This window comes from Mesorhizobium sp. M0715, from assembly GCF_040320355.1.
Classification (GTDB): domain Bacteria; phylum Pseudomonadota; class Alphaproteobacteria; order Rhizobiales; family Rhizobiaceae; genus Mesorhizobium.
The window spans coordinates 277482-333672 of the sequence record NZ_JAMYPL010000004.1 but is presented as its reverse complement, the minus strand read 5'-3'; the positions used below and the strand labels follow the sequence as shown (position 1 = coordinate 333672).

The 56191-nt window shown below is 62.3% G+C and carries 55 protein-coding genes, 1 tRNA gene and 1 pseudogene (2 of these 57 only partly in view); 33 read left to right on the top strand and 24 right to left on the bottom strand.

The window, feature by feature from the left end; translation table 11 throughout:
- The 3 genes from NKI21_RS07655 to NKI21_RS07645 form a co-directional block, all read left to right on the top strand.
- On the top strand, positions 1-1019 hold the 3' portion of the coding sequence (locus NKI21_RS07655) for a type 1 periplasmic-binding domain-containing protein (RefSeq protein WP_502896760.1). It extends 181 nt beyond the left edge of the window; only the last 1019 of its 1200 coding nucleotides appear in the window; its start codon lies off the left edge, out of view; the stop codon is at positions 1017-1019.
- A 33-nt stretch (positions 1020-1052) separates the two neighbouring features.
- Positions 1053-1757: a thermonuclease family protein gene (locus NKI21_RS07650; RefSeq protein ID WP_352440313.1), complete on the top strand. Its 705-nt coding sequence runs from the start codon at positions 1053-1055 to the stop codon at positions 1755-1757.
- 227 nt (positions 1758-1984) lie between these two features.
- Positions 1985-2737: a GGDEF domain-containing protein gene (locus NKI21_RS07645; protein WP_128305808.1), complete on the top strand. Its 753-nt coding sequence runs from the start codon at positions 1985-1987 to the stop codon at positions 2735-2737.
- Between the two features lie 58 nt (positions 2738-2795).
- Here NKI21_RS07645 and NKI21_RS07640 read toward each other — a convergent pair whose 3' ends face one another.
- Both NKI21_RS07640 and NKI21_RS07635 read right to left on the bottom strand, forming a co-directional pair.
- A complete protein-coding gene (locus NKI21_RS07640) occupies positions 2796-4343 on the bottom strand; it encodes a GMC family oxidoreductase (RefSeq protein WP_352610532.1) in 1548 nt (515 codons plus the stop codon).
- Between the two features lie 42 nt (positions 4344-4385).
- A complete protein-coding gene (locus tag NKI21_RS07635; protein WP_023809939.1) occupies positions 4386-5063 on the bottom strand; it encodes a FadR/GntR family transcriptional regulator in 678 nt (225 codons plus the stop codon).
- A gap of 204 nt (positions 5064-5267) precedes the next feature.
- On the opposite strand from NKI21_RS07635, the gene NKI21_RS07630 reads away from it, so the two are divergent.
- The 9 genes from NKI21_RS07630 to NKI21_RS07590 all read left to right on the top strand — a co-directional run bounded on the left by NKI21_RS07630 (position 5268) and on the right by NKI21_RS07590 (position 14357).
- A complete protein-coding gene (locus NKI21_RS07630) occupies positions 5268-6896 on the top strand; it encodes a GMC family oxidoreductase (RefSeq protein ID WP_128305807.1) in 1629 nt (542 codons plus the stop codon).
- 290 nt (positions 6897-7186) lie between these two features.
- Positions 7187-8338 carry a cupin domain-containing protein gene (locus tag NKI21_RS07625; RefSeq protein WP_027039500.1) on the top strand — a complete coding sequence of 384 codons (1152 nt, stop codon included), beginning with the start codon at positions 7187-7189 and terminating at the stop codon, positions 8336-8338.
- A gap of 45 nt (positions 8339-8383) precedes the next feature.
- Positions 8384-9541 (top strand): LVIVD repeat-containing protein, encoded by a 1158-nt coding sequence (locus NKI21_RS07620; protein ID WP_050592656.1) that lies wholly within the window; start codon positions 8384-8386, stop codon positions 9539-9541.
- A gap of 9 nt (positions 9542-9550) precedes the next feature.
- Complete coding sequence (locus tag NKI21_RS07615; RefSeq protein ID WP_023809936.1) at positions 9551-9958, top strand: RidA family protein; 408 nt, start codon at positions 9551-9553, stop codon at positions 9956-9958.
- Positions 9959-9984: 26 nt separating this feature from the next.
- Positions 9985-10605, top strand: a complete 621-nt coding sequence (locus NKI21_RS07610; protein ID WP_023809935.1) for a glutathione S-transferase family protein — start codon at positions 9985-9987, stop codon at positions 10603-10605.
- Positions 10605-11534: a 5-formyl-3-hydroxy-2-methylpyridine 4-carboxylate 5-dehydrogenase gene (gene fhmpcd1, locus NKI21_RS07605; protein WP_023809934.1), complete on the top strand. Its 930-nt coding sequence runs from the start codon at positions 10605-10607 to the stop codon at positions 11532-11534. The genes NKI21_RS07610 and fhmpcd1 overlap by 1 nt, the downstream gene beginning before the upstream one ends.
- A gap of 130 nt (positions 11535-11664) precedes the next feature.
- On the top strand, positions 11665-12495 hold the full coding sequence (locus tag NKI21_RS07600; protein ID WP_352865109.1) for an ABC transporter ATP-binding protein: 831 nt from the start codon (positions 11665-11667) through the stop codon (positions 12493-12495).
- Entirely contained in the window at positions 12492-13307 is an 816-nt protein-coding gene (locus tag NKI21_RS07595) for an ABC transporter permease (RefSeq protein WP_023809932.1), read from the top strand. Before NKI21_RS07600 ends, NKI21_RS07595 begins: the two co-directional genes overlap by 4 nt.
- Before the next feature lie 39 nt (positions 13308-13346).
- Positions 13347-14357, top strand: a complete 1011-nt coding sequence (locus NKI21_RS07590; RefSeq protein ID WP_352865105.1) for an ABC transporter substrate-binding protein — start codon at positions 13347-13349, stop codon at positions 14355-14357.
- A gap of 38 nt (positions 14358-14395) precedes the next feature.
- Here NKI21_RS07590 and NKI21_RS07585 read toward each other — a convergent pair whose 3' ends face one another.
- Positions 14396-14821 carry a hypothetical protein gene (locus NKI21_RS07585; protein WP_352865102.1) on the bottom strand — a complete coding sequence of 142 codons (426 nt, stop codon included), beginning with the start codon at positions 14819-14821 and terminating at the stop codon, positions 14396-14398.
- 154 nt (positions 14822-14975) lie between these two features.
- On the opposite strand from NKI21_RS07585, the gene NKI21_RS07580 reads away from it, so the two are divergent.
- From NKI21_RS07580 to NKI21_RS07545, 8 genes are all read left to right on the top strand, one after another.
- Entirely contained in the window at positions 14976-15950 is a 975-nt protein-coding gene (locus tag NKI21_RS07580) for a putative B6 ABC transporter substrate-binding protein (RefSeq protein WP_245486387.1), read from the top strand.
- A 78-nt stretch (positions 15951-16028) separates the two neighbouring features.
- Positions 16029-17597 carry a putative B6 ABC transporter ATP-binding protein gene (locus NKI21_RS07575; RefSeq protein ID WP_352440320.1) on the top strand — a complete coding sequence of 523 codons (1569 nt, stop codon included), beginning with the start codon at positions 16029-16031 and terminating at the stop codon, positions 17595-17597.
- Positions 17594-18691, top strand: a complete 1098-nt coding sequence (locus tag NKI21_RS07570; protein ID WP_023809927.1) for a putative B6 ABC transporter permease subunit 2 — start codon at positions 17594-17596, stop codon at positions 18689-18691. Before NKI21_RS07575 ends, NKI21_RS07570 begins: the two co-directional genes overlap by 4 nt.
- 3 nt (positions 18692-18694) lie before the next feature.
- Positions 18695-19630: a putative B6 ABC transporter permease subunit 1 gene (locus NKI21_RS07565; protein ID WP_023809926.1), complete on the top strand. Its 936-nt coding sequence runs from the start codon at positions 18695-18697 to the stop codon at positions 19628-19630.
- Positions 19631-19677: 47 nt separating this feature from the next.
- Positions 19678-20484 (top strand): 4-pyridoxolactonase, encoded by an 807-nt coding sequence (gene pldA / locus NKI21_RS07560; protein ID WP_352440321.1) that lies wholly within the window; start codon positions 19678-19680, stop codon positions 20482-20484.
- A gap of 25 nt (positions 20485-20509) precedes the next feature.
- A complete protein-coding gene (gene ppaT / locus NKI21_RS07555) occupies positions 20510-21688 on the top strand; it encodes a pyridoxamine--pyruvate transaminase (RefSeq protein WP_023809924.1) in 1179 nt (392 codons plus the stop codon).
- A 33-nt stretch (positions 21689-21721) separates the two neighbouring features.
- A complete protein-coding gene (pldH, locus tag NKI21_RS07550; protein ID WP_023809923.1) occupies positions 21722-22468 on the top strand; it encodes a pyridoxal 4-dehydrogenase, SDR-type in 747 nt (248 codons plus the stop codon).
- 125 nt (positions 22469-22593) lie between these two features.
- The gene (locus NKI21_RS07545; protein WP_352440322.1) at positions 22594-23430 is read left to right on the top strand and encodes a sulfite exporter TauE/SafE family protein; all 837 of its coding nucleotides are present in this window, start codon (positions 22594-22596) and stop codon (positions 23428-23430) included.
- Between the two features lie 21 nt (positions 23431-23451).
- Here NKI21_RS07545 and NKI21_RS07540 read toward each other — a convergent pair whose 3' ends face one another.
- Complete coding sequence (locus NKI21_RS07540; RefSeq protein ID WP_352440323.1) at positions 23452-24801, bottom strand: HlyD family type I secretion periplasmic adaptor subunit; 1350 nt, start codon at positions 24799-24801, stop codon at positions 23452-23454.
- Positions 24798-26567, bottom strand: coding sequence for a type I secretion system permease/ATPase (locus tag NKI21_RS07535; protein ID WP_127290280.1), 1770 nt, complete (start codon positions 26565-26567; stop codon positions 24798-24800). The genes NKI21_RS07540 and NKI21_RS07535 overlap by 4 nt, the downstream gene beginning before the upstream one ends.
- Before the next feature lie 469 nt (positions 26568-27036).
- Between NKI21_RS07535 and NKI21_RS07530 the strand changes: the two are divergent.
- A pseudogene (locus tag NKI21_RS07530) lies at positions 27037-27217 on the top strand (IS21-like element helper ATPase IstB); the annotation flags it as partial.
- Between the two features lie 507 nt (positions 27218-27724).
- Positions 27725-29821 carry a hypothetical protein gene (locus NKI21_RS07525; protein ID WP_352865094.1) on the top strand — a complete coding sequence of 699 codons (2097 nt, stop codon included), beginning with the start codon at positions 27725-27727 and terminating at the stop codon, positions 29819-29821.
- Positions 29822-30155: 334 nt separating this feature from the next.
- Here NKI21_RS07525 and NKI21_RS07520 read toward each other — a convergent pair whose 3' ends face one another.
- The 7 genes from NKI21_RS07520 to NKI21_RS07490 all read right to left on the bottom strand — a co-directional run bounded on the left by NKI21_RS07520 (position 30156) and on the right by NKI21_RS07490 (position 37145).
- Positions 30156-30797, bottom strand: a complete 642-nt coding sequence (locus tag NKI21_RS07520; RefSeq protein WP_023809918.1) for a response regulator transcription factor — start codon at positions 30795-30797, stop codon at positions 30156-30158.
- Between the two features lie 174 nt (positions 30798-30971).
- Positions 30972-31334, bottom strand: a complete 363-nt coding sequence (locus NKI21_RS07515) for a EutQ-related cupin domain-containing protein (RefSeq protein WP_164893115.1) — start codon at positions 31332-31334, stop codon at positions 30972-30974.
- A 2-nt stretch (positions 31335-31336) separates the two neighbouring features.
- Positions 31337-32770 carry an NAD(P)/FAD-dependent oxidoreductase gene (locus NKI21_RS07510; RefSeq protein WP_352865090.1) on the bottom strand — a complete coding sequence of 478 codons (1434 nt, stop codon included), beginning with the start codon at positions 32768-32770 and terminating at the stop codon, positions 31337-31339.
- Complete coding sequence (locus NKI21_RS07505) at positions 32770-33948, bottom strand: amidohydrolase (RefSeq protein WP_352796206.1); 1179 nt, start codon at positions 33946-33948, stop codon at positions 32770-32772. Before NKI21_RS07505 ends, NKI21_RS07510 begins: the two co-directional genes overlap by 1 nt.
- Positions 33945-34754 carry an ABC transporter permease gene (locus tag NKI21_RS07500; protein WP_128306010.1) on the bottom strand — a complete coding sequence of 270 codons (810 nt, stop codon included), beginning with the start codon at positions 34752-34754 and terminating at the stop codon, positions 33945-33947. The genes NKI21_RS07505 and NKI21_RS07500 overlap by 4 nt, the downstream gene beginning before the upstream one ends.
- Positions 34751-35950, bottom strand: coding sequence for an ABC transporter permease (locus NKI21_RS07495; RefSeq protein WP_352865087.1), 1200 nt, complete (start codon positions 35948-35950; stop codon positions 34751-34753). Before NKI21_RS07495 ends, NKI21_RS07500 begins: the two co-directional genes overlap by 4 nt.
- Before the next feature lie 31 nt (positions 35951-35981).
- Positions 35982-37145 (bottom strand): ABC transporter substrate-binding protein, encoded by a 1164-nt coding sequence (locus tag NKI21_RS07490; protein ID WP_352865084.1) that lies wholly within the window; start codon positions 37143-37145, stop codon positions 35982-35984.
- Positions 37146-37159: 14 nt separating this feature from the next.
- On the opposite strand from NKI21_RS07490, the gene NKI21_RS07485 reads away from it, so the two are divergent.
- From NKI21_RS07485 to NKI21_RS07465, 5 genes are read left to right on the top strand one after another with little or no spacing between them, the layout of a single operon-like run.
- A complete protein-coding gene (locus tag NKI21_RS07485; RefSeq protein WP_352440330.1) occupies positions 37160-38494 on the top strand; it encodes an aspartate aminotransferase family protein in 1335 nt (444 codons plus the stop codon).
- Complete coding sequence (locus NKI21_RS07480; RefSeq protein WP_127321023.1) at positions 38494-39231, top strand: GntR family transcriptional regulator; 738 nt, start codon at positions 38494-38496, stop codon at positions 39229-39231. Before NKI21_RS07485 ends, NKI21_RS07480 begins: the two co-directional genes overlap by 1 nt.
- The gene (locus NKI21_RS07475; RefSeq protein WP_352865080.1) at positions 39231-40337 is read left to right on the top strand and encodes an ABC transporter ATP-binding protein; all 1107 of its coding nucleotides are present in this window, start codon (positions 39231-39233) and stop codon (positions 40335-40337) included. The genes NKI21_RS07480 and NKI21_RS07475 overlap by 1 nt, the downstream gene beginning before the upstream one ends.
- A 31-nt stretch (positions 40338-40368) precedes the next feature.
- On the top strand, positions 40369-41304 hold the full coding sequence (gene kce / locus NKI21_RS07470; protein WP_352440332.1) for a 3,5-dioxohexanoate:acetyl-CoA acetone transferase: 936 nt from the start codon (positions 40369-40371) through the stop codon (positions 41302-41304).
- Complete coding sequence (locus NKI21_RS07465) at positions 41301-41729, top strand: acyl-CoA thioesterase (RefSeq protein ID WP_352440333.1); 429 nt, start codon at positions 41301-41303, stop codon at positions 41727-41729. Before kce ends, NKI21_RS07465 begins: the two co-directional genes overlap by 4 nt.
- A gap of 172 nt (positions 41730-41901) precedes the next feature.
- Here NKI21_RS07465 and NKI21_RS07460 read toward each other — a convergent pair.
- A tRNA-Met gene (locus NKI21_RS07460) sits at positions 41902-41978 on the bottom strand.
- Positions 41979-42218: 240 nt separating this feature from the next.
- On the opposite strand from NKI21_RS07460, the gene NKI21_RS07455 reads away from it, so the two are divergent.
- A complete protein-coding gene (locus NKI21_RS07455) occupies positions 42219-43184 on the top strand; it encodes a Gfo/Idh/MocA family protein (RefSeq protein ID WP_352440334.1) in 966 nt (321 codons plus the stop codon).
- A 24-nt stretch (positions 43185-43208) separates the two neighbouring features.
- Here NKI21_RS07455 and mnmA read toward each other — a convergent pair whose 3' ends face one another.
- Positions 43209-44399 carry a tRNA 2-thiouridine(34) synthase MnmA gene (gene mnmA, locus NKI21_RS07450; protein WP_023809913.1) on the bottom strand — a complete coding sequence of 397 codons (1191 nt, stop codon included), beginning with the start codon at positions 44397-44399 and terminating at the stop codon, positions 43209-43211.
- Between the two features lie 288 nt (positions 44400-44687).
- Between mnmA and sciP the strand changes: the two genes are divergently transcribed.
- The gene (gene sciP / locus NKI21_RS07445; RefSeq protein ID WP_013529904.1) at positions 44688-44963 is read left to right on the top strand and encodes a CtrA inhibitor SciP; all 276 of its coding nucleotides are present in this window, start codon (positions 44688-44690) and stop codon (positions 44961-44963) included.
- A 63-nt stretch (positions 44964-45026) separates the two neighbouring features.
- Here the strand turns inward: sciP and NKI21_RS07440 are convergent, their stop codons facing one another.
- Positions 45027-45953, bottom strand: coding sequence for an NADP-dependent oxidoreductase (locus NKI21_RS07440; protein WP_352440335.1), 927 nt, complete (start codon positions 45951-45953; stop codon positions 45027-45029).
- 90 nt (positions 45954-46043) lie between these two features.
- Between NKI21_RS07440 and NKI21_RS07435 the strand changes: the two genes are divergently transcribed.
- Positions 46044-46442 carry a winged helix-turn-helix transcriptional regulator gene (locus NKI21_RS07435; RefSeq protein ID WP_023809911.1) on the top strand — a complete coding sequence of 133 codons (399 nt, stop codon included), beginning with the start codon at positions 46044-46046 and terminating at the stop codon, positions 46440-46442.
- Between the two features lie 86 nt (positions 46443-46528).
- Here the strand turns inward: NKI21_RS07435 and NKI21_RS07430 are convergent, their stop codons facing one another.
- Entirely contained in the window at positions 46529-46906 is a 378-nt protein-coding gene (locus NKI21_RS07430) for a flagellar export protein FliJ (RefSeq protein ID WP_013529907.1), read from the bottom strand.
- 452 nt (positions 46907-47358) lie between these two features.
- Here NKI21_RS07430 and ctrA point away from each other — a divergent pair, with 452 nt between their 5' ends.
- Positions 47359-48054: a response regulator transcription factor CtrA gene (gene ctrA, locus NKI21_RS07425; RefSeq protein ID WP_006203583.1), complete on the top strand. Its 696-nt coding sequence runs from the start codon at positions 47359-47361 to the stop codon at positions 48052-48054.
- Between the two features lie 104 nt (positions 48055-48158).
- On the opposite strand, the gene NKI21_RS07420 is transcribed toward ctrA, so the two are convergent.
- Together NKI21_RS07420 and chpT are read right to left on the bottom strand one after the other, a co-directional pair.
- Positions 48159-48563, bottom strand: a complete 405-nt coding sequence (locus tag NKI21_RS07420) for a response regulator (protein WP_352440336.1) — start codon at positions 48561-48563, stop codon at positions 48159-48161.
- Between the two features lie 239 nt (positions 48564-48802).
- Positions 48803-49432 carry a histidine phosphotransferase ChpT gene (gene chpT / locus NKI21_RS07415; RefSeq protein WP_024504504.1) on the bottom strand — a complete coding sequence of 210 codons (630 nt, stop codon included), beginning with the start codon at positions 49430-49432 and terminating at the stop codon, positions 48803-48805.
- A 391-nt stretch (positions 49433-49823) separates the two neighbouring features.
- Between chpT and NKI21_RS07410 the strand changes: the two genes are divergently transcribed.
- Both NKI21_RS07410 and NKI21_RS07405 read left to right on the top strand, forming a co-directional pair.
- Positions 49824-50360 carry a DUF1134 domain-containing protein gene (locus NKI21_RS07410; RefSeq protein WP_245273156.1) on the top strand — a complete coding sequence of 179 codons (537 nt, stop codon included), beginning with the start codon at positions 49824-49826 and terminating at the stop codon, positions 50358-50360.
- 189 nt (positions 50361-50549) lie between these two features.
- Positions 50550-51686 (top strand): coiled-coil domain-containing protein, encoded by a 1137-nt coding sequence (locus tag NKI21_RS07405; RefSeq protein ID WP_352865073.1) that lies wholly within the window; start codon positions 50550-50552, stop codon positions 51684-51686.
- A gap of 91 nt (positions 51687-51777) precedes the next feature.
- On the opposite strand, the gene NKI21_RS07400 is transcribed toward NKI21_RS07405, so the two are convergent.
- From NKI21_RS07400 to NKI21_RS07375, 6 genes are all read right to left on the bottom strand, one after another.
- Positions 51778-52593, bottom strand: coding sequence for a TrmH family RNA methyltransferase (locus NKI21_RS07400; RefSeq protein WP_352440338.1), 816 nt, complete (start codon positions 52591-52593; stop codon positions 51778-51780).
- 163 nt (positions 52594-52756) lie between these two features.
- Positions 52757-53101: an ArsR/SmtB family transcription factor gene (locus NKI21_RS07395; protein ID WP_023809905.1), complete on the bottom strand. Its 345-nt coding sequence runs from the start codon at positions 53099-53101 to the stop codon at positions 52757-52759.
- A gap of 152 nt (positions 53102-53253) precedes the next feature.
- The gene (locus NKI21_RS07390) at positions 53254-54033 is read right to left on the bottom strand and encodes a HugZ family pyridoxamine 5'-phosphate oxidase (protein WP_352440339.1); all 780 of its coding nucleotides are present in this window, start codon (positions 54031-54033) and stop codon (positions 53254-53256) included.
- Positions 54034-54064: 31 nt separating this feature from the next.
- Positions 54065-55240, bottom strand: coding sequence for a CaiB/BaiF CoA transferase family protein (locus NKI21_RS07385; protein WP_352440340.1), 1176 nt, complete (start codon positions 55238-55240; stop codon positions 54065-54067).
- Between the two features lie 6 nt (positions 55241-55246).
- A complete protein-coding gene (locus NKI21_RS07380; protein WP_128303701.1) occupies positions 55247-56008 on the bottom strand; it encodes a 3-hydroxyacyl-CoA dehydrogenase in 762 nt (253 codons plus the stop codon).
- A gap of 61 nt (positions 56009-56069) precedes the next feature.
- A protein-coding gene (locus tag NKI21_RS07375; RefSeq protein ID WP_023809901.1) for a GNAT family N-acetyltransferase crosses the window boundary here: on the bottom strand, positions 56070-56191 show its final stretch. The gene runs 415 nt beyond the window's last position; only the last 122 of its 537 coding nucleotides appear in the window; its start codon lies beyond the right edge, outside the window; its stop codon occupies positions 56070-56072.

The following is a 56191-nucleotide window of genomic DNA, read 5'->3' as shown; positions in this document are numbered from 1 at the left end:
CGCTGGGCACCGGTTCGACCAAAGTCACGATGCTGCTGCCGTTGTCCGGCTCCGGAACAGCGGGCGAAAACGGCAGGAAAATGCTGGATGCGGCCAAGCTGGCGATGACGGATATTGGCAATGGATTGCTTACGCTGACGGTAGAAGACACCAAAGGCGACAGCGCACTGGCCAGCAAAATGGCGATAACGGCCATAACGACGGGCTCGAAGGTCGTGATCGGCCCGACCGAACTGACGGCAGCCCAGCATATTGCCACGCTGTCTGGATCGAAGCGGCCACCGGTCCTGGCGCTCGCCGATAATTTCGCCGGTGGCGCCGGGGTTTATGCCGTGCTCCTTGGCGAAGCGGACAGCGCCGCCGCGGGCGCCGCGGGACTAGCCGCGAAAGGCAGCAAGAAGTTCGTACTGCTTGTCGCGGATGGCCCAAACGCCGGCGCCATGGAGAAGCGGGTCGCAAACAGCCTCAGCATCTACGGCGCGGCGCTCGCGGTCACTCTCCGATATTCCGCCGGCGACGGCGCCGCGAAGGCGGTCGACGAAATGGGCTCACTCGTGGACGCCCCCGACGCCGTCATTGTCGCCAGCGGCAATGGCAGTCCGTCGCCTGTCCTTGCCGCCCTCAAATCGAAGGGCATTCCGGGAAAGACTGTCTCCGTCGTCGGAACGAACCGTTGGCTGGAGCACCCCATGGATCCGCTCTTCGAGGGGGCGTTTATCGCCACGCTCGATCCAAGTGAAACCGGGCCGATCGCCGACCGATTCAGGACGGCATACAACTATCCCGCTGACGTCAATGTGGCCTATGCCTATGACATGGTTGCCCTGACGGCAGGGATTGCCAGCGCGATCGGGCCTGATGGCTTCAGCAAAAAGGTTCTCGAGAATCCAAACGGCTTTCGCGGGTCGACCGGCCTGTTCCGGTTTCGGGCCGACGGATCCAGCGAACGCTCGATGCCGTTCTATCGGATTGAAAAAGGTGCGCTCAAGCTGGTTGCAAAATCGACGTCGGGTTTCTGACCGGCGAGAAGCCTTGAGAAGCTGTTCGCGCTGATGGGCAGGCTGGGCCGCAGCGGTCAGGCGATCGGGCTCGGCAGCCTGCTGCTTCTGGCCGGGATACTGCTGATCATTCAAGGTGGGGCGTTGCTTTCGGTCGATCGGCCTGTCCGTGCCCCGTCGCGGGATGTTGACGATACGCAGCCTATCCGGCCGGTTGCCCCGGTAGCCGGCGCACAACGCCTGGAGCCGGCGCGCAAGGTTGCTCAAGACCTGATCGCTCCGCCACGGCTTGATCCCGCTGAGATCGAACGGACCGAGCCCCGTCCGCCACTCAGCGAGCTCGGTCTCGCCGTGCCCCCGAAAACGCCAATGCCTGGGGATTGGCGGGAGGTCTTGCTCTACCGCCCGGTTGCCACATCGTCGGCGATGTTCGAATCCATGGGCCGCAAGGTGGTCATCAGCGGAGTGCGAGGCATCGATCTCGACAGCTCCTGCTCGTTTCATGACGTCACCTGGCCTTGCGGCCTGCGCGCACGCGCCGTTTTCAATTCCTGGCTGAGGGGACGCGGGCTGCACTGTTTCGTACCTCCGGACGTCGAGCGTTTTGCCGTCGCCGCGCCATGCAGGCTAGGCAAGCAGGATGTTGGCGCCTGGCTTGTCTCCAACGGCTGGGCCACGGCGCTGCCGAGCGGCATCTACGGCAAGGCGGAGGCGACAGCCAGAAAGGCTGAGATGGGCATATTCGGCCCGGCACAATAGCCTGCCATTCAACCCTGATGCTTGTCTGTTCACCGCCACGGGCGCAGCTTTGCGTCTGTCTTTTATGCATGTCCTTTTCCCAAAGCCGAGGTCATGCATTGGGAGCAAGCCGATTTCGTCCGCAGCCTTGATGGGGTCATCGCGCAATCGATTAAATTGCAAGGTTCCTTGAAACTGAAATTGCAACACACCGGCCCTATACCAGCCCATCCACAGGAGATCGGCCAGTGACAAAGACTATGGCGAGCACCACCGACCAGGCATGGAAAGGCGTCGCTTTGTTGACCTTTCTGGGAACCACTGCAATCCTGGGCGTTTCCGTCGGCCTCAATTATCTGCTCCTGTTCTCCGAGGCGCTGACGCCATTTGGGCGCAGCATGATCACGGCAATCCTGTTGCCTGTTGTCCTTGGTGTTCCGCTTTTTCTGTTCGTTGGATTGAAACAGATCGAGCTTCGTCGCTATCGCCGGGAACTCGACAAGTCGGCAACCTTCGACACCACGACCGGCTGCCTGAACGGAGCGGTCTTCACGTCGATGGTCGAAAAAAGAACGGCAAGGCCGTCGGTGCCGGGGCCTAAATCGGGCGCCTTCCTGGTCATCCATTCGGAGCATCTGCGGTCCATCAACCTGCGCTTTGGTCTTGAATGGGGCGATCAAGCCTTGCGGCTCATAGCCTCGACCATACAATCGTCGGTGCGCGCGGAGGATCTGGTTGGACGCATGGGAACGTCGATGTTCGGGGTTTTCCTCGCCGGTGCGACCGAAGCAGAAGCCAGGGAAATCGGCCAGCGTATCGAGGCGCGGATCGCGCAAGTCTATTTCGCGCCAAAGGGGACCGAGGATGCCCTGACCGTCAAGGTCGGCGGCGTGGTGTTCGAAAACCAGGTGGAGTTCGCGGACATGTTCCGGTCCGCCGAGCAGCGCATGGCCGGCGTCCAGGACGGAGCCGCGTTTGAACTGACGCATCTCCATAGCTGACATTCGCCGGGAACCAGAGCCATTCGGAACCCAGGGGAATTGTCGGACGCGGCCGCGGTTACGCTGACGACGGGGTAGCCCGTGAAGACGCCGCCCAGGTTTCGGCTACGGCGACGATCGCGGCATTGATCGGTCCGCTCGGGATCGCCGGCATCACCGAGGCGTCGACGACAAAGGCATTGTCGAAGCCGTTCAGCCGCAAGTCAGGATCGACGACGGCCTCAGTGTCACGACCCATCCGGCACGTGCCGGCCGGATGGTGATGGGTGGAAGCAGCCCTGGCAATGAAAGCATCGAGTTCGGCATCGGACTGAACCGGGGCGCCTGGCAGGATCTCCATATCGCGCCATTCGTCCAGAGCCGCATGATGGCCGACCATGCGCGCCCGCTTCAACGCCATCCTGAATGTCGCGCGGTCGTGTTCGGTTTCGAGATAATGTGGGTCGATGACCGGCGCATCGTTGCGGCCCGGCCCGCTTGGTGTGATGCGCCCTCGGCTTGTCGGATGGGTGACGCCGCACAGGATGGTAAAGGCGGAGCCATAGGGCGGGGTCTTCAGGCCCTCGGCCGCGGACGGGGCGACGACGCAGGCGAGCACGATATCGGGACTTCCCGTAGAGCGGGTCGGATCGTCGCTGTGCAGATACATCAGCGATTCGGAGTGCTGCAGGCGGGAGGGCGGCACCGGCTTTTTCGTGCTGTAGACATTTCCGAGAGCCAGCAGATGATCCTGCAGGTTGCGGCCCACATCGCCCCGATCGGCTAGGCAGCGTATATCAGCCTGCTTCAGCGTATCGGGACAGCCAATGCCCGACCGCATGAGGATGAGCGGCGTGGATACGGCGCCGGCGCAAAGAACGATCCGGTCGGCGGAGAGTGTTCCGGTCTCACCCCCGCACACCACGCTCACGCCCGTGATCTTGTGGCCGTCCAGCACCAGATGCTCGACCTCGTGGCCGGCGAGCAAGGTCAGGTTCGGCCGCGCCATGACCCGCGGCGGCAGATAGGCGTCGGCGACGCTCAGGCGCTTGCCGTCACGTATATTGAGTGAATTGGGACTGGTGCCGACCAGTTCGCCGCCGTTGTGGTCGCTCAGGGCGGGAGCGCCCAGGGATCGCCCGGCGGCGATGTAGGCACGCACGACCGGACTGACCTCGGCGTCCGGCAGATAGACGTCCAGCGGGCCGCTCTTGCCGCGTGTCGGCGCATCGAAGGCGGTGAAGGCTTCGCTGCGGATGAAGCCCGGCAACAACCCCCGATAGGACCAGCGCTCGCCACCGGCTTGTGCCCAAGGTTCGAAATCATCGGGATGGCCGCGCACATAGGCCATTGCATGCAGGCAGCTCGAGCCGCCGACTATCCTGCCGCGCGGCCATTCATGGACGCGGTCGGCAGTGAAGGGCTGGGGCACGGTCCGGTAGCTCCAGTCATAGGCGCGGCCCTGGAGCATCGTCCATTTCAGCGGATCGGCGATGTCGGGATCGGCCGGCATCGCCCCGGCCTCGATGAGGCCGACCTGGCACGACCGGTCTTCACTGAGCCGGCTGGCAACAACCGAGCCTGCGGATCCCGCGCCGATCACCAGCACGTCGAAATGACGTTTCAATTTGAAATTCCCCGCACAGGCTCGATGTCAGAGGTGATACGATCACGCGGCAAAGGCGCCGGCGTTCGACCGTTCCATGATCTGTCTCTGCACGGACAAAAGGTGCGCGCGCATTGCGGTCTCTGCCGCTTCGGGATCGCGCTGCGAGATCGCTTCGGCGATCAGGCGATGCTCGCCGTCGCGGTGGGCGATCCGCTTGGGGCAGGTGGGTGCCGCGGTGCGCGCAACCTTCACCCGCGCATCGACACCGACCTGGCGCAGCATCTTGTAGAATTCCGCGGCAAGGTGGTTGCGGGCCGCGGCGACGATCGCGAGATGGAAAGCGAAGTCGACCTCACCCGACGGGGCGTTCTCAGGCGTGGTTGCCGCGTCGAGGATCCGCGCCGTCTCGAAAGAGGAGGCGCGCAGCGACGCCAGTCGGGCAAGGCCCGGCTCCATGATCAGGCGCAATTCCAGGACCTCGATCGGATTGGTTACCCTGACCAGTTCCTCGCCATATCTCGGAAGGGCAGTCGGCGCCCGCCTGGCGCGCGCCGGCTTGAGGTCGCCCGAAAGGCGCAGCACTTCAAGCGCCTTGCGAAGCTGATGGCGCTTGACGCTCAGATGTTCCGCAAGATCGCGCTCGGACGGAAGCTTGCCGCCGCCCTGCTGCAACTGGCGGACCGCGGCGATGATGTCGTCGAGATCCGATGGTCCGACCTGCGGCTCGAATGCGCTCAAAACCAAATCTCCTGTCCGATCGGCAGACCGACGACTCAACGTCCCGACATCATATTGTGACACGAAAACCTGTTCGACGGCACTCAACCAATTCAACCAATCTACAACTGTACGCAATGGTTGACAACACCAGTTGCGCGATGGTTGACTGCCCATGTCGACGGTTGCCATCGCGGCGGACCGTCTTTCTCCCGAGGATCACGCATGCCGGCTGGCGAAACCTTTGACTACGTCATTGTCGGTGCGGGATCGGCCGGCTGCGTGCTGGCGAACCGGCTGAGCGAAGACCCTGCCGTGTCGGTGCTTCTGCTGGAGGCTGGGGATTGGGACCGCGATCCGATGATCCACATCCCGCTCGGCTGGGGCAAGATCCTGACCGAACGCCGCCACGACTGGATGTATTTCTGCGAGCCCGAGGCCAATGTCGGCGGCCGCAAGGTCGAATGCGCGCGCGGCAAGGTCATCGGCGGCTCTTCCTCAACCAACGCCATGGCTTATGTGCGCGGCAATCGCGGCGACTATGATCGCTGGGCGGCAAGCGGCCTGACGGACTGGTCGTTCGACAAGGTGCTGCCCTACTTCAAGAAGCAGGAGCGCTGGGAAGGAGGCGAAAGCCGGTATCGCGGCGGCAGCGGGCCGCTGAACACCCAGTTCTGCCGCTACAAGGACGAACTGATCGATGCGTTCGCGACGGCCAGCCGTGATGCCGGATATCCGCAGACCGACGACTACAACGGCGCCATACAGGAAGGCTTCGGCCGCCTGCAGATGACAATTGCGAACGGCCGCCGCTGCTCGACCGCGACCGCCTATCTGCGGCCGGCTATGCGTCGCGGCAACGTCAAGGTGCTGACCGGCGCGATGGCGACGAAGATCCTGCTGAAGAATGGGCGCGCAACCGGCGTTGCCTACACCAGAGGCGGGGCGAGCCATGAAGTTGTGGCGCGGCGCGAGGTCCTGCTTGCCGGCGGCGTCATCAACACGCCGCAGCTGATGATGCTGTCAGGCATAGGCGACAGCGGCGAGCTCGCGGCGCATGGCATCGAGACGAAAGTCGATCGTGCGCAGGTCGGCAAGAATTTGCAGGACCATGTTTCGGTCATCCTGATGTATCGTCGCAAACAACCGGGACCGTTTCTCAAGATGATGCGGGCCGATCGTATCGGGCTGGATTTCGTCAAGACCTATCTCACCGGAAAGGGCTTTTCGGGAGATGTGCCTGGCGGCGTCGTGGCATTCCTGAAGAGCGACGCAAGCCGGCCGTTGCCGGACGTACAGCTGCTTTTCACCGCCGCACCGCTTGGAGCATGGCCTTACATGTCGCCGTTCAAGGCGCCGTTCGCCGACGGCTTTGCGACCCGTATCGTTGCCGTGCAGCCGGAGAGCCGCGGCAGCGTCAGGCTGGCGTCCAGCGATCCGGTCGCCGCGCCCCTGATCCATCAGAATTTCCTGTCCTCGCAGCGCGACTGGCAGTCGCTTCGCGCCGGCTTTCGTGTTGCGCGCAACCTTGCCAGCCAGCCGTCCATGGCTCCGTTCGTTGGTGCGGAGTTCTTCCCCGGCCCGAAATGCGAGAGCGACGAAGAGATCGACGAGCATATCCGCAAGACCTCGATCACCGTGCATCATCCGGCCGGCACGTGCCGCATGGGCGTCGATGCGGCATCGGTGGTCGATCCGGAATTGCGGGTGCGCGGCATCGCCGGACTTCGTGTCGTGGACGCCTCGGTCATGCCCGACCTCGTCTGCGGCAACATCAATGCGGCGGTCGTCATGATCGCCGAAAAGGCCGCGGATCTGATCCGCAGCCGCGCCCAACAGAGCGTGGCGGCCTGACAGAGGCGGCCGGAATACAACCAAAGTCTTTTGGTTGAGATTGAAAACTGCGTTGGTTGGACCGTCATGTGCCTCCGCCTGGCCGTGACGAGGCGGCTTCATGCCCTGATTTCAAGGCATATTTCGAGCATTCTTGGGCTATTTCTGCCTGTTTCTGGGCATTTGCCTCTCAAAAATGCACCTCAACCAAAAACTTATAAAATTCGCAATTTGGGTATTGTCGCGCAAAACCAATGCGAATACGGTTGAGTTGGTTAGAAGTATTTTCTTCGTGACGAGAGGTGTCCGATATGTCCCTGGCGCAACCAGCTAACGATGTGCTCACCAACAAGAAGGCAGCACTCAAGGGCCTCTATGACGCCCTCTACGCAAAGAACATGTTTCCGTTCTGGGCGACGTCGGAAGGCGTCGATCATGACGAGATCAAGCAGCTGATGGCGACGTCGAAGGCCGTTCCCTTCGTGTGGTCCTATTCGGACATCGAGCCGCTGCTGCAACGCGCCGCCGAACTGGTGACCATGGACGACAGCGAGCGCCGCTCGCTGATCCTGGTCAATCCTGGCCTTGCGCCCAAGCGTGCATCGGTCAGCACCATGTACACCGCCTACCGCCTGAATGATCCCGACGAGATCATGCCGCCGCACAAGCACTCGCCGAGCGCCATCCGCTTCGGCCTGACCGGCAAGGGCAACTTCACCGGCGTCGAGGGCGAAGACGTGGTCTTCGGCCCCGGCGACATGGTGCTGACGCCCAACGACGCCTGGCACAATCATGGCACCGTCGGCGGCGAGCAGGCGGTCAACCTGTCGGTGCTCGACCTGCCGCTGGTCGAAACGCTGCACGCCGTCCATTTCGACCACAAATACACCGAGATGGTCGACGGCAAGGAAGTCGAGAAGAAGGTGCAGACCGCCCGCTATCCCGGTGACTATTCACAGCGCATCTATGGCGAGGGCGGCCTGATGCCGCGTTTCGTCGACCACAAGCGCGGCGGCGGCCTGTCGTCTCCGATGTATGTCTATCGCTGGGAGAAGATGGAAGCGGTCCTAGACGCTCACAAGGATTGGGATGGCGACCCTCATGAAGGCATCGTCATCGACTATGTCGATCCGACGACCGGCGGACCCGTCTTCCACACCATCAATTTCTACGTGCAGATGCTGCGCCCCGGCGAGAAGACCTTGCCGCAGCGCGAGACCGCCAGCCTGCTCTTGGCGCCGTTCCGCGGCAACGGCCATTCGATCATCGACGGCAAACGATATGACTGGAACCAGTTCGACACCATCGCCATACCCGGCGGTTCCTGGGTCGAGCATGTCAACGGCTCGTCGAGCGAGCCGGTGATCTTCTTCGGCGCCACCGATGCGCCGACGCAGAAGGCGCTGCTCCTCTACAAGCGCTGGGGCCGCAACCAGGCCGGCGATCTGCTCCGTCTCGTCTAGTTCCCATCCTACTGCCCCGCCGCCATTGGCGGCGGGGACATTGAAATGACGTTTCAGCAGCAAGGGCGTATGCATTTGGTTTCGGCGTTCAACACCAAGCAGATCGGCCATGTCGACTGCCCAGGCGGCGGCCAGGTCTGGGTCGACGGCAACATCCTCTATATCGGCCACATGCGGCCGCCGAGCGGTACGACGCTGGTCGACATTTCCGACCCGCGCAATCCGCGCAAGATAGCCACGATCGATGTTCCGCCCGGCTGGCACTCGCACAAGGTGCGCGCCAAGGACGGGCTGATGATCATCAACCACGAGCGCTTTGGCGATGCCGGCCCGGCCGATTTCGGCGGCGGGTTGGCACTCTACGACACAACCAAGCCGGCACAGCCCAAGCTCATCTCGAAATGGATAACCGGCGGCAAGGGCGTCCACCGCTACGACTTCGACGGCCGTTACGTCTACATCTCGCCGACCGCCGACGGTTATGTCGGCAACATCGTGATGATCCTCGACCTGATCGATCCCACAAAGCCGGTCGAGGTCGGACGCTGGTGGATACCCGGCCAGTGGACCGGTGGCGGCGAGGAATACCCCTGGCACGACTATGTCACGCCGCGTTGCCACCATCCTTTGCGCATGGGCGACCGGCTGTATGTCAGCTACTGGCATCACGGCCTGTTCATCCTCGACATTTCGGACATCACCAAGCCGAAGCTGGTCTCGCACGTCAATTCGAGCCCGAGCTTTCCGCATCCCACCCACACCTGCCTGCCGATTCCACAGCCGCTCAAGGGCCGCAACATCATGGTGGTGGCGGACGAGGACGTCGCCAAGCTTCGGCCATCACCGCCGGCCTTCACGTGGATCTACGACATCACCGACGAGACCAACCCGTTGCCGATCTCGACCTTCCAGGTGCCGGGCCTCGACCCGGATGGTTCACCGCAGCCGCAGATGACCGGCTGCCATCAGCCTTCCGAACGGTTCAAGGGCACGATCATTCCGTTTGCATGGTTCGCGCAGGGGCTGCGCCTCGTCGACATCGCCGACCCGTTCGCGCCAAAGGAGGTCGGCCATTTCGTGCCCGACGCGCCCGAGGGGGCGGAGCGTTCCTCGTCCAACGACGTGACCATCGACGACCGCGGCATCGTCTACCTGATCGATCGCATCCGTGGCGTCGACATCATCGAAACCAGTGTTCTCTAGGAGCAGGCATTGAGCGACAGCACGCGAAAATCCGCCAGCCATTACGCCATCGGCAACAAGAACCCGAACCTGCCGTTTCATCCGGCGGTGCGTGCCGGCGACTTCATCTTCGTCTCGGGCCAGGTGCCGAAGGACGACAACAACAACATGATCAGCGGCACGATCGAGGAAGAGACGCTGGCCACGCTGAAGACCATCGCGCGCGTCATCGCGCATGAGGGCGCGACGCTGTCGGATGTCGTGCGGATCACCACCTATCTCGAGGATACGCGCGATTTCGGCCGCTACAACAAGGCGTTCCTCGAAGGGATCGGCGATGCCGTGCTGGCGCGCACGACCGTCGAGGCAAAGGCCGTCATCAACACCAAGATCGAAATGGACGCGATCGTCTACAAGCCGCTCCCAGCGAGCAAGTAGGCATTGGACACAATCGAGGAGACGACATGTACAAGCTGTTAGGCCGCCAGACATCAGGCAACGTCCAGAAGGTGCTCTTCATGCTCGAAGAGCTTGGGGCATCCTACAAGCGCGAGGACTATGGCCGCCAGTTCGAGAACACCCAGACGGCGGAATACAAGGCGCTCAACCCGACCTCCAAGGTGCCGACGCTGGTCGACGGTGACACCGTGATCTGGGAGTCCAACACCATCCTGCGCTATCTCGCGGCATTCGGTGGCGAACAGTTGAATGGCGCCACGCCGGCGGAAAAGACCGAGGTCGAGCGCTGGATGGATTTCCTGCTGGCGGCGGTCAATCCCGGCTACCTGGCGGCCTTCAAGGGCGCCAAGCTCACACCCGAGGAACAGACCGCCGAATACAAGGAACAGGTGAAGGACCTTGTCGCGCAACTCAAGATCGTCGATGGCCACCTGGCCGGCAAGGACTTCCTGGCGCTGGACAAGCTGACCCTTGCCGACATCGCCTGCGCGCCGATCCTGAAGCGCTGCGTCGACTTCAAGATCGACCGGCCGTCGATGCCCGATCTGGAGCGTTGGGTGGCCGCGATCGCCGCCCGGCCGGCCTTCAAGGCGGCAACCACTGCTGCTCCCGCAAAGGCCGCATAATGATCAGGCGCGCCGCTCTCATCGGATTGGGAACGATGGGTCCAGGCATCGCCGCGCGGCTTTCGCGCGGCGGCCTCGATGTCACGGCGTATGATGTTTCACAGGCGTCGGTCGAGCGTGCCCGCGGCATGCTCGATCTCGCCGGCGGCGTGCTCGATCGTCTCGACATCAAGGCGCCCGGGACAGGCGCCGGCAGCGTGCGATTCGTCGAGACGATCGCCGAGGCCGTCGATGGCGCCGAACTGGTGATCGAGAACGTGCCCGAGAATATCGACATCAAGGCGCAGACCTATCGCGACATCGATCCGCTGATCGGCCCGTCCGTCATCGTCGCTTCCGACACGTCGGGCATCCCGATCACCAAGCTGCAGGCGCATATTTCGCATCCCGAGCGGATGGTCGGCATGCACTGGTCGAACCCGCCGCACATCATTCCGATGATCGAAGTGATCGGCGGCGAAAAGACCGCGCCAGAAACCGTGGCTGTTATCCGCGACCTCATTCGCTCGATCGGCCTGCTGCCGGTGGTGGTGAAGAAGGACGTTCCGGGCTTCGTCGAGAACCGCGTGCTCTACGCGCTGCTGCGCGAGGCGGTCGACCTTGTCGAGCGCGGCGTCATCGAACCGGAAGATCTCGACACCTGCGTATCGTGGGGCATTGGCTACAAGATCGCCGTCATCGGCCCGATGGCGCTGCTCGATATGGCGGGGCTGGATATCTACAAATCCGTCTCGTCCTTCCTGAATGCCGATCTCTCCAACCGCGACGATGTCGCGCCGATGGTGCTGGAGAAGACGGCTGCGTTGAAGTTCGGCATCAAGTCGGGCGAGGGCATGTTTGCCTACACGCCCGAGCAGACAAAGGCGCTGCAAGGCGAACGGGCGCGCAAGCTCGTCGCGGTGCGGCGCATCCTGGAAGGCCGGGAGTAGCCAATGTCATATGGTGCGCAGAGGGCCAGCCGGTTTGAGGAGTTCCACCGGTCGGCTGTTTGTGTGAAGGGCGCCCTCGCAATCCAGATGGTGCGGGTGCGGCAGAAAACAGCGCGCGGGGCGACAAGCGATGCGCATTGAAACCATCCGAGCCGCCGGCGACAGGCCGGCCCATATCCGCCATGACGATCTGATCTCCGCCAAAGGCGTTTCGGTGGTCATCGCCCGGCAGCTGATCCTCAGCAACATCGATCTTTCGGTGCCGAAGGGATCGTTCGTTTCCCTTATCGGTCCTTCCGGCTGCGGCAAGAGCACCTTGCTCAAGGTGCTGGCCGGACTGGTGCAGCCGACCCAGGGCAGCGTTTCGATCGCCGGGCTCGCACCGGTCGAGGCAGCGCGCAAGCGGATGATCGGCCTCGTCTTCCAGGACGCCAACCTGCTGCCGTGGAAGAACGCCGTCGACAATGCCTCGATGCTGCTCGGCATCGCCGACAAGTCGCTGTCGCGCTCGGAATTGCGGGCGCGCGGGCAGGAGATGCTTGAGCTGGTAGGTCTGGGCGATTCCTCTCACAAGCGGCCAAACGAGCTGTCTGGTGGCATGCGGCAGCGGGTCGCCATCGCACGAGCCCTGGCGCTCGATCCGGCGGTCCTGTTGATGGACGAACCGTTCGGCGCGCTCGATGCCATCACCCGCGATTCCATGGGTCAGTCGCTGCTGGAAATCTGGCAGCGGACCGGCAAGACGATCGTGCTCGTCACCCATTCCATCGACGAGGCCATCCATCTGTCGCGCCATGTTCACGTGCTGGGGATCAAGCCGGGGCGGATCACCGAGAGCCTCGACATTGCGCTGCCTTATCCACGCGACCTGTCGGTCACCGAAGATCCGGAGTTCGTCAGGCTGGTGGTCCAGTTGCGAACGATGCTGCGCTCCAGCCATCAGCCGGGAGGCGCGTCTTGAGCGACCAACCCATCACGGACCTTCCCGAGCCGCGGCTCGCCTCCAGCTGGAGTGCGGCGACCGGCAGTTGGCTGCCGGCGGTCATCCTGTTGCTGGTGACAATCGTAGCGTGGGAAGCCGCCGTGCGGATCTTTGCCATATCCGCCTTCATCATTCCCGCTCCGTCCGAGATCGCGAAGTCGCTGGTCGCGCAATGGGGCACGCTGATGCAGGCGACGCTGGTGACGGCGGGCGAGATCCTGTTCGGCTTCCTGGTCTCGGTCGTGGTCGGCATTGCCATTGCGCTGGTCATCGTGCGCTTCGACTGGTTGGGACGCGCGCTGTATCCACTGGTTGTGCTGTTCCAGAACGTGCCGAAAGTCGCTCTCGCGCCGATCTTCATTCTCTGGTTCGGCTATGGGCTGGCGCCCAAGATCGGCCTGATCCTGGTCATCGCCTTCTTCCCGGTGACGCTGTCCATGCTGGCGGGCATGCAATCGGTCGACCGCTCGCTGCTGTCGCTGATGAATTCGGTCGGGGCCAGCCCGACGCAGATCCTGTTCAGGATCCGCGTTCCGCACTCGCTGCCGAACCTGATGGCCGGGACCAAGATCGCCGCCACGTTGAGTGTGATCGGCGCTATCGTCGGTGAGTTCGCCGGGGCGTCGGACGGTCTCGGCTACGTCATCCAGTTCGCTTCGACCCAGCTCGACACGGCGCTGGTCTTCGCAGCGCTGCTGCTCGTTTCCGTGCTTGGCATCGCCTTCTACTACGCCGCCGAAATCCTCGAACGCATCGTGGTGCCGTGGGCGCCGAAATTCAGCCAGTCCTAGGCCCGCTCGATCAACCAAATTCACAAAAGGGAACAAAAAATGCTGAGACGCTCACTTATCAAGGCCGCTACCTTGGCGGCGTTTGTCGCAGCACTCGGTTTCTCCAACGCGGCTCTGGCGGCCGATAAGGTCAACGTCCAGCTCGACTGGGTGGTGCGTGGCAATCACGCCATGTTCTTTGTCGGCAAGGAAAAGGGCTTCTTCGCCAAGAACGACATCGATGTGGCCGAGATCCGCAAGGGATCCGGCTCGCCGGACGCAATGCGGCTGGTGGGCAATGAGAACGCGGATTTCGGCTTCGGCGATCTTCCCACGCTTGCCGTCGCACGGTCGCAGAATGTCCCGGTCGTGGCGCTGGCGGCCGTCAATCAGCACTCGCCGCTGGGGATCATTTCGCTGGCCAAGACGCTGAAGCTCACCAAGCCGTCCGACCTCAAGGGGCTGACCATCGGCATTCATCCGGCCGGCTCCACCTACATCTTCTTCAAGGGCTTCCTGGCCGCCAACGGCCTGACCGAAAAGGACATGACGCTGAACAGCGTCTCGCCTCCCTATGAAAGCTATCTGCTGCTTGGCCGGGTTCAGACGGTCGTCGGCTATATCGATGCCGAGGTTCCCGAACTGGAGGCTAAGGCCGGAGGCCCCGGCTCGCTCAGCATCATGATGGGGGCGGACCATGGGTGGAAAGCCTATGGCTCGGGCCTGTTCACTTCGCAAGCGATGATCAAGGACAAGCCGGACGTCGTGCGCCGCTTCGTCAAGGCGTACAGGGAGGCCTTCGACTATGTCGTGGCTCATCCGGAAGAGGCCGCCGAGATCACGGCCAAGGCAGCGCCCGGCTATGCGGACAAGAAGGACGTGCTGCTGGCGCAGATCAACGCCGACATCGCCTCGACATTCAGCAGCCCCGACACCAAGGAACACGGTCTCGGCTGGATGACGAAGACGCAGTGGGAGGAGACCCTAAAGACGCTGACGGACCAGGGCGTGCTCAAGGCGGCTCTGTCGGCGGACGACGTCTTCACCGACGCATTCCTGGCAAAAGAATAAGGGGCGCGCGGTGTTCGAACGGAAAGATCGATGAGCGCCTACCGGCAGACCAGGCTGTCCTGCGCCATGGCGCAGGACACATCACGCTCGCCTTTCGCCGCATCGGCGCGGTCGAGCGTGACCTGCACGCGGGTGGCATATGCCCGGCTCGCCAGACCGCACCACAGCCGCTCGACGGGCAGGTTCTCGCGCTTGTCGTTGAGGATCGTGAACGTGCCGGTCTTCGCATCGAACCAGAGCTCGACGCGGGTCTTCTTGCCCGGCTCGATCGTTGCGATCCCGGCTGAATACCAGTGGGCGAAGTCGGCGTTGCAGGAGAGGCCTTCGCTGCCCGCATTCGAAATCGTCAACGGAACCATGTCGAGCCCGTCAGTGCCGGTGCGGACGGTGACATGGTGCAACTCAACCGCGTTGGCGAAGGACGACAACGCCAGCATCACCGGAAGGGCATAACGGATCTTCACTTTGCCTGAGCTCCATATATAAATTTCGCAGGCAGTCTATCTCGCTTTCGCGCAATAACAATAAGAATGTTGATTGGTAAATCAAAACAGAGAGGGTAACATGTTAAAGATTCTCAAGAGCAGTGTAAGTGCAGTTATATTGAGCGGTGTCTTGATGAGCGGCGCGCTTGCCGGCGAGGTCAAGTCGATCGCCATCCTGACGCCCGAAGAAGGCACGGACTATGGCTGGAACCAGCAAGGCATCGACGCTGCCAAGGCGGCGGGCAAAGCCGCAGGTGTCGAAGTGGTCGTGGCCCAGGGTCTCGGCTATGGCGACGTTCGTCCGACCTTGCGGGAACTTGCCTCCGACGGCGCCAGCCTGCTGATCGCTCATGCCAGCGGCTACAACACCTCGGCGCCCGAAATCGCCAAGGAACTGAAAGTTCCGGTGGCGATCGTCGACACGCCAGCCGGCTTGGAGAAGGGCCTCGTCGCCGACTACACGCTGAGCGGCCACGAGGGTGCCTATCTGGCCGGCCGTCTCGCCGGCAAGGTGTCGCGTTCCAAGTCGGTCGGCATCGTCGTCTCGGGCGAACCGCCATCGTGGAATTCGCAGTCGGCGGCGTTCGCACAAGGCGTGAAGGCGGAGAACCCTGACGTCAAGATCACCTATGCGGTGATCGGCCCTGCCGCCTACAGCGACGCGGCCGGCGGCAAGCGCGTCACCGAAAGCGTGATCGCATCCGGTGCCGACATCATCTTCGGCCAGGGCAACGGTTCGAGCTTCGGCATGCTGCAGGCGGTCGAGACGACCAAGGCAGCCGATGGCGGCAAGGTCTATTTTATCGACGTCATCGGCGACAAGACACCGATCGACAAGGGCTTCCTGCTGTCGTCGGTGGTGTGGAACATCGAGCCGGTCTATGCGGCGATGATTGCCGACCTGAAGGCCGACACGTTCGGCACCAAACACTATACGATCGGCCTCAAGGACGACTCGGTTAAGCTGCTGAAGACCGCTGCGATCCCGGACAATGTCTGGACGGAAATCCAGGCGCTGCGCGAGGACGTCATTTCCGGCAAGATCAAGGTCGAGCCGGTCTATGACGCGGCCGCCGTAAGGGCACTGATGACCAGCGTCGCCCAGTAAGGCGATCACGGTCAACTGCCGGAGGGGTGATCCGTTCACCCCTCCGGACGATTCCCGTTTTTTTGGTGCTGGGCTTTCATGAGCGGTTTTTCTTCATCGTCCGTTGCCGGGCGCGACATCGTCGCGCTTGAAGGCGTGACCAAACGGTTCCCCGGCATCGTTGCCAATGACAGCGTCGACCTGTCGATCCGCCCGGGCGAAGTGCATGTGCTGCTGGGCGAGAACGGCGCTGGAAAATCGACACTGATCGGCATGTTGTCCGGCCTGCAGCAGCCGGACGAAGGACGCATACTGGTCGACGGCAAACCGACGCCGATCACGTCGCCGCGCCATGCGCTGGCACTCGGCATTGGCACCGTATTCCAACACATGATGCTGGTGCCGACGCTGACGGTGGCGGAGAACCTCCTGCTTGGCGGGCCGTGGTGGCAGCGCCCCAGGACCGAGGAACTGGCGGCGCGCGTCGCCGAGATCACCGGCACGCTCGGCATCACCGTCAAGCTTCAAGCCAAGGTATCGGAGTTGTCGCTCGGTGAGCAGCAGCAGGTCGAGATCCTGCGCGCGATGCTGCGCAACAGCCGGCTGCTCATCCTTGACGAGTCCACCTCCATGCTGACGCCGAAAGGTATCGACGAACTGGGCGCGCTGATGCGCCGCCTTGTCGAGCAGGGCCTGGCGATCGTCTTCATCACCCACAAGCTCAAGGAGGCGGCTGCCTTCGGCGACCGCATCTCGGTGCTGAAGCTTGGCCGCAAGGTCGGAGAGATCCCGCCCGAGCGGTTTCGCACGCTGGGCGAACAGGAGATCGTCTCCGAGATCGTGGAATTGATGTTCGGCAAGCAGAAGGATGATCCGGAAGCCGTCGAGCGTCCGGTCCGCACTGCCCGAGCAGAAGCGGCCCCGCTGCTTCAGGTTACGGATCTGGCGGTAGCACCGACGGACAATGCACCGGGCCTGTCGTCGATCTCCTTCGACATCCGCCCGGGCGAGATCCTGGGCATAGCCGGCATCGACGGCAACGGCCAGAAGCAGCTGGCGGAAGCGCTGGCCGGCCAGCGTACAGCTGCCGGCGGCTCGGTGCGGCTGGAAGGCGCCGCCATCGAGACGCTGAGCGTCGGCGAGCGCCGCCGGCGCGGCCTTCGCTACCTGACCGACGACAGGCTGGGCGAGGGCACTGTCGGAACCTTCCCGGTCTCGATCAACTTCTTTCTCAAGCAGGTCGGCGCGGCTCCGTTCTGGCGCAACGGCGTCGAGCAACGCGCGGAGATCGACAAGCGCGCCGCCCAGCTCGTGCGCGAATATGATGTGCGTACGCCGAGCCTGAAGACGCCTGTCGCGCGGCTGTCCGGCGGCAACATCCAGAAGGTGCTTCTGGCGCGAGAACTGGCTGAGGGCGCCAAGGTGGTGATCTTCAACAAGCCGACCTACGGGCTCGATCTCGCCAACACTTTGGCGTCGCGCCAGCGCATCCGCGACACGGCGGCGCGTGGCCTTGCGGTGCTGCTGATCTCCACCGACCTCGAGGAATTGCTTGGCATGTGCGATCGCATCGCCGTCATCGCCGACGGAGCTTTGGTCGGCACCGTCGAGAATGCCGACGACGCCCGCACCAAGGTCGGTCGCCTGATGATCGGACTTGCCGCATGAGCATTGACACCGCACCCACGGTCAGTGCTACCGCACTCGATGCCACGAGCGGGGCAACGACGCGCCGCGACATCCTGCATCGGCTGCTGATGACGCTCGGCCCGATCCTCATCGCTCTCGTCATAGCCGGCTGTATCCTGCTTGCCGTCGGCGTCGACCCGCTCGCCTATTATGGCTTCGTGCTGGAGAAGGGACTGTTCTCGCCGCTCGGCATCCAGCAGACGCTGACGCGCATGGCGCCGCTGCTGTTTCTTGCCGCCGGCCTGATCGTGGCCTTTCGCGCCGGCATGTGGAATCTCGGCGGCGACGGGCAGTTCCTGCTTGGCGCGGTGACGGCGGCTGCCAGCGCTCCCGTGTTCGTGCAGATCATGCCAGCCTGGCTGGCGCTGTTCTGCTCGTTCCTCGTCGCCATGGTGGTGGCGATGATCTGGTCGCTGGTGCCGGCCCTGCTGCGTGCCTATCAGGGCGTCAACGAGATCATCACCACGCTGATGATGACGTTCCTCGGCACTTCGCTCGCCAATGTGCTGGTCAAGCTGGCATTTCGCGATCCGGGAACGACCGTGCCGCAGACGCGCACGCTGCCGGTGGAGGGCCGGCTGCCGCGCCTGTTCGAAACGACCATCACCAGTGGCCTGCTGCTTGGGCTGGCGGCGATCGTCATCGTGCATCTGGTGATGACGCGCACGGCGTTCGGGCTGAAGCTGAGGATCGTCGGCGCCAATCCACGCGCGGCGGTTCACTCGGGGCTCGGCGTTCCCGGCCTGACCGTTGCCGTCTTCGCCATTTCCGCCGGGCTGGCCGGACTTGCCGGCGCTGTCGACATCATCGGCGTCCAGGGCAATGTCCGCGCCGACTGGAATCCCGCCTACGGGCTTGCGGTGATACCCGCTGTCTTTCTCGCCCGCATGAACGGCTTTGCAGCCATTGGTTTCGTGTTCCTGCTCTCGGTGCTTTCGATCGGCGGCGAGAGCGCGGCGCGCCGGCTCGGCGTGCCCAATCATTTCACGCTGGTGCTGGTTTCCATCGTGCTGATCGTGCTCGCGCTCGCCGAATATTTCGATCACCGATACAACCAGTCGCGGAGGGCCTAGGGCATGACCGGGCTGTTCAGCGAAGTCTTTCTCAGCGCGCTCCTGTTCGGCGCCGTCACCGCGGCGATCCCGCTGCTGCTTGCCGGGCTCGGCGAGCAGATCTCCGAGAAGGCGGGCGTGCTCAATATCGGCATCGAAGGGATGATGCTGGCCGGCGCCTATCTCGGCTTTGTCGGCGCTTTCTATTCGGGGTCGCTGTGGCTGGGCTTTCTCACCGGTGCCGCTGGCGGCGCCGCGGTGGCGCTTGTCATGGCGCTGCTTTGCGTGCGCATCGGGCTGAACCAGATCGTCATCGGCATCGCGCTGACCTTGGGGCTCGAGGGCCTGACGGCACTGCTCCACCATTTCCAGTTCTCACGCAGCTACCCGCGCCTGCCCGCGGCGGATGCTACCGTCATTCCGCTGCTTTCGGGCATCCCGGTCATCGGGCCTGCATTCTTCAAGCATCATCTGATCGTCTATCTGGCGGTCGCGCTGGTTTTCGGCATGAGCTACCTCTATCGGCGCACGCAACTCGGCCTCAATTTGCAGGCGGCAGGCGACAAGCCGGCCGCGCTCGATGTCGCCGGCATCGATGTCGTGCGGACCCGCACCATCGCCGTGTTGACGACCGGAGCGCTGGCTGGGCTCGGCGGCGCCTATCTCGCCAATGTCGGGGCTGGGCTGTTCATTCCGTTCATCACCAATGGCGCGGGCTTTCTCGGCATCGTGCTGGCCATGCTGGCGCGCGGTCGCCCGATCTGGGTGCTGTTCGGCGCGTTGCTGTTCGGCGTCTGCCTGTCGCTGACGACGGCCATGCAGGTGGCCGGCATCAACATACCGACCGACATCATCCAGATGCTGCCGTTCCTGGCGGTGATGATCATGCTGGTGCTGTTCGGCCGGCGCGCGAGCCTGCCGGCGGCGCTCGGCATTCCATACGAGCGCGGCGCGCGCTGAGCACAATTCATGCGCGGACGGGACCCGCGCCAATAAAGGAGGCAAGAATGTCGGATACCAAGGTCTACCTGCTCGACGGCGGCTCGCTCGTTCTCGACGGCTATCATGTGTTCTGGAATCGCGGCCCTGGCGGTGAAGTGCGCTTCCCCGTCTATTCGATCCTGATCGAGCATGCCGAGGGTCGGTTCCTCATCGACACCGGCTACGACTACGACCACGTGATGAAGGTGCTGCCGTTCGAAAAGCCGATCCAGGAAAAGCACCAGACCATCCCCGGCGCCCTGGCGCTGCTCGGCCTTGAGCCGAAGGACATCGACGTCGTCGTCAACTCGCATTTCCACTTCGATCATTGCGGCGGCAACAAGTATTTTCCGCATGCCAAGAAGATCTGTCATCGGACCGAGGTGCCGCAGGCCTGCAATCCCGAGCCCTTCGAACATCTCGGCTATTCCGACCTGAGCTTTTCGGCGGAGGCTGCCGAAGCGCGTGGCGCGACCGCACAATTGCTTGCGGGAACGACACGGGCGAATTCGACCTTCGAAGGCATCGATGGCGACGTCGAGCTTGCCAGGGGTGTCCGGCTGATCTCGACGCCCGGTCATTCGATCGGCCATTACAGCCTGCTGGTAGAGTTCCCCAAGCGCAAGCCGATCATGTTCACCATCGACGCGGCCTATACGCAAAAGAGCCTTGAAATGCTGTGCCAGGCGGCCTTCCACATCGATCCGGTGGCGGGCGTCAATTCGATGCGCAAGGTGAAGAAACTCGCCGAGGACCATGGCGCCGAGTTGATGTACTCGCACGACATGGACAACTTCAAGACCTACAGGACCGGCACGCAATTCTACGGCTGACCGCCTGCAATCGGGAGACAAGACGATGCGCTATCTCGAACACGCCGATCCGGTCATCACCCTGACCGCGGGGCCGGTGAACGCCTATGCCGAAGTGCTGCGCGGCCTCGGTCGCACGGTGCTCTACGACTACGACCCGGCGTTCCAGCTTTTTTACGAGGGTGTGGTCGACAAGGCGCAAAAGGCGATGCGGCTGTCGAACAAGCCGGTCATCCTGCATGGCGAGCCGGTGCTTGGCCTGGAGGCCGCCGCGGCCTCGCTGATCACGCCGGACGATGTCGTGCTCAACCTTGCCTCGGGAGTCTACGGCAAGGGCTTTGGCTATTGGGCGAAGCGCTATTCGCCACATCTGCTCGAGATCGAGGTGCCCTACAACGAGGCGATCGATCCGCAGGCGGTCGAGGCAATGCTGAAGGCGCATCCGGAGATCACCGTCGTTTCCGTCTGCCACCACGACACGCCGTCCGGCACCATCAATCCGATTGACGCCATCGGCGCGCTGGTCTCAGCCCATGGCGGTTACCTCATCGTCGATGCCGTCTCGTCCTTTGGCGGCATGAAGACGCATCCCGAGGATTGCAAGGCCGATATCTATGTCACTGGCCCGAACAAATGCCTGGGCGCGCCTCCCGGCCTCACGATGATGGGTGTCAGCGAGCGGGCCTGGGCCAAGATGAAGGCCAATCCTCTGGCGCCGCGCGCGTCGATGCTCAGCATCGTCGACTGGGAGCATGCGTGGTCGCGGGACAAGCCGTTTCCATTCACGCCGTCGGTCTCGGAGATCAACGGGCTCGATGTCGCGCTCGACCTCTATCTCAATGAGGGACCGGAGGCTGTGTGGGGGCGCCATGCACTCACCGCCAAGGCCATGCGCGCCGGCGTTGCCGCGATGGGTCTGTCGATCTGGGCTGCCAGCGACAGCATCGCGTCGCCGACCACGACCGCTGTCCGCACGCCCGAAGGCATCGACGAGAAGGCGCTTCGCCAGGCCGCGCGCGCCCGCTACGGCGTGGTGTTTTCGTCTGGCCGCGGCGAAACCTTGGGCAAGCTGACACGCATCGGCCACATGGGTCCGACCGCCCAGCCGATCTATGCGATCGCGGCGCTCACGGCGCTTGGCGGCGCCATGAACGCGGCCGGCCAGAAACTGGCGATCGGCAAGGGTATCGACGCGGCGCTGGCCGTGATCGACGCCGACGCCTGAACAGACATCACCACGGATTGAGGGAGCATTTTCATGACTGAACGGCTTGCGGGAAAGACGGCCCTGGTTACAGGCGCCGCGCAGGGTATCGGCAAGGCGATCGCAACGCGGCTGGCCGCCGACGGGGCAACCGTCATCGTCAGCGACATCAATGCCGAAGGCGCCGGGGTGGCGGCCGCGACGATAGGCGGGAAGGCGAGGGCGATCGCCGCGGACATTTCCGATTCGGCATCCGTCAAGGCGCTCTTCGCCGAAATCCAGACCCTGACCGGGGGCATCGACATCCTGGTCAACAATGCCAGCATCGTGCCGTTCGTCGCCTGGGACGATGTCGATCTCGACCATTGGCGCAAGATCATCGACGTCAATTTGACCGGCACTTTTATCGTCAGCCGTGCCGGTACGGACCAGATGCGTGCGGCGGGGAAGGCCGGACGGGTGATCAGCATCGCATCCAACACCTTCTTTGCCGGCACGCCGAACATGGCGGCCTATGTCGCGGCCAAGGGTGGCGTCATCGGTTTCACCAGGGCGCTCGCCACCGAGCTTGGCAAATACAACATCACCGCCAATGCGGTAACGCCCGGCCTGATCGAGAGCGACGGCGTCAAGGCGAGCCCGCACAATGAGGCGTTCGGCTTCGTCGAGATGCTTCAGGCGATGAAAGGCAAAGGGCAGCCGGAACATATCGCCGACGTGGTTTCGTTCCTGGCCTCCGACGATGCGCGCTGGATTACCGGCCAGACGCTCAATGTCGACGCCGGGATGGTGCGCCACTAACCAAAAGCGCATTCCAAAAACGCTATGACCCTTCTGGGCGACCTGCATTTTTTGGGTCGCAACAGCGGGAGCGCGGCCGTGCCCGCAAGGCCGTGCCGCAAATAGCCAATCAAGGAAAAATCACGGTGGACTTCGGATTCGACACGTCGGTTTTCGACGGGCTGACGATTGCAATGCTGGTCGCTGGCTTGGCCATGACCGGAATGGCCTCCGGCGTGCTCGCCGGTCTGCTGGGAGTCGGCGGCGGCATCGTCATCGTCCCGGTGCTGTTCTGGGTGCTTAGCCTGTTCCACTTTTCGCCTGCTGTGATCAGCCATCTGGCGGTCGCGACCTCGCTCGCGGTCATCATCCCCACCTCGATCTCGTCGATGCGGTCGCACAACAGGCGCGGCAATGTCGATCGGCCTCTGCTCACTCTGTGGGGACCGGCCATTTTCGCCAGTGCCCTCGTCGGCGGCATCATGTCGAAATTCATCCCGGGCGCCGGCTTGCGGCTGGTCTTCGGCGTCGTCGGCCTGCTGGTGGCCGTCAACATGGCGCTGCCGAAGCACCTCGTGATCTCCGATCACCTGCCGCAAAGCGGCTGGATCAACCGCGCGATCGCTGCTGTGATCGGCTTTGTCTCTTCGCTGATGGGAATTGGCGGCGGCACGCTCTCGGTGCCGACGCTTTCCAGTTTTTCCTTTCCGGTGCATCGTGCCGTCGGCACATCGTCGGCGCTTGGCCTGCTTATCGCGCTTCCGGCAGTGGCCGGCTTCATCTGGTCGGGTCTTGAAATCGCCGGCAGGCCTCCGCTCAGCCTGGGTTACGTCAGCCTGCCGGCGGTTGCCATCATAGCGCCCATGAGCTTTCTGTTTGCACCGTCGGGCGCCAAGCTCGCCCACGCGCTCAACCCGCGCTACCTGAAACTCGCCTTTGCGTTCTTCCTGGCGATCACGGCCGGGCGAATGTTGCTGTCTTGAATTTCGTTGGGCGGCGTACGGCTATTTTTCCCGCATGGCCCGGCGGAAGTTCTGCGTGATTGGCTCGGCGAGATAAGAGAGCACGGTGCGAGCCCCCGTCCGGATCATCGTCTCGCTCGACATGCCGGGCAGCAGCTTGCGGCCCTCCAGCTTGCCGAGTTCGCTTTTGTCGATCACAACGGTCGCGGCGAAATAAGGTGCGCCGCTGCGTTCCTCAACCATGCGGTCAGCCGACACGATCTCCACGACGCCCTCGAGCGGCGGCAGGTTGTAGCGAGCGAACGCCGGGAAGCTGACGCGCGCGGGCTGTCCGGGTGCGATCGTCTCGACATCCTCCGGCTTGACCATGGCCTCGACCACGAGTTGTTGTCCGAGCGGCACGATCGTCATCAATGTCTCACCGGGTTTCACGACGCCGCCTGCCGTATGGACCTTCAGGTCCATGACGATGCCGTCAACCGGTGCGGCGACGTTGGTGCGGTCAAGCACGTCCTTGGCGGAGCGCTCCTGCTGTCCGAGGTCGAACAACTCCGCCTCGACCTTGCTCAACTCATCGACGGCCTGGTTCAGCCGCACTGTGTTGAGGTTCAGGATCTGCATATCAATCTCGGCCATGGCGCTTCCGGCACGGGCGATTGCGGCAATGTTGGTAGCGCGCTCCCCTTCGATCTCCCGCTGTTGGCGTCTGAGCAACAGGTTCCGTTCGCGGGTGGTCAGCCCTTTCTTGAGCAGCCCCTCAAGGTCTTTGCTTTCATCCTCGATTGCCTCGATCTGTTTGTCTTCGGTGACGATAAGCTGCTCCAGTCCCGTTATCTCTTCCTCGACCTGGTGACGGCGCTGGCCGAGAATTTCCCGCTCGTCCTTCAGATTGTGGTGCTTCGCGGCAAACACGTCACGCTGTGCGGCCACCGCGTCCTTCACGGCCGTGGCGGGGTCTGCGAGCAACGCCGGATTGAACTCGATCCCGGTCTTGCCGTCACGCTCGGCCCTGAGACGCGCGGCCAGCGCCTCACGCGTTGCTATCCGGTTCTGGATCAGGTCGAGCTGCGCCTTTGCCTGCGTGTCGTCGAGCCGGACGAGGACCTTGCCGGTCTTGACGATATCCCCGTTGGCGGCGTTCAACTCTGCGATGATGCCGCCCTCGAGGTGCTGGATGAGCTTGCGGTCGCCGGCCACCTTGATAACGCCCGGCGCCACGGCGGCGCTGTCCAACGGCGCCAGTGCCGCCCAGCCCCCGGCCACGCCGAAGAACAGGAACATGATCGCGAACCCGGTGCAGGTCACGCCGGTGAGACGCAGCGGCACCGGTTCCAGCAGCGAGGGCGGGGGAAGGGGTAGCGGCACGACGTTCAATCCGGGGGGGCGGCTCATGCTTCCTTGACCTCTTTGATTTCCTTGACCACTTCAAGGGCTGGCAACTGGGCCGCCTTGGGCAGATGGGCCACCTTGCTGACACGGTTGGCGAGTTCGTTGAAGACATGGTCGCGCGGCCCGAAGAGATCCTGCTGACCTCTGTTGAGCACCAGTATCTTGTCTATCTTGTCCAAAAGGTTGGGGCGGTGCGCGATCAGGATAACGGTTGTGTTCGTGGCCTTGGCCACGCCGAGAGCAGCAATCAATGCCTCCTCGCCCTCTCTGTCGAGGTTGGAATTGGGTTCGTCGAGGATAAGCAGCGCGGGGTCGCCGTAGAGTGCCCGCGCCAGCCCGATGCGCTGGCGCTGCCCGCCTGACAGGACGGCGCCGGATTCGCCGATCTCGGTGGCGTAACCCTTCGGCAGTCCCTTGATCAGTTCGTGGACTCCTGCCAACTGCGCGGCCTCGACCACCTTGTTGAAGACCGCCGGGTTGAGCGTCGCGAAGCGGCAAATATTTTCGGACACGGTGCCGGCGAAGAGTTCGATGTCCTGCGGTAGGTAGCCGACATGACGGCCACGGTCTTCCGCCGCCCATTGGGCAACATCCGTTCCGTCCAGCAAGGCGCGCCCCGCGGACGGGCGCCAGGCACCGGCGAGTATGCGCGCCAGGCTCGTCTTGCCAGCCCCGCTCGGACCGATCAACGCCATCGCTTCACCCGGCTCGAGGCGGAAGTTGATGCCTTTCAGGATATGTTCGCCACCCTGTCGGGCAAGCACAATGTTCTCGGCCTCGAACCTGCCTTTCGGTCGTGGTAGCGGCAGAACCGGTGTGGATTCCCGGTGCTGTCCGGCGACAGCGGTGAGACGCCGATAGGCGGCACGCGCTCCGAGCGTCGCCTTCCATGTGCCGATGGCTTGCTCGACCGGTGACAATGCGCGGCCCATCAGGATCGAGGCGGAGATCATGATACCGGGCGAGGCCTCGTTGCGAAGTACCAGATAGGCGCCGAGGCCGAGTATCGCCATTTGCAGGGCCAGCCGGTGACAACGCGCGATAGCCGCGATGGCCCCACCCCGGTTGGCGGCAAGAACCTGTCCTTTGTTCGCCTCGTCCTGCTGTGCCTTCCAGCCCTCCAACAGGGGCTTCAGCATGCCCATGGCCTGGACGACCTCGGCGTTGCGGATTGCAGCCTCGGCCTGCACATATGCCCGCGACTGCGCACCCGCAGCCTCGGTCAAGGGCTTTCGCGTGACGTATTCGTTGAGCAGTGCCAAAGCGAACAGGACGATCCCGCCGCCGAGCGCCAGCCATCCAAGCCATGGGTGCATGACAAAAATGGCAGCGAAAAACAGCGGCGCCCAAGGCGCGTCGAGGATCGGGAAGACGCTCGGGCTGGTGAAGAAATTCCGCACCTGGTCCAGATCGCGCAGCGGACGGGCGTTGGCCTGGCCAGGCGCCGACGCGGCGTATTCCACCGATGCGGTCAGCAGAACCGGTCCCAAGCGCGCGTTCATCCATGATCCGACCTTGGCTAGAAGACGCCCGCGTATTACTTCCAGCCCGGCGAGCGTCCCGAGCGCGGCCGCCGCCATCAGCGACAGCATCACCAGCGTCTCCAGGCTATGGCTGCCGAGTACGCGGTGGTAGACCTGGAGCATGTAAAGCGCCCCGGTCAGCATCAGCACGTTGATGCCTCCGCTGAACCAGATCAGCGGCCGAATGGCGCGTTTGATCTCTTTCATCACCACCTGCAGGGCAGGGGGCTGTTGCTTGGTTTTCATCGCTATTTCTCTGGTGTGCGGAGTGACATCCGGCGCAAGGGATTGCAGTGAGGCCAGCCATGAGCTGCTATGGTGGGTGCCATCGAGATTCCCCCTTTTTGAACGCATCAAGAAAAGGGGATCCCCATCCCCAGATGCCCTAACGCGCTGAATTGCGGCCTTTGATCCTCGATTGTGGCGCCGCCGAAGAGGAGGCGTCCATTCCCGGTTCGATAGTATTGAGGTCAATGTCCGCACCTGATCGAACGATATATATCTTTCGATAGATCAGGCTGACGCAGGCGCTGCGGTGGGTATCACGGCCGATGCCATCACGCGGCTTTCCGGCCCCCTTTGCCGCTTCATGTCGATGCCAGTTGAGAGTGGGGTGTCAGAGGAGGCCCGTTCCTGGACGCTCAGCGCCTTTGCCATGCCCAGGCCAGCTCCGCCCGGCTGCCGAGGTGCAGCTTCTCGTAGACGTGATAGGTGCAACGTCGTCGATCTGCTCAACCAGCTCAAGACCGAGCGTCGCGCCGGCAAGCAGGGCCGCATCGCCGACTATCTCACCCGCCTCGGCTTCGTCGTCCTCGATGAACTCGGATCGTCTCACGCATCACTGTGAGATCATCGAGACTGTCAATGAGTCCCGGCGCTTCAAGAACCGCGCCTGATCAACACAACACGGCCAAGCTCATCCGCGCTCGCCAGGCTGCGCAACCCGATAAGCTCCGGCGAGCGCTAAGCGACGTGCCCTACATAAAGGGGGACGCCGATCGGGGCCAGTTTTGCAAGGCGTTTGACACGTATGGTTTGCTCCGGGCGCGGGCATTCACTACGGCGCTTCTCCGCCAGGTCAATATTCCCATTTATATTGACGCCGGCGACCCTATCGAAAACGATATATATCGTTCGATATAGGTCATAATACTACCAGACGGAAAGTTGACTTGCCATCCTTAGGCTGCGCCAAATTGACCCCTGAGCATCTGGGGTTTGTTAGCATTTCAAGTGGCATCTCAAGTGATGGCGGACGGGCAATCGTAGTTGTCCAAGCCTCCGGAACTTACGCACGTCAAGGCGTGCTCTGTTCCGGTTCTCGAAATCCACCATTTTCGGCGCGCCCTGACCTCATTCCAACTGACCCTGGGGACAGCTCGATCACAATTGGGAGGAAGATTATGACCACTATTACCGACACCAATCTCGTTCTCGACGAGCAAATCGGCGTACAAACCGTCACCGATGATAACGATGTCCTCCTCGACCAGACGCTGAGCGACGCGCTCACCGCTCTCGGCGTGCTTGGAATCAGTCCTACCGACCCCACGACAGGGTTCCCGCAGGTGGCTGTCAACACCGCCCTCCTTGACACAACCGGCGCGACCGATCTGGCGCTGTCGATTCCCGATGACGGCCCGGGCGGCACCACGAGCGGCCTCTTTACCGTCGACGGTGTGGAAATCTTCCTCTACAATGAGGGCGGCATCATTTATGGACGCGAGGCCGACGCTAATGGGGACGCGGACCCTGCGGGCGACCTAGCGTTCGCGGTTGCGCTTGACCTGACCGGCGGCGTGTCGTCAGCGCAGATTTACCTCATTCAATACGAACCGTTGCATCACAACGATCCGCTCGCCGTTGACGATGGAGACATCCTGTCTTTTGCCGAAGGCAAGATCACACTGGATGTAACGACCACTGAGCTCGTAACGACGTTTCAGGTGCTGGACTTCGCGTCGATCCCGTCAGGTAGCCCACAGGAGACACTCACGGTTGCGACAGCCGATCTCACTGACAATCACAGCGCCAAGTTTGATGGCATCATCTTCCCGGCAGGTGCAGTCACTGATCCGACGACCATCAACAAGAACCCCGGAACCAATGATGATCTGAATCCCGACGCCGTCGGCTTCGGTGTGAAGGGGGGCCAAGCCTCTCAGATGAATCAAAATGAGGGCTTCTTCGTCCAAGACGCGGCCTGGACTTCTGCCACTCCGGATGCGAACGAGATCGGCGGCATCAGGTTCGACGTCCAGGGCATAGGCGGTGTGAAGAGCGTTAACATCGAGTGGTGGACTATCGATAATGGGGTGATAGTTGAGCATGGCACTGACAAAGTAACTTTACCTTCCGGCAGCGCCGTCTTTGAGAATTATACCATCGAGTCGGCGGATAGCGTCGATCAAATCTACGTTCGATTTACCTACGACACGAAGCAGAGCACCTCCGGTGTGCGCGTTGAGAACCTTGAAGTCGCGTTCCCATCATCGAGCGAGGTGACGGTCGTCAACCACGAGGATCTCGGGACGCACCTCGTGTTTGAGGATGCCGGGCCGACGTTCGACGGCATCACTGGTGATGCAACGCCGTTCCAAGTCGGATTGGCCGCCAATCAACAGGACACAGGGACGTTCGACCTTACTCCCGGAGCCGACGGCTCACACGTCACCATCACCCAATATACCGATCTCGGTGGCGCTGACATCGAGGAGATTCTCACCAACGACGGAACCACGCTGACGTACCGCGACGTGGCCACCGATGCGGATCTTTACCAACTGAACGTGACCGACTCGGGATACACCTTCGACGTGCTCTTCACACCCCAGGGTGAGCAGTCCGACCTCAACTTCAATGCGGTCAAGTCGGGCGGTCCCCAGGAGACCTTGACAGTACCCACGGTGGATAACACCGGCAGCATCGTCTTTGACGGCCTGATCTTCAACGCTACGCCCGTAGCGGACGCGACCGAGGCAGCCTTTGTGCCGTTCAACACCACTCCACTGGGAGGCCCGACTGTAGCGGCTGACGACCTTAACCCCGATGCAGTTGGTTTCGGCGTGAAAGGCGGTCAGGCTTCGCAGATCAATAACAACGAGGGCTTCACCTTCTCCACTGCGGACGGGTCTGACATCAACAATCTAACCTTCGCGGTCGCAGGAATTGGAAACATCAACGCCATCACCGTAGAATCGTGGCTTTACGACGATGGCGGCAATCTGATCGATCACACCATCGAAAACGTTACTGGCTTGCGCTCGGGCAATCAGACCGTGACCATCGATGACGATGGTGGGCAAGCCTTCGACACGGCCTACGTTCAGTTCCACGTCGGCGGTGCCAACTCGGGTGTTCGCATCCTCGACTTCTCGACGAGCATCGAGGGCCCAGTTGACGATCAGCCGTTCGAATTCACTCTGGCAAACACCGACCTCGACGGGGATGCTGCTACGCAAACACTGAGCATCCTCGCAAGCCAGGACTTCATCGTTTGATGACGTTCTCGCAGCCTTCATTAGCTTCAACGCAGACGATCCGGCCCCCTTCGAGGGGCCGGACGTTCAAGACACCAAGGCTCTGGACTCAAACTAGGCGACATGCAAAGCGGCGGCTTGCGGTGTATGCTGTGGCGGCTTTCCGACAACCAGCCTCTTTGGCTGAAGGAACCGGAGGAGGGGAGAGCCAGCAACCGCCAAGCCAATCTCCAATGCCCCGGTTATCAGGCGGGTCGGACCGAGAGCAGGCTGTCGCAATCGCGGCCGATGCCATCGCGCGGCTTTCCGGCCCGCTGCCGGCCTCACGTCGATGCCCGTTAAAAAAGTGCTGCTTTCAGAGGAGGCCCGTTCCTGGGGGGGGGGCGAGGCTTTTGCCGTGCGTCATCCAGGCCAGTTCCGCCCGGCCGCCGAGGTGCAGCTTCTCGTAGACGTGATGCAGGTGCATCTTCACCGTGCCTTCGGATAAATGCAGCCGCTGCGCGATGGTCTTGTTGCGCAGCCCGCGCGAGACGAGATCGGCGATCTCGGTCTCCCGCCCGGTCAGCCGGGACATTGGCTGCGGCTGCGACCCGGGCATCAGCAGCTGCTGGACGATCTTGTTGTCGATCCACTTCTTGCCCGCCGCCACCGCATTCACGCATTCGATGAGAAAGCGGTGGCTGATGCCGTCCAGAAACAGGCCGTCGACGTCGAGCGTCTGTATCTCCTTGACATCCAGCCTGCCGGTTGGCTGCACGATGAAGATGATGCCGAGAGCGCTGTTGCCGGCCTTCAGCCGTGAGGAGAGACCTGATGTCTGCTGGTCCGCGAGATCCACGCCCACGATGACGATATCAGGCTGATGGCGCTCCACATGAGCGAGAACGTCCACAGGGCGGCGGCACTGGGCGACAACATCGTGTCCAGCCTTCTGCAAAACCCATTCCAGACCGGCGAGATATACCCCTCGCGGGTCCGCCACGACCAACGTCGACATGCGAACACCGTCCGTAACAAACGCAACGAACTTGGTTAAGTACCCATTAATCAGGAAATCAGAGCCTGGATCGATTGTCAAGAAATAGCTAATATACATATTGCTATAATAACGACCCGCTTCTGCCAGGCGGCCCGGCGCCGTGAAAGGCCAACCTATGATATGCCTGTCACTTCAAGGTTCTAACGTCCCTTGCCGCGCGGCCCAGTCATACGGGTACAGGCAGTAAAAATAGCCGGTGCGTTCGGTTGCGATGTATTTCAGATGCGTGCCATTGGGCAGCCAGACGATGTCGCCAGGGCGGCATTCGTGGCGGCCGTCATCCAGTTCGATCGTCAGCGTGCCTTCATGGATGAACAGCACCTCGTCATAGGTCACGGTCCAGTCGATCGAGGCGTTCTCCAGATACTCGATGCCACCGCCCATGGTCCGGCTGATCTCGGCATTGATGACGCGCGCGATCGACGACGTTCCGGTCGGCGTGACTGATGGCTTCAGAGTCAACTCGCTGTGCTTGAAAATCTTGGCCTTGGACATTGTCATCCTTTCTTTGCGCGAAGATTGGCTTTGGAAGGAGTGACGCCGGACGGAGCCAGCCCGGCGAGCCATCTCGTCACCGGATCCAGCTTGCGTCCGGCATGTTCGAGATCGTCGCGCCGACGCACCGCGCCACGGACGAAATGCGCACCGACGAAGCGAAAGGGTTCGGGCGGGAAACCGCGCGCCACCGGACGCACCAGCGCCGAATGCGTCAGTTCCGATTCGCCGTCAGTCAGCAGGCCGGTGAGGATCTCGCCGCCGATATAAGCCATTGTCGTGCCATTGCCGGAAAAGCCGTAGCCGTAGACGACATCGCGGTTAGCGGGCAAAGCGCCGAACAGCGGCACGCCGCTGACCGTCCGGTCGATCGGGCCGTTCCACGATGTCTCGAGCGGGAAATCGGCGAGCGCCGGGTGGCCATCCCGCAGCGCACGACGCATTTCGGCGACCCGTGGCGACAGGCCATGGAAACGCTGGTCGACGATGCCGCCGAAGCCAATGACGCCACCGCTGACGCCGACGGACAGCCGACCATCGCGCGTCGGAGACCAACCGCCAACGAAGACGCGGGAATCGATCATCAGCGGCGCCCGGCGGTAGCCGACCTTGTCGAGAAGGTCTGGAATGGGCTGTGACATGGCGTCGTCGCTGGAGATGTTGAAGATCGCAGGGGCCAGTTCCGGAATCGCGCCGGACCAGGCATTCATGGCAAGCACGACCTTGCCGCAGGACACAGTTCCTTTCGCCGTTTCCACCGTGAGCTTGCCACGTCGTGAAAACCGCTTCATCGGCGACTTTTCATAGATCCGAACGCCGCGGTTCAGCGCTGCACGACGCAGGCCGCGCACCAGGAACCCTGGATGCACAGTTGCCGACGAAGCGTCGAACGCACCGCCAAGGTGGCTCGTCGTACCGGCCATTGCCGCGATCTCAGGGCGCGAAACTCGCCGCGCCGGGGCGTAGCCATGCGCTGCCAGCTTGTTTAACGCGTCGTCCCAGGCGCCAAGCTGTGCTTCGCACGTAGCGCCCCAAATCCAGCCGACGCGATCGAACCAGGCGTCGATTGCCTCGGCCTTGCAGAAAGCCTCGATGCCGCCGATCGCGGCTTCGGATGCCTTGATGATCGAAAGCGCGTCGTTTCCGTCGCGCAGCGCGGCAAGCGCGCTGTATTTGGTCCATGCCGAAAGCACCATTCCGGAATTGCGGCCGCTCGGGCCACCACCACAAATGTCGCGCTCTACAATGACAACATCGAAGCCTGGATTGTGCTGCTTGAGGCGAATGGCGGTCCACAGTCCGAGATACCCGCCGCCGACGATGCAGATGTCGGCCTGCGTTGTCTCTTCGAGCGGAGGCGCAAGGTCCGGGTCCTCGGGCAATGCCTGCCGCAGCCAATGGCTCCGCCAGCGGATGTCTTTTTCCGGCAACTGCATCACGATGCGCCTGCCGCGGACAGGCGGCGCTCCACCAGCCTGACCCAAAGACTGGCGCCCATCGGCAGGATAGCGTCGTTAAAATCGTAATTGGTGTCGTGCGCGGCGGCCTGGTGCGCGTCGTCCGCCTGGCCAAGCAAGAAATAGCAGCCCGGCCGCTGTTCCAACATGTAGCAGAAATCTTCAGAACCCATCTCGGGAGGCGGATCGACGACGAGACGTTCCGAGCCCATCACCTCGTTCGCAATCGCGATCATCGCGTCGGCTTGCGCCGGAGTGTTGATCGTCGGCGCGAAGGGCGTTTCGTAGCGAATATCGACGCTGGCGCCAAAAGCTTCAGCCTCGTTTTTCGCGATGCGGCGGATTGCCGTCTCCAGCGTCTTTTGAACCTGATGGTCGAAGGTGCGCACGGTGCCGGTCAGAAACGCCGCATCGGGGATGGTGTTGAAGGCTTCGCCGGCGCGCAGGCTGCCAACGGTGACGATTGCCGGAGAGTGCACATCGGTCAGGCGTCCGGGCAGGGCTTCTATCGCCAGCAGGATGCGCGCGGCGCTGGGAAGTGGATTGATCGCAAGATGCGGCATCGCCGCATGGCCGCCCCTTCCATGCACGACGATCTCGAAGCGATCGGCCGCCGCTGCCACCGTCTCATGGTGGACGGCGATCTCGCCCAGCGGCCGTTCGCAATTGTGCAGCGCGTAGACTTCATCGCAGGGGAAACGCTCGAAAAGGCCCTCATTCAGCATGGCGAGTGCCCCACCTCGGCCCTCCTCGGCCGGCTGGAAAATGAAATGCACGGTGCCGGCGAAGTCGGGCGAGCGGGCAAGCGCCGAGGCTGCGCCGAGCAGCATCGTCGTGTGACCGTCATGGCCGCAGCCATGCATCCTCCCGGGAATGCGGGACGCATGCGGCAGCGGCCGCGCCTCGGTCATCGGCAGGGCGTCCATGTCGGCTCGGATGCCAAGCCCGCGACCAGCGCCGAGCCTGCCCCTGAGCGTACCCACGACGCCTGTCCGACCGACGCCTTCGATCGTCTCGATGCCCCACGAGCGCAGTTTGTCCGCCACGAAACGCGCCGTCTCGAACTCTTCGAAGCCGAGTTCTGGATTGGCATGCAGATGCCGCCGCCAGGCCGTCATCTCTGTCTCCAACTGCTGCACCGATGGAACCAGTCTCATGCCGATGCCCTTGCGCGGAGAGTTTGCGAGCGGCTCTGAAGGATGGCGATGACACCAAGCAGGGTCGCCGAGAAGGCGATCAGCAGCACAGCGACGGCCGCGATAGCAGGGCTGATGGACTCGCGAACCCCGGAGAATATCATGCGAGGCAAGGTTCGCTCCGCGCCTGTCGAGAGGAAACTTGCGACGACGACTTCGTCGAAAGAGATGATGAAGGCGATGATGGCCCCTGTAATGACGCCCGGCGCTATCAGCGGCAGCACTACCTTGAAGAATGTGCGCATGGTGCCGGCGCCGAGCGATGCCGCCGCGCGAACCAATGTCCGGTCGAAGGTCGAAAGGCTGGCGACGACAGTCGTCAGCATCACAGGCACGGCCATCGCCGTATGCACCAGAATGATCGATAGCTTGTTGCCGACGAGTCCCAGTGTGGCGAAGAATGAAAAGGCCGCGACGCCGACGATGACAACCGGCGTCACCAAGGGCGCGGCGATGACCGCGTAGAGGATCCGTTTGCCGGCAAAATTGCCCCAGGCGAGTCCGATCGCCGCAGGTATGCCGAGCAGCAACGCCAGAACCGTGGTGGATATCCCGATGACGATCGAGTTCCACAGCGCGTTCGGCCAACGCTGGTCGACCCACAGTTCGGCATACCAGCGCAGCGACCAGCCCGGCGTCGGAAATGCCAGCGAATTGCTCGAGGTCAGCGACATAGGGATCACGATCAGCAGGGGTAGGATGATGAACGCCAGCAACGTCGCCGCATAGGCATACATCAGCCACTTCCGGAAGCGGTCGGCGCTCATGCGACATGCGCCTTGCGGCGGAAGAGGACGGACGCCGTCCAGAACAGCAACGCAAACAGGACGAGGATCATCAGCAGTTGCAGCGAAAGCGCTGCACCCATGCCCCAGTTCAGTGTGCTGTTCGTGTAGAAAGCTATGTAGCTGGAGATCATCTGGTCGGTCGGCCCGCCGACAAGCGTCGGGGTGATGTAATAGCCGAGAGCGAAGACAAAAACGATCGCCCCGCCAGACAGGATTCCTGGCAGGATCAACGGCAACTGCACGCGGCGCCATGCCGTGAGCCACGGCGCACCCAGCGAAAGTGCCGCGCGCATGTAGGTGGTCGGAACCCGCCGCATGACAGCGACGACGGAGAGCACCATCATGGGCAGCAGAACCTGAACCATCGCCAAATAGAGCGAAAAGCGTGTGTAAATGAGATTGAGCGGCTCGCTGACGATGCCGAGGCCAAGCAGCGTGGAATTCACGGGTCCGTTCTTCTGCAGCACGATAATCCAGATGACGGTGCGCACCAGCAGCGATGTCCAGAGCGGAAACAGGATCAGCGCGAACATGAGCTTCGACCAGGCCGGCGGCGCGCTGACAATTGCCTGCGCCAGCGGCACGGCGAGCACCGCGCAGATGACGGTCACCACGATGCTGATCCAGATCGTGCGTAGCAGCGCGTCGACGAAGATGGCGCGGTCGGCGGAAACGGCTTCGATTGAATTGTCCGCGCCTCGCTTCAGGTCCAGGCTCGCAAGCAGATAATAGTCCGTTCGCGCGCTTTGTTGACGCGCGATGACCTGCCAGAGATCGATGTCTTTCCAGCCGGCCTGTTTGGAGAGCACCTCGCCGCGCACGGGACGCATAGTCAGCTTGCCGTCGGCCGCATCCTTTGCCGTCTTGATGACGAGGAAACGGCTGCCGACGACGCGCTGGTTCACGAGTTGCGCCAGGACGCCTTCCTTCCCGGCGCGCCGCGCGTCGGCCAGGTCCTCGACGAGTGCTGCAAAGACGGGTTCGCCAGGCAGGCCGCTATCTGCTTTCCAGCCCGCCAGAGCGGCAATTGTACGCGGCAGGTTGTTCGAGAAATCCGAGTTGTCGACGGCCAGAGCGAGGAAGCGCGCCACCGGCCACAGAAACAGAATGACGACGAACAGGATAAGCGGGGCCGTCAACAGGGCGAGCATGCCGCCCCGTTGACGCCGCTTCATAGCCGGCTTTGCCCCGACCAACATGCCTAGGTTACTTCGCGAGCCAGGCCTTGAAGCGTTCTTCCAGTGCTTCCTTGTGCTCGGTCCAGAAGTCGTTGTCATAGGAGGCGCCGTACTGAAGGTGCTCCGGCGACGTCGGCAGGTTGGCCTTCCAATTCGCGGGAATGAGGTCGGCGGCTTCCTTGCGGCCGGTGCCATAGGCATAGAGTTTCGAGAAGCCGGCCTGGTTTTCAGGGATGGAGAACCACTTGAGGAGATCCAGCCCGGCCTGCTGGTGCGGCGCGCCCTTCACCACCGCCCAGTAGTCGGTGCCATAGAAGAAGCCAGCGTCCCATGCGATCGTATAGGGTTTCTTCTCGTTGATGGCTTCGTTGGTGATGCGCGCATTGAACCCGTCGCTGAGAGCCACTTCACCACTGTCGAGGTTCTGGATGCCCTGCGTCGTTGTGGACCACCAGACGACGTGCGCCTTGATCTTGTCGAGCATGGCGAAAGCCCGGTCGACGCCTTCCGGCGTGCCCAGCACCTTGTACATGTCCTCGCGCTTAACGCCGTCGGCCATCAGCGCGTTTTCCAGCGTGAACTGCGCCTGCTGGTAGAGGCCGCGCTTTCCCGGAAATTTCTCGACGTTCCAAAAATCCGCCCAGCTCTTCGGCGCGGCGTCGCCCTTGTAGACATCTGTGTTATAGGCAAGGACCGTGGCCCAGGTATCAGACGCGACGCCGCATTCGTGCAGGGTGCCCGGCAAATAATTGGCCGCGTCGCCTGTGATTTCTGGCGTCAGCGGAACGAACAGGCCTTCGGCGCAGCCGACTTCCATGGCGGGCGCTTCGACCGAGACGACGTCATAAGTGATGTTGCCCGCCTGCACCTGGGCACGCACCTTGGCGACCTCGCCGCCCCATTCTTCCATGACGATCGGAACGCCCGTCTTTTCGGTGTACTTGTCCCAGACCCCATCCTTGTAGGCCTTATCCCATGTACCACCCCAGCCGACCACTGTGACGGGTTCGGCCGCGGACACGGCAAAAGTCGAGGTCGCGAGGCAGATCGCGGCGGCAGATACGGTTTGCAGATAAGTCCTCATTGCAGTTCCCCTTTCTTTTTCGTTGTATATTTGATCAAATTTCAAGCGCAAAATTGATTGATTAGCAACAGGAATTTGCGATACGGTGCAAAAAAGTGAAAAAGCCAAAGGGATTTGATCGAATGCTGCAAGGCACCAGAGACGTACGCGCCAATGTCAGTCTCGCTGCTGTTCTGGACGAGGCCCGACAGCGTTTCGCTGACGCCAACCCGAACAGCCTGGCGCGGCAGAACGAGGCCGCGGCATCGTTGCCGGGCGGCAATACGAGGGCTGTTCTATGGTATCCGCCATTCCCCGTATCGTTTGTTTCCGGCGAAGGCTGCAGGGTGACCGATCTGGACGGGCACATCTATGTCGACCTGGTCTCGGAATACAGTGCCGGTTTTTACGGTCATTCCGACAAGGCGATTTCGGCGGCCCTGGTGAACGTCATAGAGGGCGGCATCATGCTGGGTGCGCCCAACCGCTACGAAGCGCGCCTGGCTGCCGCGGTGGTTGACCGCTTTCCGGCCATCGAGCGCGTTCGCTTTTGCAATTCCGGCACTGAAGCCAACATCATGGCTATTTCGGCGGCTCGCGCCATCACGCAGCGCTCGAAGATACTCGCATTCCGCGAGGGCTACCACGGTGGTGTACTCACCTTTGCGCATGGCGGCTCGCCACTCAATCTACCGTTCCCCTTTGTCTTCGCCGACTACAACGATAGTGCAGGCGCCGTGGCGCTCATAAAGGAACAGGGCGACGAGCTTGCCGCGGTGATCGTCGAGCCGATGATGGGCGGCGGCGGCTGCATCCCGGCGACGCGTGAGTTCCTGGAAGCGCTGCGCGCGGCGACGAAGGAGACCGGGGCGCTGCTGATTTTCGACGAGGTCATGACTTCGCGCCTCGACTACCGCGCGCTCCACGGGGCGCATGGGATTTTTCCCGATTTCGTGACGCTCGGCAAGTATATCGGCGGCGGCGCCAGTTTTGGCGCATTCGGTGGACGCGCCGACCTCGTCGATCGCTTCGATCCGGCTTTGCCCGGTTCGTTCTCGCATGGCGGGACGTTCAACAACAATATTCTCAGCATGGCTGCTGGCTTCACCGGTCTGACCCAGGTGCTGACGCAAGAGGCGAGCCGCGCGATCAATGCGCGCGGCGACCGCCTGCGTGAAGCGATGAACGTTTCCCTTGAAAGGCGTGGCGTCGAGGGCATCGTCATCGGGCGAGGGTCGTTGATGAACCTGCATTTCGTCAGGGGGCCGGTGGATACACCGGCGCGGCTCGACGATGCCGATCCTTCGGTGATTGCGCTTTGGCATATCGAGATGCTGTTGCGAGGGTACTACGTGACGCCGCGCGGCATGCTGGCGTTGTCACTGCCATCTGGCGACGCCGAACTCGACGGCTTCGCCGGCGCATTCGACGATTTCCTGTCGAGCAACCTCAAAATACTGCCGCGCCGGACAAACTGATGCTTGATCGCAAGGATGCCAGTGCCGGCTCGGCCGCGCAAAAGACAGCTCATGTTCGTGTACATACGGGCTTGAAGGAAGCACTGATGAACGGTGACTTCCTGCCCGGCCAAAGACTGGTCGTGCGACAGCTTGCCGAACAGTACCGGACCAGCGCCATGCCGGTGCGCGAGGCCTTGCGGCAACTCGTCAGCGACGAGGCGATGTTCGACCACCCAAATCGGGGCGTCATCGTCCCCGAGGCCACGGTGGCGCGTATTTCGGATCTGGTGCGTGTGCGCTGCAGCGTCGAAGGAACGGCGGCCGAGTGGGCCGCGACGACCATCACGCCCGAAGAACTCGATGAATTGGCGAAGCTGAACGGGCTGATGCGCGAATGCGTCGAGAGCAATGTCATGGCTAGCTATCTCGGCTTGAACAGGCGCTTCCATTTCACGATGTACCATGCCGCGCGGTCACCTCTCATCCAGCAAATCATCGAGAAATTGTGGCTGCAAGCAGGACCGTTCTTGAACATCGTCCGCTCGGACGTGACCTACGGCCTGGGCCTGGACCATCATGACGAAATGCTCGCGGCGCTGCGTCGCGCCGATGGCGCGGCTGCGCGCAAGGCGCTGGTGGCCGACCTGCGCGAGGCCGCCGACATCATTCTTCGCGCCGCCGCGGCGGCTGAGGCTCAGCCTGCGCGCAAACGCCCGGCTTCGGCACGCCGTGATCCCAAGGCGCAGGCGCGGTGATGGGCGGATCCCCGCGTGGCCCGGTTCATGTCGAGTTTCGTGGCGTCGGCAAGCGCTACGGGCAGACGGTCCAGGCGGTGCGTCAGCTCGACCTGGAAATCATGCGCGGCGAATTCCTGACGCTGCTGGGGCCTTCCGGGTCTGGCAAGACGACGGCGTTGATGATGCTTGCGGGGTTCGAAGATACTACCGAGGGCGAAATCCTCATTGACGGTCAGCGCATCGACAACGTTCCCGCCAATCGTCGCGGCATCGGCATGGTGTTCCAGAACTACGCGCTTTTCCCGCACATGACGGTCGCCGAAAACCTGGCTTTCCCGCTCGAGGTCCGCAAACTTGGCCGCGACGAGGTGACGCGACGTGTCAGGAACGTTCTCGACATGGTCCAGTTGCCCGAATTCGGCAACCGGCGTCCGGCGCAGCTTTCGGGTGGGCAGCAACAACGCGTCGCGGTTGCCCGCGCCCTGATCTTCGAACCAAATCTTGTCCTGATGGACGAACCGCTCGGCGCCCTCGACAAGCAATTGCGCGAGCAGATGCAGTTCGAAATCAAGGATATCCATGCCCGGCTTGGCGTCACGTTCGTTTATGTGACACACGACCAGACCGAGGCGCTGACCATGTCGGACCGGATCGCGGTGTTCAGCGCCGGCCGCATCGAGCAGCTTTCGACACCACGCGAACTGTATGAGCGTCCGACGGGCAGCTTTGTGGCGAGCTTCATCGGCGAGAACAACCGCATGTCCGGCACCGTGCTTGCCGGGGGTGAAAACGGTGGCGTGGCCGTCCGTCTCGACGATGGCGATCTGGTGTTGAACGCCATTTCCCCTGGCGCGACGCCCCCTGCGGGCGCCAAGGTGACGCTGTCGATCAGGCCCGAGCGCATGTCCTTATTGCACGATGGCTCCACCGCCCTCAACGTGATTGCGGCAACCGTCGTTCAGTCCGTTTATGTCGGGGATCACATCCGGCTCGTCGCTGTGACGGCGGGCGGCCTGAAATTCATTGTCAAGCTTGCGGCATCGTCGTCTCGGTCCGAACTCAATGCGGGCGAGGCGGTTCGATTGGGCTGTGGTCGTGAGGATTGCCTCGCGCTCGATAGATAACAACAAAAGGCAGACAAGGGAGAGTTCAACCATGAAGAAATCGCCGAAAGTCGTCATCACCTGTGCGGTCACCGGCTCGATCCACACGCCGACGATGAGCCCGTATCTGCCGATAACGCCGTCCGAGATCGTCGACGCCGCCGTCGGAGCAGCCGAAGCCGGAGCGTCGGTGATCCATCTGCATGCCCGCGATCCGGAGACCGGCAAGCCTACCCCTGATCCAAAGCTGTTTATGGATTTCCTGCCGCGCATCAAGCAGCAGACCGACGCCGTGATGAACATTTCCACCGGCGGCGGGCTGAAGATGACCCTCGAAGAGCGCCTTGAAGCCGCGCACGCTTCGAAGCCGGAACTCTGCTCGCTCAATATGGGATCTATGAATTTCGCCCTGCACCACATCGCGCCGAAATACACCGACTGGAAGTACGACTGGGAGAAGGGCTACCTGGAAGACACAAAGAAGGGCATCGTCTCCAACACGTTCGAGCAGATCGAGCGTATCATCGTCGAAGTCGGCCAGGCCTACGGCACGAAGTTCGAGTTCGAGTGCTACGATGTCAGTCACCTCTACACGCTTGCGCACTTTCTAGACCGCAAGCTGCTGAAGCCGCCGCTTTTCGTCCAGACGATCTTCGGGCTGCTGGGCGGAATCGGCGCCGACCCAGAAGACATGATGCACATGCGCAGGACGGCTGATCGGCTGTTCGGAGACGACTATCTCTGGTCGATCCTTGCCGCGGGCAAGCACCAGATAAATCTCTGCACGATGGGCGCGATCATGGGCGGCAATGTACGGGTCGGTTTGGAAGACAGCCTCTATGTCGCCAAGGGCACGCTCGCTAAGAGCAATGCCGAACAGGTTGCCAAGATAAAGCGCATTCTCAACGAGTTATCGCTCGAAATCGCGACGCCCGACGAAGCCCGTCAACTGCTGGATCTCAAGGGCGCAAACGAGGTCGGGTTTTGACGCCCGGCATCGAAACCTATGTCGGCGTCGTGCATCCTTGGATGTGCGACGCGATGGGCCATCTCAACGTTCGTCATTATGTGGCCATGTTTGATGACGCCAGTTTCCAGTTGCTGGGCAGGATTGCCGATCCTCGTTTGACGCCGACCCTCGGCTGGGCGGATGTGAGGATGGAGATCGACTACGTGCATGAAACCGCGGTGGGAACTCTGGTCACCGTTCGCAGCGTTATAGAAAAGCTTGGGAAATCGTCGCTGACTTATCTGCATGAAATGCGCGGTACGCTGGACAAAGTCCTGCATGCGCGCATGCGCACTGTAACCGTGCGCTTCGATCTTCAAGCGCGGAGCAAGATCGAGATCGAAGGCGAAGCCCGGCAGGCGAGCGCGAAACTCCCGAGGGGTGAAGCCGATACGCGTGGGTGACGGCGAGAATGTCTGGTGACGGCATCGTTAGCCGCATTGGCGTCACTGAGCGAGATGCTGTAGGTCGCTGAAGGCTTCTACTAGGAAGGTCAGATATAGCCGCTATCGCACAGGACACCGCATTGGGCAGCCCGCCACAATCGGCCATTGCGTACGATAGTGGGGTTTGAAGTGGTAGCGGGAGAGGGACTTGAACCCCCGACCCCAGGATTATGATTCCCGTGCTCTAACCAACTGAGCTACCCCGCCAGGGCGGCGAAAGGCCCGAAATCCGCCTCAAATCGAAAGGCATGTCGGAGGCGTTCGCCAAGGTCGCGCGGATATAAGGTTGGGAGGGTGAGCCTGTCAAGCTTCGAAGCAACCGGCTTGCCGGCTTATCGTCATTATCGAAAAGCTTTGCCGTGCGGACATTTGGTTGCCGCCGCCGGGGTTGAGTTCGAAGGGGCACGTCGCTATGTCTCGGCCAAGAGTTTTTAGAGTTTGAAACAGATGAAGCCGCGCATAGCAGTCCTCGGTTGCGGATACTGGGGCAGCAACCACATCCGCACTCTCAAGGCGCTCGGCGCGCTGTACGCGGTCTCCGACACCAACCGGGCCCGCGCAGAAGGCTTCGCCAGTGAGCAGGACTGCCTGGCGATCGAGCCGGACCAGTTGTTCGTCCGTGACGATATCGACGCCATCGTCATGGCACTGCCGCCGCAATTCCATGCCGACCTTGCCGTGCGTGCCGTCGAGGCCGGCAAGGACGTGCTGGTGGAAAAGCCGATCGCGCTGACGGTTGCCGATGCCGAGCGTGCGGTGCGGGCGGCCAAGGACAATGGCCGCGTCTTCATGGTCGGCCATGTCCTGCGGTTCCACCCCGCTTTCGAGACGCTGAAAGGGCTCATCGACAAGGGCGAACTCGGCGAAGTCCGCTACATCCACTCGCACCGGCTCGGCCTCGGCAAGTTCCACACAGAGAACGACGCGCTGTGGGACCTGGCGCCGCACGATCTGTCGATGATCCTGGCGATCACCGGCACCGAGCCGATCGAGGTGCGCGGCGAGGGCGCCGCTCTGCTCGACAGTCTCAGCGATTTCGCCCATCTGCACATGCGCTTTCCCAACGGCCTGCGCAGCCATCTCTTCACCTCGCGGCTCAACCCCTATCGCGAGCGGCGGCTGACCGTGGTCGGCACCAAGGCGATGGCGGTGTTCGACGATGTCGAGCCATGGGAACGCAAGCTTGCCGTCTACCGTCACGCGGTGTGGCAGGACAGCGGCCAATGGGCCTTCACCACCAATGAGCCGTCCTATGTCGCGGTTGCCCAGGGCATGCCGCTGACACGCGAGTTGGAGCATTTCATCCAGTGCATCGAGACGCGTGCCGAGCCGCGCACCAGCGGCGAGGAAGCGATCAGGGTGCTGCGCATCCTGACCGCCGGCACGGTCACCCACACCAAGTCGAATTCCTGAAGCGCGGATTATTCGGCGGGAATCTTATTCGGCAGGAATTTGGGCCGGCCTGGCGGCAAGCCGGGTCAGCATCGCCTCGGCCTCGGCGCCACGCTCCGAACGCTCGATGAAGCCGCCGCCGAACACGCGAGCTTCGTTGCCGTCATCGGAGTAGAGCACGCAGGCCTGGCCCGGCGCGATGCCGGACTCGCCGTCGATCAGTTCCACCCATGTGGCACCGGCACGATGATGCAGCACGGCCGGGCGCGGCGGCCGCGTCGAGCGGACCTTGGCGAACAGCTCCAGGCCGCCAGCAGGGACGTCTGTGAGCGGTCCGTCGCCCAGCCAGTTCATATTGCGCAGATAGATCTTGTGCGTCTCCAGCGCCTCGCGCGGGCCAACCACGACGCGAGCGCGGTCGGCATCGAGGTGGACGACGTAAAGCGGCTCGCCGGAAGCGATGCCGATGCCACGGCGCTGGCCGATCGTGTAGCGCAGGATGCCCTCATGGCGGCCGAGCACGCGGCCGTCGATGTGGACGATGTCGCCCGGATTGGCGGCGGTTGGCTTCAGCTTGGCGATGATGTCGGAATACTTGCCCTGCGGCACGAAGCAGATGTCCTGACTGTCCTGCTTGGCGGCAACCGCCAGCCCCATCTCCTCGGCAATGGCGCGAACCTGAGGCTTCGGCAGGCCGCCAAGGGGAAAGCGCAGATAATCGATCTGTGCCTGCGTGGTGGCGAACAGGAAATAACTCTGGTCACGGTCGGCGTCGACCGGCCTGTAGAGCGCGCGGTGGGCGCCGTTGGCGCCGGAACGGATGTAGTGGCCGGTGGCCAGCGCGTCGGCGCCGAGCTCCTTGGCGGTGGCCAGGAGGTCGGCGAACTTCACCGTCTGATTGCAGGAAACGCACGGGATCGGCGTCTCGCCGGCGACGTAGCTCTCGGCGAAGGGATCGATGACCGCCTTGCGGAAGCGTTCCTCGTAGTCGAGCACATAATGGGGGATGCCGAGCGTCTCGGAGACACGGCGGGCATCGTCGATGTCCTGCCCGGCGCAGCATGAGCCGGCGCGGTGCGTCGCCGCGCCGTGGTCGTAGAGCTGCAAGGTGACGCCGACGACGTCGTAGCCCTCACGTTTCAGCAGGCCGGCGACGACAGAGGAATCGACACCGCCCGACATGGCGACGACGATGCGGGTGTTTTCGGGACGTCCGGGAAGATCGAGACTGTTCATGATGCTTTCGTTCTGCACGGCGCCTCAATGCCAATGTCGAGAATATAGGTCAAGCTTTACCGGCGCGCCAGCGTGCAGGGCGATTCACCGGTTGCGTCCGATCTCCGCCAGGGGATGCATTTTCCCCGGCAAATCAGGGTTTGCGGGCAGATGTTTCAAATGCCGGCGAAAAGACTAACGCGGCGTTCATGATCCTTACCTAGTCATTAGGGTCTGCTTAGGCAATTTTTAAAGCTGTGGCGGTAACGTGGCGGGGATTGGGTCTTTGAGTTTTTTGTAGAGAGTACGATGACCGATCTGGTTAGACCGAGAGTCAAATATGTTATCGGGCCTGACGGCAGCCCTCTTACGATTGCCGATCTGCCGCCGACCAATACACGTCGCTGGGTTATCCGGCGTAAGGCGGAAGTGGTTGCGGCCGTGCGCGGCGGGCTTTTGAGCCTGGACGAGGCATGCCAACGCTACAAGCTCACCACCGAGGAATTCCTGTCCTGGCAGGCGTCGATCGACGAATATGGCCTTGCCGGGCTGCGCACGACACGCATCCAGCAATACCGGCACTGACCATCGCGAATTAGACGAAGGGCGCGGCTAACCCCGCGCCCTTCTGTTTTTCACCGCTCCCGCTCAGAGCGATAGCACAACCTTGCCGATCGGCTTGGTGGCGAGGAAGGCGTGAGCGGCCCCCGCCTGGTCCAGCGGGAAGCTCTTCGCCACATGGACGGCAAGCTTGTTGGCATCGATCAACCGAGCCAGTTCCAGCAGGCCCTCACTGTCGGGCACGACGGACAGACGCTCGACCCGAATGTCTCGCGCGCCGGCCTGGGCCCTTGTGTTGTCGCTGACATCGAGCAATGACACCAGCACGCCGCCACGCTTGAGCACCTTCAGCGAGCGTTGGGCGTGGTCGCCGCCCATTGGATCCAGCACCAGATCGATGTCGCGGACCTGATCGGTGAAATCGCCCTTGGTGTAGTCGATGACTTCGTCGGCGCCGAGTTTGCGGACGAAATCGAGTTTTTGCGGGCTGGCGGTGGCGATGACGTGAGCGCCGCGCGCCTTGGCGATCTGCACCGCGAGATGACCGACGCCGCCGGCTGCGGCGTGAACCAGCACGCGCTGGCTCGATTCCAGCCTGCCATGACGGACGAGACCTTGCCAGGCAGTGAGGCCAGCCAGCGGCAAGGCGCCTGCCTCGAGGTGGTCCGCGCCCTTCGGCTTCAGTGCGATTTGATCGGCAGGCACGGCAGCCAGTTCGGCATAGGCCGCCGCCTGCTTGGGGAAGCGCGGCATGCCGAACACCTCGTCGCCGATCTTGAAGCCGATGACGCCGGGGCCGAGTGCTTCGACAGTTCCCGAGATGTCCCAACCCAGGATGAAGGGCGGCTCGCCGAGCAAGGGGTAGTAGCCGGCACGGACGGCGCCGTCGACCGGATTGATGCCTGCGGCCTTGATACGGACCAGCACTTCGCCGGCCTCTGGCGTGGGATCCGGCTGATCGGCGATGACAAGGACGTCGGGTCCGCCGACGGAATTCTGGATAACGGCACGCATTGAGATGTCTCCTGCTCGGTTGATGCCACTATCATTTGGATAGTAATAGTCTCTTGTCCAGTATGTACCTTCCTGATATATACGCACCCTATGGATAGTGAAGATGATTGCGGTTTCGGCTATGATGCGTTCCGGCGGACGTGTCCTTCGCACACCGTGCTGGAGATGCTGGCCAGCAAATGGGTCTATCTGGTGGTTTGCGCGCTGCGCAAAGGCCGGCTGCGCAATGGCGAGCTCGCCCGCAAGCTCGAAGGCATCACGCCGAAGATGCTGACGCAGACGCTGCGGGTGCTCGAGCGCGACGGCCTGGTGCGGCGCGAGATATTCCCGGTCATTCCGCCGCGCGTCGAATATGAATTGACCGAGCTCGGCCAGAACCTGGCGGGACTGCTTACCCAGATCAGGTCATGGGCGGAGCAGCATGCGCCGGATATCAAGGATGCCCGTGCAAGGGCAATTGCCGAGAGTGAAGGGGATTGGGCCGCGTAGGGCGGATTCATTTTTCCCGCCGGAGCCGCAAGCCGCGACAATGCGCCAGCCTGATGGCGGGCGTTGGCGCGGCAAACCGCCAGGTCTTAGCCGATCATGGCGCTGCGGCCACCGACTTCCGCTTCGCGGATCTTCGTGTCGCGCGATTCCAGCATTTCCGCCTTGGAAAGCTCCGCTTCAGCTTCGCCGAGTAATGATTCGGCGGCGCTTCGCTGCTGCGCGAGGTCGCTTTGGGAATTCCTGAGGTTGTCGCGGCGCAGGCGAGCCGCCTTGGCGAAGGTTGGATAGGCGAAATGGTTGATGTCGGTGATGCCGGCCTTCTTTTCCTCGGCGGTGATCTGAAGCTCCAGTTCGACGGCCATGCGTTCGAACTCGGCGATCATCATGTCGAGCTGCAGCAGCTGCCGCCGCTTCTCATTCACCTGAAACTGTTTCAGCCGAACGAGGTTTTCACGTGACTTCATGATTCGGTACTCCCGGAAACGCACACCCGCATCTATCGTCCAAACCACCTGGAAACGCCCAGGCCGCACCCGTGTCCACCGCCTTTCCCCGAACTATGGGAAACAAAACCCTAAAGTTTTTTGCCGACGGTAACCATTCGTTTACGGGCATTGTTAATCATACGGGTCAGGACTTAAGGCCGGGTAAAAATTCCGGCCACCGATGCGGAAGCGACGTCGATGAGTCCCTGGAGTCGCTTAGTCCAGGTTGTTAATGTGTTGCATTAGGAATTTGGTTCTGAGATTCGTTATTAGATTCAAGAGGGTGTAGAAAGAGGTTAAAAAATCTGGTACCGTCATCGACGGGAAATTAGGATTTGTTAACCATTCAATGGCAGCCTCTGCACAAGGCAACCACTGCTCCGGGTCCGGACGGGTCGTGAAATGGTCCGGCAGCAGAAAAGGGGAATGAAATGCGTGTTCTGCTGATAGAAGATGACAGTGCAACCGCACAAAGCATCGAACTGATGCTGAAATCGGAAAGTTTCAACGTCTACACGACCGATCTCGGTGAAGAGGGCGTCGATCTAGGCAAGCTCTACGACTACGATATCATTCTTCTCGATCTCAACCTGCCTGACATGTCGGGCTACGAGGTCTTGAGAACGCTTCGCCTTTCCAAGGTCAAGACACCTATTCTCATCCTCTCCGGCATGGCCGGCATCGAGGACAAGGTGCGCGGCCTCGGCTTCGGCGCGGACGACTACATGACCAAGCCGTTCCACAAGGATGAGCTGGTTGCCCGCATTCATGCCATCGTGCGGCGCTCCAAGGGCCACGCCCAGTCGGTCATCACCACCGGCGACCTCGTGGTCAACCTCGATGCCAAGACCGTCGAAGTCGGCGGCCAGCGCGTGCACCTGACCGGCAAGGAATACCAGATGCTGGAGTTGCTTTCGCTGCGCAAAGGCACCACGCTGACCAAGGAAATGTTCCTCAACCACCTCTATGGCGGCATGGACGAGCCTGAGTTGAAGATCATCGACGTCTTCATCTGCAAGCTGCGCAAAAAGCTCGATGCGGCATCGGGCGGTCAGAACTACATTGAAACGGTCTGGGGGCGCGGCTATGTGCTGCGCGAACCGGAAGACATTCGCGTCAGCGCCTGAGCGACGAATCGTTCAAATCTTTTCAATAAAAAACCCGGCTTCGGCCGGGTTTTTGCATGACGGGCTGGTAACGGTCTGTTTTTGGGCTTCCGAGCAGAAAACCGTCACGCACTTTTTCTGGAATTGCTCAAGGGTGGCGAATCAGGTGCGCTCTTCAAGGTGCGAAAGCGCTCGAGCAGTTGCGGGCGGTTGAACGGCTTCAAGAGATAGCCCTGGGCGCCGGCGCGCTTGGCCCGCATGATCGAAGCAATATCGAGCTCGACCAGGGAAATCAGGATCTGCGGCCTTATCGGGCTCTCCATGGCGCGGACGCGACGGATGAGATCGACCGCCGGTACGTCGGGCAAGGCGCCATCGACGACGATGATGTCGGGCATGTCGGCGGCGCACATCTCCAGCGCGTCAAGTCCGCTGGCGGCCTCGATGACAATCATTTCGGAGCCGCCCAGGATGCGTTTTGCAACCTTCCTGATGACGCTTGAATCGTCGACGAACATGCAGCGTTTCATTTCCGGGTCCTCTTTGCCTTCTGGCAGTCCGGTAGCGTCGGGGGCATCCAGGGCGGACCATAGGCCAATCTGGTAAAGAAGCCGAAAAGGCGTTAGGTAAAATTTTTACAAAGATAGGCAGGTGCCTGCTTTTATTCGCGAATGCTTTGGCACTGCCTGGACGACCAGATGCATCTCAAGTCGATGAGCTGGAATTACAGATTTCAATGTAGAAATACTTCGCTTTATCGGCTGCGCAATCAGGCCGCAGAAAGGACGATTTCTTCCGGCGTCGCGTGGATCGATATCGTCATGCCGGCTTCGCGCGCCAGAAGCAGCGTGTAGTAGGGCTGCACGGAATGCGCGTCGATCGGTTCCTCCGGCTTGTGGCCGGAATGCAGTTCGAGGAACTTCGGCGGCACACGCAGCATCGGGCCGGCCGACGCAAGCGCGAAACGCGGTTCGGTCTCAAGATTTTCCAGCGTCACGGAAAGCTTGCCGCCGCGCGGAATGGCGGCATTGGCGACGAGGATCAGGTTGAGCAGCAGCTTGACCTTGTTCTTGGGCAGCAACGCGCGGGGCCCGTTCCAGGTCAGTTCCGGCTTTTCGTTCTTGAGGAAGGCGATGGCGACCGCTTCGGCATCGCCGGTATCGATCAACATGCCGGCCGAGCCGGCGGCACCGAAGGCGATGCGGGCGAACTGCAGGCGGGCCGAAGCGTTGCGGGCGCTCTGGCGGATCAGCTTCATCGCGTCCTCGTCGGCGCCGCCTTCATCAAGCAATTCGAGCCCGTTGTTGATCGCGCCGACCGGCGAGATGATGTCGTGGCAGACCCGACTGCACAAAAGCGCTGCCAGATCGGGTGCGGAAAGGGTGAACAGATCGGCCATCGGCGAAAAATCCCTGCAAAATCTCACAACTCATGGCCGGGCGATCGATCGTCGCCTGCCACACGAATCACGCACTCTCTCCTCGGGCTTTCTGAATACACAGCGCCCGTGCGTGCAGCAACAAATCCAAATTGTGGTTGTGGCAAATGGCGTGTTCACGCAGGCTGCCGGCCCCACTTGAGCGACCCCAAACAGCCTTCGAACCGCCATGTTCATGTGTGAGCTTAATGGTTGAAAAAGGATTACGGCATAGTTTGCCCCTAACAGTTACCCTTAACGGCCGGCTAAAAGAGCCGTACGGGGTGCGAGGCGTCGGCGAAGGTGCTCCCTGACGGAGATTGGAAGCATGTTTTCCCGATACTACGACCGGAGCTTTCTCCGTGTCTTCTCAATGGCGGTCACGCTCCTGGGCGTTCTCGTCTTCTCGACTTCAGCCCTGCGGGCCCAGGAATACACCGCTCAGGAGATTGTCGATTCCGGTCACAAATTTTTTGGCGCGACATCGGGCGGGCTCGCCACGGTGATCGAGAAGATTTTTGCCTCCTACGGCCTGCCCAACGGCTATCTGCTGGGCGAAGAAGGCTCGGGTGCGCTGATCGGTGGCCTGACCTATGGCGAAGGCACGCTCTACACCAAGAATGCCGGCGACCACAAAGTGTTCTGGCAAGGCCCGTCACTCGGCTGGGATTTCGGCGGCGAGGGGTCGCGGGTGATGATGCTGGTCTACAATCTCGACGATGTGGGCAGCCTCTACAACCGCTATGGCGGCGTCGCCGGTTCGGCCTATGTGGTGGCTGGCGTCGGCTTCAACGTGCTGAAGAACAACAATGTGATTTTGGTGCCGATCCGCACCGGTGTCGGTGCCCGGCTTGGCGTCAATCTCGGCTATCTGAAGCTTACCGAGCGCGCCACCTGGAATCCGTTCTAAGCTGAAGTCCTTGGCTGTCGTTGCCCAAAACCGGGACCGCTTTTGGGTCGACATGCATTAAACTCGTGGCGTTGCGGCAAACCCTTGCCGCAACGCTGGATTTCCGCCATGTCAACGTGGCACAGTCAAGCGCTCTATGCGCTTTTGGTTTATCTTGTTTGATGCTTACCGGCCACAACGGGTAGTCACTTGGTCCAGTCGGTCCTGTTCTTCGTCCTCGGCTTTCTCTGCGCTGGCTTTCTGGCGCTCATGGTGGCTCCGGCCATATGGCGTCGTGCGGTCGCGCTTACACGCAGACGCGTCGAATCCTCGATCCCTCTGACGCAAACCGAGATCCAGGCGGACAAGGATCGCATCCGCGCCGAATACGCTATGACGACGCGCCGCCTGGAAATCAGCGTCAAGGCGTTGCGAGAGAAGGCGGCCGAACAACTCGTCGAGATCAATCGCGGTCGCGAGGCCATGAAGGGCCTGGCGGTCGAGCGGACGGACAAGAACCAGGCGCTGACCGAGCTGGGCGCGAAGAACGAAGCGCTGCGTCAACGAGAGGGCGAGTTGCAGCAGCTTTCGGAGCGGTTGAAGGAAACCGAGCGCAAGCTGGAAAAGCGCGCAGTTGAGCTGGAAAAGCTGGAGCGCATGTATGACGATGCCAGTTTTTCCTCGAGCAGCCGGCAGATCGAGCTCGTGGCGCGAGAGTCCGAAATGCAGAAACTCGCCAGTGACATTGCGATGCTGCGCGGCCAGCGCAAGGAAGCCGACAGGCGCGGCCAGGAAATCGCGGCCGAAAGCAAGGCCGCGCGGGACGCTCTGAAAGCCGAGAAGAAAAGGACCGCCGAGCTCGACAAGAAGGTCGAGCGGCTGCTGGCCACACTTGCCGATCGCGAAGACAAACTCGACCGCCGCGAAAAGGAACTGGCACGCATGCGCGAAAGATCGAAATCCGAAGACAGCGCGCCAGCCTTGCGGCTGGTCGGCAAGGGCGGCGATGTCGCCAGGAGTGATGATTTGGACAAGGCAATCGCCAAGCTCGACAGTGACCGTGAGCAGTTCGAGGCGAGGCTGACGGCGCTGGCGCGCGAGAACAAGCGGCTGAAGGCCGACCTCACCGCACTGGCCGCGTCCAAGGCCACGGACAGCAGTTCTGCCTTGCGCGAGCAGATGAACGCGCTGGCGGCGGAGGTCGTCCATCTGACGGCGAAGCTCGAGGGGCCTGGTTCGCCGGTCGCCAAGGCATTGGCGGTACCGTCGGACGCCCGCTCCGGCAACGGTGACCGCAGTCTTGCCGACCGCGTGCGCGCGCTGCAGAAGGCTGACGCCACAAGCTGAATCAGGCTTCTTTAGAGTATTTCACCGTTTCACGGAAACGGCGAAATGCCCTAACTCTTTGCTTTGACGCAATTCTGGACGGAAAACCGCTTCACACTTTTCCTAGAATTGCTCTAGCCGAAAAATGATGCAGCGCGATGGCTGAAGCCGCGGCGACATTCAGGCTGTCAAAGCCTTCCGCCATGGTGATCCGCACGTTGCGCAGGCTTGTGAGCAGGTTGTCCGGCAAGCCTTCGCCCTCGGTGCCGAGATAGAGCGCCAGGCGCTCGCTACGCTGCGCATCGCGGATGTCGGTCCTCCCGCGGGGCGACAGCGCGAATTGTTCGAAGCCACGCCGGGCGAGCATCGTTGTGAAGCGGGCGGTGTCGGAGAACGATGCGAAGGGGATCTTGAGGGCGGCGCCGACCGAAACGCGGATCGCCTTGCGATAGAGCGGATCGCAGCATGTCGCATCCAGCAGAACCGCGTCGGCGCCAAAGGCGGCGGCATTGCGGAAGATCGAGCCCATATTGTCATGGTTGGCGATGCCGACGAGCACTACGACGAGCGCCCGAGGCGGCAAGCCATCGAGCAGGTCTTCGGCCGGCTGCGGCTCTCCCTTGCGGCCAATGGCCAGGATGCCGCGATGCATATGAAATCCGGCGATAGCGTCCATCACCGCGCTGGTGGCGACATAGACCGGGAGGTCGGCGGGCGCCTTGCTCAGGATGTTGTCGAGACCTGCCAGCCGGTTTTCCAGGACCAGGATCGATTCGGCGGCAAAGCGCCCGGTCGAGAGCAGCAGGTCGAGCACCACCTTGCCTTCGGCGACGAAGCGGCCTTGCCGGCCGGCGAGGTCACGCTCGCGAATGTCGAGATAGGCAGCGACGCGCGGATCTTGCGGGTCGTCGATGCGAATGGGATCCATGCATTCCTCGCGACCGTCGCATCGGCCCGAAAATCCGGACCGCTTCCCGGCGCTCATCTTGTTTGGAAAGCACGATGCGACAATTCGGGACGATCAGCTACCTCTGTGCGCCCCGGATGGCGCATGTCGCTCTGAAATCACCGGCGAGATCGGCGCTATGTGGTCAGGTTCCAGCACGGCGCAAACGGTGCGCCATCTGGGAGAGGTCATCCTTGCCGCTGCCGAAAATGCCGTCCAGCATGACAAGCAGTTCTCGCACGGCGTCGGATTTGCAGGAGTAGTAGATCATCTGCCGGTCGCGGCGGGTCTCGACCAGGTCGAGCGCCCGCAACTTGGCGAGGTGCTGGGACAGGGCGGATTGGCTGAGCATCACCTTCTCAGCAATGGCTCCAACCGACATTTCACCTTCGGCGAGATAGCTCATGATCAACAGTCGCTTCTCATTGCCCATCAGCATGAGAAACTCTGCCGCCGATTCGGCGTTCACGATTAGCTTTGTCGAGACCATCGATCCCCCATGCTTCCTGTTCATCCCGACGCCATGGGGGCAATGGCGTCTGATTCCATAAATTCACTTGTCGATCGGCGCTGGCGATTCAGCGTCACCAAAAGGTAGAGCATTTCACTTAAATCTCAAGTGTTGCTTTTGATCCAGCATAATTAAGTCTCAGTCCCGGCGTCGGCCATGGCTCGGCCGGCCTTGGCCATATCGACCAGAACGTGCCGCAATTCACCTGCCGCCGCCAAAGGGTGTGGGTAAAAGACCCGGCAAACATCGTCGCCCGACACCAGGTCCATGCCATCGGCATCGAATCCGGCAACACGCCAGCCGTTTCCGGATACTTTCGCGAAATGCTGTGCGTAAACGGCGATTGCGTCGAGATGGTCGGCGTTCATGTGGTCGATGGCGGATTGTTCGCGCGCCGCGAGTTCCTCGACGACCGGTCCGCTGGCGAGCAAATCCGATCGATCGAGCTGATAGGCCTTGCCGAAGCCGCCGTTGAGGCTGGCGCGTTGCGGATCGAGGCGAAAGATCGAAAAGTCGCCGAGACCGGCGTAAAGATTCGCCCTGGGATTGTGATTGAGATAACGGCGCTCGGTGCGGGCGTGTTCGGCTGATCCGCGCTCAAGCCGTGCCGCCTGGCAGATCAATGTCAGGCGCGGGTGCGCCAGCGGGTCGCCCTTGCCTGGTTCGCCGAGCAACAGGGAACAGCGCGGATCGGCAAGCAGCGCGCCGGTGTGCGCCGAAAGCATCGAAACCAGGATCAGCGGCGCGCCGTCGATGTCGGTGGCCACGCCGACCCTGCTGGCCAGCGGCGAGCCGGTTTGCGGTTCGATCACCGCCAGGGCGCCAAAGCGGGCGCTGCGCAGAAGCGTCTTCGCCAGCCGGATCGCTTCGGCGTCCGTCTCGCGGATCACGTCCTTTTTCGGCTCGTCCAAGGCAGCACCACAGTAAGGTGATCTTTCTTCTCTAGTTATCGGTCAGCAAGCCGGATTTGACAAGGTCGTCGATCTCGGCTTTCGCAAAGCCGAAACGCGCCAGCATTGCCGACGGCGACAAATCCTCATTGCCTGGCATAGTGGCCAATGTCGGTTGCGAGCTCGAGAAACGCGGCGCGGGGGCCGGGCGCTCAAATGCACCTGTCGTCACAGAGGCGTTGCGTGCCCGATTGTGCGGGTGGTGCTTCGCCTCTTGCAGCGACAGGACGGGTGCAACGCAGGCATCGGTTTGCGCGAACAGCCGGTCCCAGTCGTCGCGTGGTTTCTGCCGGATCCGATCGGTAATGGCGGCGCGCATCGGCGGCCACAGGGCCTTGTCGTACTGGCCGGACGCAAAGCGCTCGTCGAGCGGCAGCAGCCTGGCGAATTCGGCGAAGAATTGCGGCTCGAGACAGCCGATGGCGATATGGCGTCCGTCCGACGTCTCATAGGTATCGTAGAACGGGGCGCCGGAATCGAGCAGGTTCGCGCCGCGCTTGCCGCTCCACAAGCCGGCCGCCATCAAGGCGTGCAGGGGCACCGCCAGCATCGAGGCACCGTCGACCATCGCGGCGTCGATGACTTCACCCTTGCCCGTGCGCGAACGTTGGAACAGGGCGGCCAGCACGCCGGCAATCAGCATCATGGCGCCACCGCCATAGTCGGCGACAAGGTTGAGCGGCGGGACGGGACGGCCGTCGGCATGGCCGATGGCGTGCAGCACGCCGCTATAGGCGAGGTAGGTGATGTCGTGGCCGGCGCGGCCGGCGAGCGGGCCGTCCTGACCGAAGCCGGTCATACGGCTGTAGATCAGCGCCGGGTTGCGCGCCAGCACCGCTTCCGGGCCGAGGCCGAGCCGCTCCATGACGCCTGGGCGAAAGCCTTCGAGCAACATGTCCGCCTTTTCGGCAAGGCGCAGCAACAGATCGGTGCCTTCACGGCGTTTCAGGTCGAGGCGCAGGACGGCGCGGCCATGGCGGTCGATGTTGTACTCATCCGGCAGCGACAGGAACTGGCTCGTCCCCGCCCGTTCGATGCGCAACACTTGCGCGCCCATCTCCGACAGCATCAGGCCGGCCAGCGGCACCGGGCCGAGCCCGGCCATCTCGATCACCTTCAGCCCGGCCAGCGGACCGGTTTTAGCGGCAGCGGACAGGCCGGCGCTCATGACCTTCTATTTCGGCGCCATGCGAATGGCGCCGTCGAGACGAATGGTCTCGCCGTTCAGCATCTGGTTCTCGACGATGTGCAGGGCGAGAGCGGCATATTCGGATGGTTCGCCCAGGCGCGACGGGAATGGCACGGCGGCGCCCAGCGAATCCTGAACTTCCTGCGGCATGCCGGCCATCATAGGCGTCTTGAAGATGCCGGGTGCGATGGTGCAGACGCGGATGCCGGAACGGGCAAGATCGCGCGCCACCGGCAGCGTCATGCCGACGACGCCGCCCTTGGAAGCCGCATAGGCGGCCTGACCGATCTGGCCATCATAAGCGGCAACCGAAGCGGTGTTGACGATGACGCCGCGCTCGCCGCCCTGCAGCGGCTCGAGCTTCGACGCGCGCTCGGCAACGAGGCGGATCATGTTGAACGTGCCGATCAGATTGACCTCGATCACCTTGCGATACTGATCAAGGGGGTGGGGACCATCCTTGCCGATCGTCTTCACGCCGATGGCGATGCCGGCGCAGTTGACCAGGATCCGTGGCTGGCCAAGCTTGGCCGTAACGTCGGCGAGGGCAGCGGTCCCGCTGTCGGCGCTGCTGACGTCGCACTGGACGGCTATACCGCCGATCTCGGCCGCGACCTTGGCCGCGCGATCGATACCGACATCGAAGATGGCGACGCGGGCGCCCTTGGCCGCCAGCGCGCGCGCCGTTGCCTCGCCAAGGCCGGAGCCGCCGCCGGTGACGATCGCGATCTGGCCGTTCGGGTTCATGGCGTCATCCTTTGATCTCGGGAACAGTGGGATGGATCAGGCGCCAGATCGAAGGGAAAGGTCAAGCCATCGCCGCGGTAGGATCGGCCACCCTGGCCTGATCGGCGTGGCCGACCTCGCCCAAGAGCCTGGCTACCGCGCCCGGCGCGATCTCGTGCGACAGCAGCCGGTCGAGATCGACGG

Bases quoted from the DNA above. Each gene is read 5' to 3' on its own strand.
- chpT (WP_024504504.1), bottom strand. From the start codon at position 49,432: ATGGCCGATCTGTTCACCCTTTCCGCACCCGATCTGGCAGCGCTTTTG.
- ppaT (WP_023809924.1), top strand. From the start codon at position 20,510: ATGCGCTATCTCGAACACGCCGATCCGGTCATCACCCTGACCGCGGGG.
- NKI21_RS07485 (WP_352440330.1), top strand. From the start codon at position 37,160: ATGCTGCAAGGCACCAGAGACGTACGCGCCAATGTCAGTCTCGCTGCT.
- NKI21_RS07565 (WP_023809926.1), top strand. From the start codon at position 18,695: ATGACCGGGCTGTTCAGCGAAGTCTTTCTCAGCGCGCTCCTGTTCGGC.
- NKI21_RS07400 (WP_352440338.1), bottom strand. From the start codon at position 52,593: ATGGATCCCATTCGCATCGACGACCCGCAAGATCCGCGCGTCGCTGCC.
- NKI21_RS07420 (WP_352440336.1), bottom strand. From the start codon at position 48,563: ATGAAACGCTGCATGTTCGTCGACGATTCAAGCGTCATCAGGAAGGTT.
- NKI21_RS07455 (WP_352440334.1), top strand. From the start codon at position 42,219: ATGAAGCCGCGCATAGCAGTCCTCGGTTGCGGATACTGGGGCAGCAAC.
- NKI21_RS07525 (WP_352865094.1), top strand. From the start codon at position 27,725: ATGACCACTATTACCGACACCAATCTCGTTCTCGACGAGCAAATCGGC.
- NKI21_RS07650 (WP_352440313.1), top strand. From the start codon at position 1,053: ATGGGCAGGCTGGGCCGCAGCGGTCAGGCGATCGGGCTCGGCAGCCTG.
- NKI21_RS07515 (WP_164893115.1), bottom strand. From the start codon at position 31,334: ATGTCCAAGGCCAAGATTTTCAAGCACAGCGAGTTGACTCTGAAGCCA.
- NKI21_RS07590 (WP_352865105.1), top strand. From the start codon at position 13,347: ATGCTGAGACGCTCACTTATCAAGGCCGCTACCTTGGCGGCGTTTGTC.
- NKI21_RS07620 (WP_050592656.1), top strand. From the start codon at position 8,384: ATGACGTTTCAGCAGCAAGGGCGTATGCATTTGGTTTCGGCGTTCAAC.
- pldA (WP_352440321.1), top strand. From the start codon at position 19,678: ATGTCGGATACCAAGGTCTACCTGCTCGACGGCGGCTCGCTCGTTCTC.
- NKI21_RS07630 (WP_128305807.1), top strand. From the start codon at position 5,268: ATGCCGGCTGGCGAAACCTTTGACTACGTCATTGTCGGTGCGGGATCG.
- NKI21_RS07495 (WP_352865087.1), bottom strand. From the start codon at position 35,950: ATGAAGCGGCGTCAACGGGGCGGCATGCTCGCCCTGTTGACGGCCCCG.
- kce (WP_352440332.1), top strand. From the start codon at position 40,369: ATGAAGAAATCGCCGAAAGTCGTCATCACCTGTGCGGTCACCGGCTCG.
- NKI21_RS07610 (WP_023809935.1), top strand. From the start codon at position 9,985: ATGTACAAGCTGTTAGGCCGCCAGACATCAGGCAACGTCCAGAAGGTG.
- NKI21_RS07575 (WP_352440320.1), top strand. From the start codon at position 16,029: ATGAGCGGTTTTTCTTCATCGTCCGTTGCCGGGCGCGACATCGTCGCG.
- NKI21_RS07380 (WP_128303701.1), bottom strand. From the start codon at position 56,008: ATGAACCCGAACGGCCAGATCGCGATCGTCACCGGCGGCGGCTCCGGC.
- NKI21_RS07395 (WP_023809905.1), bottom strand. From the start codon at position 53,101: ATGGTCTCGACAAAGCTAATCGTGAACGCCGAATCGGCGGCAGAGTTT.
- ctrA (WP_006203583.1), top strand. From the start codon at position 47,359: ATGCGTGTTCTGCTGATAGAAGATGACAGTGCAACCGCACAAAGCATC.
- NKI21_RS07540 (WP_352440323.1), bottom strand. From the start codon at position 24,801: ATGAGCCGCCCCCCCGGATTGAACGTCGTGCCGCTACCCCTTCCCCCG.
- NKI21_RS07520 (WP_023809918.1), bottom strand. From the start codon at position 30,797: ATGTCGACGTTGGTCGTGGCGGACCCGCGAGGGGTATATCTCGCCGGT.
- NKI21_RS07480 (WP_127321023.1), top strand. From the start codon at position 38,494: ATGCTTGATCGCAAGGATGCCAGTGCCGGCTCGGCCGCGCAAAAGACA.
- NKI21_RS07500 (WP_128306010.1), bottom strand. From the start codon at position 34,754: ATGAGCGCCGACCGCTTCCGGAAGTGGCTGATGTATGCCTATGCGGCG.
- pldH (WP_023809923.1), top strand. From the start codon at position 21,722: ATGACTGAACGGCTTGCGGGAAAGACGGCCCTGGTTACAGGCGCCGCG.
- fhmpcd1 (WP_023809934.1), top strand. From the start codon at position 10,605: ATGATCAGGCGCGCCGCTCTCATCGGATTGGGAACGATGGGTCCAGGC.
- NKI21_RS07600 (WP_352865109.1), top strand. From the start codon at position 11,665: ATGCGCATTGAAACCATCCGAGCCGCCGGCGACAGGCCGGCCCATATC.
- NKI21_RS07505 (WP_352796206.1), bottom strand. From the start codon at position 33,948: ATGAGACTGGTTCCATCGGTGCAGCAGTTGGAGACAGAGATGACGGCC.
- mnmA (WP_023809913.1), bottom strand. From the start codon at position 44,399: ATGAACAGTCTCGATCTTCCCGGACGTCCCGAAAACACCCGCATCGTC.
- NKI21_RS07435 (WP_023809911.1), top strand. From the start codon at position 46,044: ATGGATAGTGAAGATGATTGCGGTTTCGGCTATGATGCGTTCCGGCGG.
- NKI21_RS07510 (WP_352865090.1), bottom strand. From the start codon at position 32,770: ATGCAGTTGCCGGAAAAAGACATCCGCTGGCGGAGCCATTGGCTGCGG.
- NKI21_RS07580 (WP_245486387.1), top strand. From the start codon at position 14,976: ATGAGCGGCGCGCTTGCCGGCGAGGTCAAGTCGATCGCCATCCTGACG.
- sciP (WP_013529904.1), top strand. From the start codon at position 44,688: ATGACCGATCTGGTTAGACCGAGAGTCAAATATGTTATCGGGCCTGAC.
- NKI21_RS07440 (WP_352440335.1), bottom strand. From the start codon at position 45,953: ATGCGTGCCGTTATCCAGAATTCCGTCGGCGGACCCGACGTCCTTGTC.
- NKI21_RS07625 (WP_027039500.1), top strand. From the start codon at position 7,187: ATGTCCCTGGCGCAACCAGCTAACGATGTGCTCACCAACAAGAAGGCA.
- NKI21_RS07385 (WP_352440340.1), bottom strand. From the start codon at position 55,240: ATGAGCGCCGGCCTGTCCGCTGCCGCTAAAACCGGTCCGCTGGCCGGG.
- NKI21_RS07570 (WP_023809927.1), top strand. From the start codon at position 17,594: ATGAGCATTGACACCGCACCCACGGTCAGTGCTACCGCACTCGATGCC.
- NKI21_RS07430 (WP_013529907.1), bottom strand. From the start codon at position 46,906: ATGAAGTCACGTGAAAACCTCGTTCGGCTGAAACAGTTTCAGGTGAAT.
- NKI21_RS07410 (WP_245273156.1), top strand. From the start codon at position 49,824: ATGGCGGTCACGCTCCTGGGCGTTCTCGTCTTCTCGACTTCAGCCCTG.
- NKI21_RS07475 (WP_352865080.1), top strand. From the start codon at position 39,231: ATGGGCGGATCCCCGCGTGGCCCGGTTCATGTCGAGTTTCGTGGCGTC.
- NKI21_RS07535 (WP_127290280.1), bottom strand. From the start codon at position 26,567: ATGAAAACCAAGCAACAGCCCCCTGCCCTGCAGGTGGTGATGAAAGAG.